Origin of the sequence: Streptomyces sp. NPDC050738 (assembly GCF_040654175.1) — a bacterium.
Classification (GTDB): domain Bacteria; phylum Actinomycetota; class Actinomycetes; order Streptomycetales; family Streptomycetaceae; genus Streptomyces.
The window spans coordinates 169,714-225,730 of the sequence record NZ_JBFAHN010000006.1 but is presented as its reverse complement, the minus strand read 5'-3'; the positions used below and the strand labels follow the sequence as shown (position 1 = coordinate 225,730).

Here is a 56,017-nt window from a genome sequence, read left to right as displayed (position 1 = left end):
GACCGTCCGCGTCGCCGCATCCCGCGCACATGGCGACGAGCAGCGCGACCGTCGCGGTCAGCGGTGCTGCTCCGGCTGCGAGGCGGTGGCGGCGCAAGGCTCTCCTTCCGTCCTTCCGGCTTCCGTCTTCCCTACGAGCACACTCATCGTGTCCGCACCAGCCTGTAACGGCGGCGGCCCCGGCGCATCCTCGCGCCGGGGCCGGGAACCGTGCGGCTCAGCCCTGGTACGGGTTCTGCCCGGCCTGCTGCTGCGGGGCGCCCTGCTGTCCGTACTGCTCCTGCTGCTGCGGCTGTGCCAGGAGCCCGTCCGCCTGCTCCTTGCTGATCTTCTGTTCCATGCCGCAGAACGTGCACTGCGTCGTGTACTTCACGGCGATCGGGAACAGCGGCACGAAGAACAGCGTGAACTTGGTGACGCGCTTGCGCAGGGTGTGCGCGGCCGGATTGCCGCAGTGTCCGCACACCAGCGTCAGCATCGCCAACTGGTACAGATACCCCCTGGTACCAAAAATGATCATGCCGTGGTCCCCTCCCTGGTCAGTACTGGCCTCATCAGGCCCAGTACAGGCTACGGCTCGGACAATCCCGCAAGCAGGCGGACCACGTCCAGCCCTGTTTCCAGATAGTCCTCGAAGACCGGATTGTGCAGCGCCCACGGCGAGCGGCGCGCCCTGACCAGCTCGACCGCCTCTTCGGGGGTGCGCCCCGACATGACGAGCGTGTGCGCGACGACCAGACCCGAGCGGTTGTACCCCGAGTGGCAGCGCACCAGCACGCTCCGCCCGAGCCCCATCGAGAGCTGTGCGATCTCCGCCAGCCGGATCACGCCGTCCACCTGCGCCTCGTCCAGCGGGGCGTCGGGGATCTCGTGCACATGGTGTTCCACGCCGGGCGGCGGTCCGTGGCCGGGGCGGCGCAGCAGGCTCAGTACGACGTCGAACTCATCGCGCACGACGGCCATGTGGAGTCCCGTGTCAGGCCGGAAGTAGGCGTGCCCGCCCATCCAGAGCCCCGGAACGATCTCGTCCCAGGCCGTGTCCGGTGCCGGAACATCTCCGTCGTCCCTCTTGCGCACGCGCAAAGGCCAACCCCCTCGACTCGCCTCCACCGTAACCTGGTTATTGCCCCTCCGCCCTGTGTCCTGTTCCCATGGTCGTGGGTGGGATGAGGTGATGCGGCATGACCGGTCTGAGGGTCACCCCGGCGTGGCGGCACGGCCAGGAACGGTTGTACGTGGGGATGCCGGACGGCACGAACATCGCCTGGTACGACCGTGAGACCAGCAGGATCAGCCTGCTCTTCGACGAACACAGGGAAGCGGTCCTCGATGCGCTGCGGCCCTTCCTGACAGGGGAGTTCACGGTCGGACCGCCTCCTGTGCCGACCCCGGCCGACCTCGCGCTGCTCACCCTGCACCCCGACGACGACCTGGCGCCCAACCGCCCGGGCGAGGCGCTGCACGCCGTACTCGACGGAGCCGCACCGCCCTCGCGCTTCCGGGCCGATCCGCGCCGGAGTGCTCTGGTCGCCCAACAGGCCCTGGGGGAGCGGCTCGAAGGGCTCGAAGGCGCGGGCTGGCGGGTGCTGCACTCGGTGCCGCTGCCGGGCGGCGGCCACATCGACCATCTGCTGATCGGCCCCGCGGGGATTCTGACGGTGCGCACGCTGTACGTACGCAGGCTGCGGGTGCGCATCGCCGACCCCCTGGTCACGGTGGGCCGCGCCGAGCCGCAGCCGCAGCTGCGCTGGGCCCGCAGGGAGGCCGAGCGGGCCTCCCTCGCGCTGGCGGCCGCGGTCCGTCCGGTACTGGGCCTGGTGGGGGCGTCCCGGGTGGATTCGGCGCCGGGTGCGGGTGCGGGTTCCGGTTCTGGTTCCGGGGGCGTACGCATCCTGCGCGACGACGACGCCGAAGTGGCGGAGCTGGCACGGCTCGGAGGCGTACTGAAACCGGCGGACATCGAGGCGCTGCACGCGACGGCACGGGACCGGAGGACTTGGCTCCGGGTGTGACCGTGACAAATGTCCTGCGCAGCACAGGACAGTCGCATCTGACGCCCAACTGCCCCTGATCGGCAAGCTGTAGCCATGGAAACCACGGGGAACGCCGACAACGCCAAGCAGAACTTCCTCCCGCTGATCGTGGACGCGGCCGTCCCGATGGCCGGCTACTACCTCCTCAAGCACGAGGGCATGTCGACCGTCGCCGCCCTCGCCTGGAGCAGCGTCGTCCCGGCCGCCCGCACGATCTGGAGCCTGCTCCAGGCGCGGCGGCTCAACGGCCTCGCCGCGCTCATGCTGGTGGTGAACCTCGTCGGTCTGGCGCTCACCTTCCTCACCGGCGACCCGCGGCTGATGCTCGCCAAGGACAGCGCGGTGAGCTCCACGGTCGGCATCGGCATCCTGGTCTCGGTGGGACTCGGCCGTCCGATGATGTCGGCCGGCCTGAAGCCCTGGCTGGTGAAGGCGGACAGCGTCAAGTCCGAGGCCTGGGACCGCCTTTCGGCCGGATCGGACCGCTTCCGCCGTATCGAGAACCTCTTCTCCGTGGTCTGGGGGACCGCGCTCCTCGCCGAGTGCGTGGTGCGCGTGGTGGGGGCCTACACGATCCCCGTGGACACGATGGTCTGGCTCGGGGGAGTGTTCACCGGCGGCGCGATCCTGATCGCCATGGTGATCGGCAGCGTGGTCGCGGTGAACCCGATGGAGAAGCTCATCGAGGCGGAACTGGCCTCGTACGGCGTGGTGAAGATGCCGGCGCCGGCGGAGCCCAAGGGAGCCTGCCGGGCGATGGCGTAGCGCTGGGCCCGCAAGGACCTTCGTCCTTAAATCGCAGGCAAAGGAACTCTCCCGGTCCGCTCAAGAACGCCAGCTCAGGCGCCTCGGGACGGGTCCCGGACCTTTGACCGTGCCGATTTCGGACCCGGAAAACGAGTGAACCGCCGAACCGCAGAGCCCCTCATAAGCGGTGTACCTGGACAAAAAGCCTCAGGTCGCCCTACGGAGGTTCAATCATGCGCAAGGCCTACACCGTTTCCGCCATAGCGGTCGTCGCTTCGCTCGCTGTCGCCATGCCGGCCACCGCGTTCGCCGCCGAAGGATCTCCCGCGCCCGCACCGGTGGTGTCCACCTCGGCGACCGACCAGGACGGCGCGAACCCCACCGGCCCGAACGACTCGACCGGATCCACCGACTCCGGCGACTCCAGCGGGAACAAGGCGGACCAGCAGAAGGAGGCCGTCCAGGTCCAACTCTCGAAGTCGAGCGGCAAGCCGGGCGACAAGATCAAGGTCACCGTCAAGACCCAGGGCAAGGCCGACAAGGTCTCGGTCTCCTCCGAGGGACTCGACCACATCCAGGTCACCCAGGCGAGCAAGGCCGGTGACACCTGGATCGCCACGGCCACCATCGCGAAGAACGCCAAGTTCGGTACGTACCAGGTGAACGCGGTCGCCAATTTCCCCGACACCGCGCAGCAGGCATCGGCCACCCTCGCGGTCAACACCACCCCGACTCCCAAGCCCACCCCGGCCCAGGCATCGATGTCGCTCTCGACGGACGGCGGCAAGCCGGGCGACAAGATCGGCGTGACGATCAAGGGCGGCAAGGACAGCGGCACTTCGGCGTCGGTCCGGTCCGACGCGTTCGGCGGCAAGGTCGCACTCCAGAAGGGTGCCGACCACGCCTGGCACGGCACGGCGACGGTCTCCAAGAACACCAAGTCGGGCTACTACCGGGTGGACGGCTACCTCGGCAGCACCCGTATCGACTCCGCCAAGTTCGGCGTGGCCAACGACGCCGTAAAGAAGAGCGACAAGAAGGTCGCCCCGCTCAACTCCGCCCACCACAAGACCCCGCGCGGTTCCGTGAACACGGGCCAGGCCCCGGCAGCCTCGTCCCACGACGGCGTCGGCACCGGCATGATCGCCGGCTCCGCCGCCCTCGGTGTCGCGGCCCTGGCCGGTGCCGCCGTCCTGCGCCGCCGCCACAACAATGGCTGAGGCACCCAGGACCCGCCAGGTCGCCCGCGTCCACCGCGCGGTCGCCCTGGCGGGCGCCGCCGCGCTGGCGGCGGGCCTGGCCACGGCCTGCTCCTCGACGCCCCCCACGACGACAAGCGCCACGCCCAAGACCCCGGTCACCCGGATCGACGCCCTCACCCCGTCCGTCCCCGACCGCATCTCCATCCCGGACATCGAGGTCGACGCGGACCTGGGCGCGGTGGGCCTGGACGGCAACGGCGTGATGGAAACCCCGCCGATGAACAAGCCGATGCAGGCCGACTGGTACAAGCAGGGCCCCGCCCCCGGCTCGAAGGGCGCCGCCGTGATCGTCGGCCACATGGACACGGCCCAGCAGCCCCAGGCCGTCTTCTACAACCTCAAGAAGCTGACGAAGAACGAGGAGATCAAGGTCCACCGCGAGGACGGCACGACGGCGGTCTTCAAGGTCGACGCGGTGGACACGTACCAGAAAAGCCGGTTCCCCACGGAGAAGGTCTACGGCACCACGGCCAAGCCCGAACTCCGCCTGATCACCTGCGGCGGAAGCCTCACCCAGGACCGCCACTGGGACTCCAACGTCGTGGTCTACGCCCACTTCGCGGGAAAGGCCTGACGCGGCCCCGTATGCACATACGCGAAGACCCCGTTCTCAGCGAAACCGCTGATGGCGGGGTCTTTGGGCACCTCGTAAAAGGTGCCCCCGGTAGGATTCGAACCTACGCATCCGGCTCCGGAGGCCGATTGGGCTTGCCCTGTACTCGCTGGTCACAGAGCTGCGTCGTCTTTGTTTCTCGAGATCCGTCCATGAATGGTCCACGGAACCGGAGACAGGTTGGGTCCCGCACATCTTCGGACACACAGGTCTGATTGGGGGCGCTACTCCTCGACCCAGTCCTCCGCCACTGCGCGGATGAATGCGGCAAGGTCTGTTTCCTGGGGTGGGATGCGTGTGGGGTGCCGGGTGGCGAAGACTGAGTAGTAGAGCTGGACATGTGCCCGAAGCTCACTGTCCTGTGCCTCTGTTGCGACCAACTCCAGCGTCACGTGTCCAGGGTCTCCCTGTGCCCGGACGGGGCGTCCATAGCCGTCGTAGCCTTCGCGGAATTCGTCCTCAGACTCGATCAGGTCCTCAGCCAGGGCCGAATCGTGAAGGATGAACATGCGTCCGTCCTCGTCGAATAGGAGAACGGGGTCTGCCGGGAGTGTGATGCTTGATTGTTGCTGCGTGATGCTGTCTGGATCGTTGAGCGATGAGGCCCGGCGGAACTCAACCGTGATCCTCAGCTCGCCAGGAGTCGGCCACGGAGCGCGCCGGTGAATCATGCGGTGGCAGTTCGCGCAGATGAGCGCGAGATCGCTGAGCTTGGTCCGCCCCTCGCCGGCCTGGTGCAGGGGTACGACGTGGTGGCACTCGATGTACCCGCTGCCCCGGTCCCCGTACACCCTCTCGAAGTGGAAACCGCATGCCTCGCAGGTCAGTGTTCCACCCTGCTTGAGGACTGCGGCGATCTTCTTCTTTCGCAGGCCCTTGTTCCGCTCCCGGCGCTTGTGCCGGCTCATCAGCAAACGGCCTTCGGGCGCGCTGTAATCATCTGGGTCCTCGCCATCGTCCAGCGGCAACGCTTGAAGGTCGCCGACGTTGATGCCCTGCCGTATGAGCTGGGCTACCTCGGTCATCTCGGCTGGACGTGCGAGGAATTCGTGCAGTACCTGGATGTCGAGGGCACCGCCGTTGGTCGGTTTGCCCTGGTAGTCCGGGTGGCGTGTGGATATGTCGAACGTCTTGCGGGCCACCCCGTTCAGGTTGCGGAACTTCTCGTTGCGGTCTGCCTCCGCGTGAATGGGCATGAGCTGCAGAAGGCCGGACAGCTCGTTCACCCGTGGGTCATTGACGGCTAGCCCTCTCCACCCGTTGGCCATCACGAGGTCGCAGGCCAGGATGATTTCGTCGCGTGCCCAGTCGGGGTTCTTCACGGCCTTGACCTCGAACCCGGCTCGCTTGAGCCATGCCGCGGCATGGTCCTTCCCACCGCTGAACTCCTCGGGCAGCAGGGCGCGTCCGTGGTCCCACTTGTGTGCTACCCCGGCGATGGCCTTCGAGTCGTACTCTCGCCCCTTGTGCATGAGGAGGTACGAACGGGCCTCGTTGAAGCGGTACTTGGCCAAGAACTCAGACCGGCCTAGCGCGTCGTACTCGGCGATGGCCTTGAGCACAGCAACTTTCGTGATGGCACCTTTAGGCATGGCGGAAGCGTAGGGGTACCCAGGACGAACATGACTCGCAAGCCCTGCCACCCTCGCCTGCCACCCATGTGGGCCGGTCCCTGCCGGTCCGCGCTGTGGTGTAGAGTGACGTCAACGACTTCGAGAGCCGGAGGGAGGGAACGTGGGCGACATCGGTACCGAGGGGCTCCCGGACTGGCGCGACGATAGCTCTGGCGGACTGGTCCGCGGCGCGCTGTGGCTGCTGCAGGTGGTCGGGATCGGGAATGTCTTCACGAAGGGCCAACTGCGGGAAGCGTTCCCTGACATGGCGCAGATCGACCGCCGTATCCGAGATCTTCGGGACTGGGGATGGGTCATCGACACCAGTCGAGAAGACGCCAGTCTTGAGCAGTCAGAGCAGCGCTTCGTGAAGCCCGGCATCGGTGTGTGGGATCCGGCAGAGCGAAAGAAGAGGGCGCGGGCCACCAGCGCCTCGCGTCGGCAGACGATGGCCGCGAGCGCCGGCGTCACGTGCGAGGTGTGCGGGCGAGCAGCCGACAGCTTGCCCCAGGGTTCTCGAATCCACGTCACCCACCGCACGGCTCTGGCAGACGGAGGTCGCGACGATTTCCTGAATCGCCGGAGTCTTTGCAGTGACTGCCAGGCCGCTGGCGAGAGTGGGGATGGTGCGTCCGAGCTTGCTACTCGGGCCTCAGCGCTGTCGATTCGTGAGCGAACCCGCTTGCTGACGTGGATCACTATGGGTGAGCGTCCCCGCACACCCGTTGAGGACATCTGGGCGCGGTACCAGCAGCTCTCCAGCGTCGATCAGCAGCAACTTGCCCGCCATCTGGCGCTCCTTCTGAATGAGGACACGCATGCAGAGGACGCCACCTCCTGAACCTAAATCGAACCTGTATTCGCCACAGGATCGGCCTCCCCTGAGCTATCGAGGGCGGCCGGTAGTATGACTACCGCTTCACCTGAACCTCCCTGAACTCGCCTCTGGGAAGAGTGAGTTCACATGCCCGCGGGGCCCAACCGAGGGCGCCGTATGGAGGGGAAGGGGGGTGGTGCGATGAGCTCCGATCCGAACGAGGAGCCTGAGTGGTCCGGTCCTGCAAAGTGGCAGGTCGTCCTCGGGGCGCTGAGTTTGCTGGTTGGTCTCGCCGCGCTGGTGGGGCAGTTCGCTCAGCTTCGCTGAGGCCCACCCGAGGTAACCGGTCGACTTGTCCGAGCGCGCAGCAGCGAGCCCGGTCGCCTGATGTTCGACCGGGCTCGTGGAACTACATGGAGGCCCGTCCTGGTTGCAGCCGGGGCGGGTCCTTCGTGTTGTTGGGTAGGGGACACATCCCCATCCAACAAGAAGAAGATTACCATCCTTGAGGCCTGCTAACCGTCCGAGAGCAGAGTTTACGCAGGTCAGGATGGGTGTGTGGAAGTGGCATTTCCACTTTCAGTGGGCGATACCCCGCATCAGCGCTTTGTCACCCAAGGTCGGCCGAGTGGCGCCGCCAAGGCGATGTCTTCTGCCCCTCGATGCGAACTACGCCGGCCTGGGGTTGCGGCGAGTGCTTAGAAGACACTTGGGGACCAATCGATCTCCATTGCTGTGACCAGCTGCAAGGCCCGTTGGAGATCCCAAGCGCAACGTGCCGACACGCGCTCAACTGGCAGTGCGTGGCCTAGCCTCGGACAACTCACCTCGTGAAAACCCGCGGCAAGCATTGGCATGCGGGACAGAACCGTAGAGCCTTGGTCCCTGACCCGGTGTCATGATGACGGTGAGTTGGTCCACCTGGTGTCGGGGATGGGGCCCACACTCGATGCCGAGTGCAGCGGGTCACAGGAGGGGACACCCATTCGATATGCGTAGATAAGATCTATTTTTGTCTACTGCGCGCTCCCCTGGATGGCGCCACATGGCCACTTGTTACCACTCGTGACGCTCGGCGGCTTGCCAGAAGTGCCGGCGGGCTGGAGACTTGAGGGTGTGACATAGGGTGTGATGTCCAGTGCCCGGAGGGATCATGTTCGACTTCTTGCCCGGGGCCGATGTGCTCCCGCTCAAACCGGCGTTGCTACAACAGGTAATCGTGCAGGTTAGGTTTAACAGTCAAGGAATTTTGGGGACACATACAGGCGCGAGCACTGTTCATGATGCTCTCGCGGCTCGTTACCCGCGCCTAACTACCGAGCAGCAACTTACCATAATGGCGACTCCTGGTAATGGCGTACAAAGTACGAGCATTCCGCAGTATCGTTTTCAAGACCTCAAGGGGACGTGGGCTGTAGTTCTCGGTTCAGAACACGCCACGCTAGAGACTACTGATTATGCAGGGTGGGGCGAAGTCCGAGAAAGAATGGAAGAGGTTCTTTCGGTAGTTGCCGAAATCGCGACCTTGCGCGTTCGGGAAAGGGTAGGACTTCGCTACGTCAACCACGTACCCACCGATGATGGCGGTTCACTGGACGGTCGTGTCAGAGGTGACGTCCTGGGAATCACTGGAGACCGTGGATGGCGGAATCATCTGATTGGTTCCGTGGGGCAACTGCTTGCCGTGGATGATGGTATTCAATTGGCCCTACGGCACGGACTCGCGACCGAAAACGCACAGGTGAAAGCACCGTACCTGCTCGACATTGATTGCTCAAATAGCGATCCGGTTGGGTATGAGGTTGAAGAGACTCTTCGATACCTAGATGCCCTTAACGACGTTGCGTATCGATGCTTCGCATGGTGCGTAGATGAAGAATACCGCATGAGCCTGAAGGCGTAACGGAGTCGAGCTTAGAGGAGCTGATCTAATTGAGTAGAGTTACGAATGTACCCTACCTGCAAGATGCTCGCTCCGTGCGACGTTCCAGCCGTAACAGTTCCTTGCTGGGGCGGCTGGAAGAAATCTTCTCGAATTCGTCAAGGACTGGAGACTGGTCCTCTTCGATGGGCATCCCTGCCCTACATGAAGCTACGTCGGCCCTGTCGGTCAAGCCTTCGATTCAGGTGCTCTTGTCATCTCAGTGGCGCGAGAAGCTCATGGCAGACCCGGTCTTGCGCACTGCGCTTCAGCAAGCCCTCGGTGGAATTGCCTCCGGCACTCAGTCACATAATGAAATGCTGCGTGACTGGGCAGGCGTTCTTGGTGGAAGCGCGATGCTTCGACTTGTCTCGGGCGGTCAGCTGATCGAGGTGGACACGTCACCTGTCGGGCCGGCTGAGCAGCCGTCGGCGCCTCCCGCCAAAGATGACGTAGGCAAGCCCCCCCTCCCGGATGAGCAAACCACGCATGCTCGCCTCGCCAACGAGCTGAGGGAGATGACGGGCCTGGGCGCAGCGAAGCTCGCTACGGCGCTCGGTGTCTCGCGCGAGCAGTACTCCCGCTGGGCTGGCGGTGCGCCCATTAGCGACTTGCGCCATGGTCAGTTGAGCTACCTGCACACCGTGATGGCTGACTTGGTTCGACGTCTCGGAGCCGCCGAGGCACGGGTTTGGCTGCAGACACCAATCGACGGGGAGATCACACCAGTCGAACTCCTGACGAGTCGTCGATGGAGTGAACTCCATCGACGCGTGGTGGTCCTTCATGATGCCGCACCTGTTGTCGATGGAGTCAGGGTCTCGCTTCTTGCGCCGATCGTGGACAGAGGGGACAATCCAGAGGACTTGGAGGCGGTCGAGGGAGAGGACGCGTGGTCACCTTATCCTCCAAACGAGAAACGTTAATCAAGCGCGTCGGAGCATTGCGGGATGACTGATTTGCAGCCTGCTTTCGAAGATAAGAATTGGCTTGAACCTGAGGAGCTCTACCTCTCTCGGGGTGACGATTGCGAAATCGATCGTCCATTGTTTCAGGGGGATATTTTTGTCGATGTCCCTCTCCCGCTACTTCCTAAGAAGCCACCAGTGCAGGGGAAGGTAGAGATCGACTTTGCTGAGTCGATCGTCATGATTATCCCTCACCCGTGTCAGTGCTACTACGGAGATAAGCTGCGGCCGTTCATTACCGTTGCTCCCGTAACTCAGGTATTAGACTACGAAAATTTTGGCGAAGACCGCACTGGTCGTAAGGATAAGTTCGCTCTACCTGACTTGATGATGCAGAAGGGGGAGGATCATAAATCCTTTGTTGCGGACTTCGGGAAAATTCAAAGTGTCCCACAAGCCTATCTGCGAACAAGTGACAGAGTTGGCTGTTTGAGTCACATGGGATTGGGTCTGCTGGCAAAGCGCTTCATCCAATTCCAGTCACGAGTGCCGAGTGAAATGGCGCAAGTCATGGCATTTACGCAAGATCAGTGGCATGAATCTTTTCTGATGCAACGGTGGGTTCGGAGGCGCGGATCCCTCAAGGGATTCACGGAATGGATCCGAGGGGAATGCTCAATTGCAGGAATTGCGAATGGGGAACCCGTCATTCCGTATGATTACATTGTTAGCGCGCCTCAGGAGATCATGAAGGCAATCAGTGAGGCTTAAAGAGACCCTCGCAGGCTGAAGCCAAAGGTCGGTGGAGCGGCTTTGGGCTGGAGCTGCTTTGGGGCGAGTGATCATGGCCCCTTACGCTGGCCGCGATTCGGGCAGCACCTCCGCTGCCCGCAACAGCCCGAATCGGGGCCATGATCGTAGAGGCTCGCCCCAAAGTGGCTGCCTAAAGCCGTGGAACTGGCCGCCCCAGCCACGGGGCAACGGCCACAACAGCGGGAGAGCTGACACCGCGCCGCCGCCATGATCCGGCCTCAGTTCTTAAGCACAAATCGTCTCTGGCCTGCTGTGCGGCACCCCCTTGAGCCCGCCAAACCCAGTGCTGGTTTCTGGCCGCTGCCGTGGCGTCGGGCGGTCGGCGGCGCGCGGCCTGGTGGCGCAGACATGGAAGGCAGCGGGGCGGCGGCCGGCCGACGCCGCCGTGCTGTGCGCGGCCCTCGATGATGAATCGACCCAACGTGTTGGGCAGTGCGGGTCTGTGAGGCTGTCGGGGTTGACGTGACATGTGAGCCGTGAACGACTGTTGTTGTCTTTTCCCTCCTCAAAGGTCGGATCGTGGCGGCGGAGTGGTGCCGGCGCTCCCGATTCACCGTGGCTGATGACCAAGGGCATAGGGCCTGTTGTCGGCTCGCGGCTGAGCAAGCAGCCGCGAGCGCAGCGAGCCTTGATGAAGTAGAGAAAGTTTGACCGCAAGGCGCTCTTGCCGGGTGCGGTGCCGGCTGCTGCCATGTAGGTGGGGATGGCAGGCAACCGGGGGCGGGGCTGATGAGCGAACTCACGGTGCATCGGTGGAAGCGCCACGGCAAGGATCGGCTGTACGTGAACCTCCCGGACGGGACTGCCGTTGCGTGGGCGGACTTGGCGACCAAGGTCATCACGGTAAAGATGCTGATGTACCGGAGCGAAGCTGTGGCGCTGCTTCGCGCACAGCTTGGTCACTCGGCCACTGTTCGTGAGCATGTGGCCGATGCAGTGAAGCCAAGGTCCAAGCCCGCTCCCACGCCGGCTCCTCCGCAAGGGCGTGGACGGCTGCCTCGGTTGCCTCAGCTGACCGTCGCTGACGACCTTGCTGAGAATCGGCCTGGCGCGGAACTCCTTGGAGCTGTGGCCGCGCGCGGGCCTTCGTCGATCCGAAGGGCTTGGGGCAAGGTGCTCGGACGGTCTTCGGAGTGGGACTCCTACTACATCGGTCTCGGCGGTGAGCGGCGCGTCGGACGGGAGTTAGAGAGGCTGACCAGTCAAGGATGGCGCGTTCTGCATGGTGTGCCCAAGAGCAACGGTGGCGACATCGATCACCTACTCATTGGTCCTGGCGGGGTGTTCAGCATCAATACCAAATGCCACCCTGGCGCTTCGGTCTGGGTCGGTGACTCCATGGCCAAGGTGAATAACGGTCCGCCCGAGCCGTACGCCGCAGCCAGCAAGGCGGAAGCTGCCTACGTGCGAGAGGTGCTCGAGCGGCACTGCGGCTTTCCCGTCGCCGTGGAGCCCGTCCTTGTCTTCGTGGATGTGGCGACGGTGTATCGGGCGGTCACGCAGAACAAGGTACGGATCTACCAGGAGCGAGAGGTCTCCGCCCTGGGGCCACTCACGGGTGTACTGACCCCCGACCGGGTCGAAGCTGTGTACGCCGTGGCTCGGCATCGGCGGGCCTGGCTGCGGGGCTGATCGTCCCTGTTCGCGAATGGGGCTGACGGCTACGCTGGTGCATGCCAGTTGATGACACCAAGGAGCGTGCTCACAGGATGGGACCGAAGTCGGAGCGGGTGTACCGCGCGATCCGGGAACGGATTTCGGCAGGCGCGTACCCGCCTGGGGACAAGCTCCCTTCCGAGCGCACCTTGTCTGAAGACCTCGACATCAGTCGTACAGCGCTCCGCCAGGTTCTCGCGAAGCTTCTTGCTGAGGGGGTCATTGTGGTGCAGGGGCGCAGCTCGTATCGGGTGCCGGACAAGACCGTTTCGGTGACGACTCCGACGGACTTGGAGCCCTGGCAGATCCACGGTGAGCGGACGGTCTACGACAACCAATGGGTGAAGCTCACGCTCGCTGATGTCGAACCGCCTGGCGTTGAACGGTTCGAGCATCACGTAGTGCGGTTGCACCACGTCGCCATCACTGCGGTTCTGGACGATCAGGACCGGGTGCTCATGCTGTGGCGATATCGCTTCGTGCCCGAGACCTTCGGGTGGGAACTGCCCGGCGGCATCGTCGACGATGGCGAAGATCCTGCAGCCTGTGCGCTGCGTGAGGTCGAGGAAGAGACTGGCTGGCGCCCGACTGGTGTTGAGCATGTGGTGACCTACCAACCCATGGTCGGGATGGTCGATTCACCGCATGAGATCTACGTCGCTCACGGAGCGAAGCAGGTCGGGGAGCCCACTGATCTTGAAGAGGCGGGGCACGTTGCGTGGGTCCCGCTTGCGGACATTCCCGGGCTCATGACTCGGGGTGAACTGATGGGTTCGGGCACGCTCGTTGCTCTGCTGCACGTGCTCGCATCGCGCGCTGCGGGGACGTCGGCTACAACCCCTGCGTGAGCTGTTCGATCCGGCGACGATGGCGCACGGATCCCGTACGGCTGGCCAGTAGGCGGGCCTGGCGTAGGTGGTCGTGGGCTTCGTCGTACTCGCCACGGGCAAGATGCGCTTGAGCGAGGTCACAGCGTAGTCCCGCGGTCGCCCGAATGAACGTCGGATCCATGGCATCGAGAGATACGTATAGATCGCTTACGGCCTCGTCATCGCCTAGCAGCGCGAGCGCGTTGCCGCGCCAACGGCTCAAGTGCCCTTGGTTTAGGAAGATGCTCAACATGTCGGGGTCGCGGGCCCCTTCGCCGGCAGGTAGGCAGCGTACGGCGTTGTCGAGTGCTCGACGGCAGTCGTCTGGAAGGCCGGCTTTCGCGCAGATCTCGGCCTCGGCCGCGTACAGCCATGCCCGGAGTCTTGGCGACATCACCTTGCCGCCGGCTCGCTGAGCGTCCCGGACCAACTCAACTGCAACCGCGGGGCGGCCGGCGTCACAGAGTACGTACGCCTGCTCTGCCGTGGCATGCGCGAGATACATCGGCTCGTCAGCCTCTTTGGCTGCGTGCTTCCCTAACTCGTAGTGGCGCCATGCTCGTTCAACGGCGCCGACATCGAGAGCCTGCCATGCGGCAAGCGTTGCTGCGCCGGCGAGTGCGAGAGCTACCGGCCGTCGCGTCTCGGGGAGTACAGCGAAGGTGAGGGCTTCTTCCAAGGTGGAGAGGTGGCCGGTCATCTGGTCGACGAGACTGGCCGCCCCCATCTGGCGGTCCACTGTCCGCAGTAGTTCCGTCTGGTCCATGAACGTCTTCACCATGGTGAGGCTGACGCTCCGGGATGCATCGATCCTGTTCACCAACTCGTCGTACCCGTCTGCCTCGACGGATGCCGCGGGCATGGTGTGCCTGCCGTTGAGCTCGTCATCGGTGGTACCCAGTAGCGCGCGCAGGATCTTCCCGTATGGCTCGGAGATCGGGCGCTTGCCGTTCTCCCACTCCGAGACGTAGACGCGCAGGCTGGCTGTCGACGCGATCACGGAGATGTGCTCTCGCGCGTACCGCTCCATTTCGCGGATGAGCCGCTCCTGCGACCACCCGCGCGCCTTGCGTGCTGTCTGGAGTCCATTCGCCACGTGCTCCGCCACCGCTCCGCCTATGAAGTCTGCGCCGTAAAAACAGCATGCCGCACATAGATGCAGGTCGTCAGGGGTTAACCCAACTTCTATTAACCCCTCCTGGCTACCGGCCTGTTGGGTTGCGCGGTTCTCTAGAAGCGTCGCACGACGGCGAGTTGAGAAGCCGGGTCGGCGACACTGCTTGACATCTGGTGCACACCAGATGCAACCTACTGGTGCACACCAGTTGGGAGCGCAAGCTCCGTAGTTCTCCTACGGACCAACGTCATCAACGTTCAGGAGCGGCGACCCACCGCCAAGCAAGTACGCCGCTCCCACCCCGAAGGGAAGTTCCATCATGCGTCAGATCCCCGTAGACACGTCCGCAGCCATGGTGATGGTGGCTCAGCCGCCGGCGCCGAAGGTGAAGGACCGCCGTACCGGCGAACTTGCTATGGACATGGAGACCGGTGCCCAGCTCATGACGATCGACGTGCTGTTCGTCCTGGACGGCTCCTCTGAGGTCCTCACGATCACCGCTCCGCAGCCCGCTTTCAACGGCGAGATGGCCATAGGCACCATGGTCGGCCTGACCGGCCTCGTTGCCCGTCCGTGGGAGAACGAGTTCAACGGCCAGAAGCGCCACGGCATCAGCTTCCGCGCAGTCGCCGTGACCTCGCTCGCCTCGGACACCTCCAAGGTCAAGGCAGCCTGATCATGACGTGGTTAACCGTTCTGCTGCTGTTGGTCGTTGCTGCCGCGCTCGTCCTGCGGTGGCGGCGTCCGGCCTGGTTCTGGCTGACCTTCGGCGTCGCCTTCGCCATGGTCCGGCTCCTGGTCCGGTACGGCACTGTCATGGATGCCTGCAACCTGACCGTCCCTGCCTCCCGCTGGCGCTTGGCCGTGGCCCGCTGGCTCAAGCGGGAGACCCCCCGCCAGCGCGTGCCGCGCATCCTGCGGATCCGCCCGACCCGGACGGGTATCCGGCTGCGGATCAAGATGCAGCCCGGACAGGACGCGTTCGAGTTCTCCGCCGCCGCGGATCGCCTGCGACACTCCTTCGCCGTGCATCAGGTCACCACTCGGGAGGTCAAACCGGGTGTGGTCGAGGTGGCCATGACCGGCTACGACATCCTTAAGCACGTTCAGATGCCCACCAAGGTCGACCGCGGACAGCTCCGCGTGCCGGTCGCCCTGTGTGAGGACGGGTCGGTTCACTACCGCGACTACCGCAAGGGTGCGCACTCGCTGAACCTGGGCGCCACTGAGTCCGGGAAGTCCGTCTACGCCCGGCAGGTCGTCAAGGAACTCGCCTCGCAGCGGGTCGCCCTGGTGGGGATCGACTGCAAGGGCGTCGAACTCGCCCCGATGGCACGCCGGTTCTCCGCTCTGGTCGACAACCCCGACGATGCGGCGGAACTCCTGGACGCACTGTTGGTCCGGATGCAGGTGATCTACCAGATCATCCGCACTGAGCAACGGCTGAGCGCGGACATCCCCGATGCGGAGATCACCGCCGACATCTGGGGGCTGCCCGAGCACCTGCGCCCGGAACCGATCGTGATCACCGTGGACGAGGTGGCAGAGCTCGCGCTCTTCGCGAACCGGGCGGAGGAGAAGCGCCGGGACCGGATCATCACCGCCCTGGTCCGGATAGCCCAACTGGGTCGCGCGGCGGGCATGTATCTGGACATCTACGGGCAGCGCTTCGGCTCCGAACTCGGCTCCGGAATCACCATGCTGCGTGCCCAGTTGACCGACCGCACCTCGCACCGCGTGAACGACGAATCCTCGGCCAAGATGGCGTTCGGCGACATCTCCGCCCACGCGGTCTTCGCCACCACACAGATCTCCAAGGAGCGTCCCGGCACCGCGGTGGTCGGCGACTCGACCGGCGGATGGGCTCGCATCCGCACCCCGCACACCTCGCTGCGGGCGGCCGTGAATGCCTGCAACCGGCATGAGGACCTGACGCCGGACATCCCCGAACTGGCCCGCTTCCGGCCCCGGTTCGCACCCATGGCCCCGGCTTCTGTGCCGATGGTCAAGGCGCCGGTCAAGGTCTGATCCACACCTCGCCACGGTTGGTGCGACCGCCTCGCGCCAAGTCCCTACCCCTCCCATGCCTCAAGCCGTGAGGAGACATCGCCGTGACCGCTCGGAAGACCGCCGCCCGCAAGCACCGCCCGGCCGACTGCCCGACGTGCAAGGGCACCGGAAACATCCCTATCCCGGTCCGGATTGGCCGCTCCCGCCGCGTCGTCGGCACCCAAGACGGCCTGTGCCTGAACTGCCTCGGCTCCGGCCACAACCCCACCCCCGACACCAACTGATCACCGCCGCTGCCGGGCGGCCGGACTCGACTCCCCGCCCGGCAACGGCCCCAACCCCAGGAAGGGGGACCCCGTGACCAAGACCCTGCGCATGGACGCCGTACTCGTACAGGCCGTGATCGCCGGTGCCCTGTCCTTCGCCCACCTCCACGACATCGCCGACGCGGCCGGACAACACGGCTGGAAAGCCTGGGCCTACCCCATCAGCGTGGATCTCCTCCTCGTCGCCGCCTGGCGTCGGCTCCGCACAACCGGACCGTCACGCCTCGCCTGGTGCTGGTTCCTCGTCGCGCTGACCGCATCCCTGGGAGCGAACGTGGCGACGGCCGGATTCCTCGACCTCGCCAACGCTCCGGCATGGCTGCGGTTCCTGGTGGCTGGCTGGCCTGCGCTCGCGTTCATGGGCGGCACCCTCCTCGCCCACGCACCCTCGACCGCGGCAACTGTGCCGGCCGAATCGGCCCCCGCTCCGGCCGCGGAAAGCGTCGCCCTCGACCGCGAGGAAACCCCCGTTGCCGAACCGGCGCCTGCACTGCCCGCCTTCCCTGAGCCCGTGATGGAGGTTCCGGCCGCGCTGGTGGACCACGCACGCAAGGTCGCCGCCGCACACCGCACCACCACTGGCCACCCGATCGACACCGACACCCTGCGCGCCCGCCTCGGTGTCCCCGCCCCGATGGCACAAGCCATCGCCGCCCAACTCACCTGAGAGGACTGATCAGTTATGCCGCACGGATTCCTGTTCCAACGCCTCATGCGCTACGGGCCCGTCGAGATCGGCACCGGCCTCAACCGCGAAGGCAAGAAGTCCTACCTGGCCACCTGCACCTCGAATGCGTGCGGCTGGTCCTCGGACTTCGCGACCTACTCCGCATGCTGCATGGCGGCCAAGAGTCACCGCTGCTACCCCCGCTGACCCCATCGATCTAGGAGCCCTGTCATGTCCGTACCGCTGTGGTTCGCCCTGATGGTCGTCGGCTACCTCGGCATCAAGCTCGCCCGCCCGCCGCTCTGGCTGGTCCTGGTGATCCTCCTCGGCGGCTACCTCCTCGCCGACAGTTTCCTGGCCCCCGCCCTCAACGACGCACTCAAGTAACCCCACCTGAACCGAAGGGAGTTCGACCATGTTCCAGCCCCGCGTACCCCTCAACCCGCTGCCGACCGGCGACGTGGTTCCGGTGATCCACCCGACCGCCATAGTCCAGCCGCACGCCATGATCCCGCAGCAGCACACCGGAGCCTGCTCCTGCCAGCACACCCCCGCCCCGGCCCCGGTTCCTGTGGCTCCGGCGCGTTCCGGAGTGCAGATCACCACCGGTGGCGTGATCGCCCTCGCCCTCGGCGGTACCGGCGTCGTCCTGGTGATCGGCGCGGTCCTGGTCTCAATGTTCCTTGCCGTTGCGATCACGGGGGCATCCCTCGCGATCTGCGCGCTCGTCATCCGTTCACTGCTCAACACCCAGCCGACGCCTGCCCGGCGTCGCTGACTGGCCCCCGGAGCGGCCTTAACCGCCAAGTCTCGTCCGCTCCGGGCGCCGTGCCCCTACCCGATCCACTGAACCGGAAGGACCACCCATCATGCCCGACCGTCAGCCTCGCCCTGCCCGGATCTGCCCCGCCTGTGACGGCTTCGCCTCCGTCAAGGTCACCCTCGGCGGCCGCAACCGTACCGGCCACCTGCACACGATCACCGCCCACTGCCTGACCTGCCATGGCACCGGAACTGCGACGCACTGGCTCGCCACTACTCCGATCATCGCGTCCAAGGCGGGTGCGAGGGCATGAGTGACCTGACTCCTACCTTGGACTTTCCCGGCCTGCACATCGTCGCGGCACCGATCTACCGCGGTCACGATGACTCCGCCCGCTGGTCGACGCACACGGACGGTGCCCCGTCGGCGTCCTACGTCTGTGGCGGCTGCGGACAGTCGGATGAGGCCGCTGGTAGCGACAACGTCAAAGCCCTCGTGGACGACTACACCGCCCATCACGGGCCCGCGCACCGCGGCGGTCGCTCATGACCAGCACCGCGCGTAACGGACTGCGTGTCCTAGATTTGTTCAGCTGCCAGGGCGGTGCCGGTATGGGCTACAACCTGGCCGGCTTCGACGTCACCGGAGTCGACCTGGCGCCCCAGCCCCGCTACCCCTTCGCCTTTATTCAGGGTGATGCGATCGACTACCTGCGGGCGCACGGTGAAGAGTTCGACTTCATCCATGCTTCCCCGCCCTGCCAGCTCGACAGCGACTGCCAGCGCATCCAGGGGCGCGTTCACCCGGACCTGATCGGCCCCACCCGTACCGCTCTCCAGTCCACGGGCATCCCGTGGGTGATCGAGAACGTGAACGGTGCCCGCCCCAAGCTGCGTGGTCCGGTCGAGCTGTGCGGGACGATGTTCGGGCTGGAGACCTACCGGCATCGGCTTTTTGAGACCGGCGGAGGCTTCACGTTCTCCCCGGCCGCGCATCCTCTCCACACTGCGCCGCAAGCCAAGATGGGGCGCCCGATTCCGGCCGGCTCCTACGGGCAGTTCATCGGGAACTTCTCCGGTGTCGAGCACGCCCGGCAGGTCATGAACGTGCCCTGGATGAACCGCGACGGCATCCGTGAATGCATCCCCCCGGCCTACACACACTGGGTGGCCACGCAGTTCCTCGCCTCTGTACAGGAGGTGGCTGCATGACCACCGCCACGCAAGTAAGGGCGCTGACCATCTGGCAGCCCTGGGCATCGTGCATCGCCTACGGCACCAAACGGATTGAGAACCGGAGTTGGCCCATCGCCTACCGCGGGCTGGTGCTCATCCACGCCGGACGGACAAACGATCCCGCAGCCGACGAAGTCCCGCTCACCCGACCGTTCCTGATCCGCCCGCAACCGCATGGCGCAATCGTCGCCACCGCCCAACTCGTCGACTGCCACGCGGATGACGGCTGGTGCTCACTGTGGGCGGCCCGCGGCCTGTGGCACTGGAAACTGTCCGACGTGCAGCGGCTTCCTCGCCCCGTGCCGTGCCTGGGATCACGTGGTTTATGGACCCCGGATGCCGGCATCCTCACCGCCGTGCGAGAGGCGGTGCACCGTGGCTGACACCCTCTTGGACCCCATCGTCCTTCGCGACCTACTGCGGGTCGCCTCCCAACCCGACTTCGCCCGCTGGGAAGAGCAGATCCGTCGTACTGGTGGCTGCGCAGAGCCGATTCACCTCACGGGCTGGACGCTCGCCAAGGAGAAGACGACAGGCGAGACGCTGCGCCACTTCTCGACGCAGGATGAGCCTGGCGGTCGGCTGCGTATCGCCTGCGGAAACCGCCGTGCCTCGCGCTGCCCCTCCTGCGCATGGACGTACGCCGGCGACACTTACCATCTGATCCGCGCAGGCCTCGCAGGAGACGACCGTCGCGACATCCCCGCCACCGTTCGCGACCACCCCCGCGTCTTCGCCACCCTCACCGCACCCTCATTCGGCGCGGTCCACAACCGTCCCGACCGTGGGCGCTGCCGCTGCGGAACACGGCACGCTGCGGACGACGTAGCCCTTGGGACCGCGCTCGATCCGAGCACGTACGACTACGCGGGGACAGTGCTGTTCAACAACGGTGCCGGAGAGCTGTGGCAGCGCTTCACCAACCGGCTTCGCCGCGAAATCGCCTCCCGCGCCGGCCTCACGCAACGCGCACTCGCCGACTCTGCCCGCCTGTCATTCGGCAAGGTCGCCGAATTCCAGAAGCGTGGCGCGATCCACTTTCACGCCGTGATCCGTATCGACGGTCCCGAAGGTCCCGACACCCCGCCACCGTCCTGGGCGACCGTCGACCTGCTCACGGACGCGATCGGCGCCGCTGCCCGCCACTCCTACACGAGCATCAGCGTCCCGCTGGCGGGCGACCAACCCGCCCGTACGTTCCGCTGGGGGCGGCAACTCGATGTGCGGCCGGTTAGGGCGTTCGGGGACGGCTCCGACATCACAGAGCAGGCGGTCGCCTCGTACGTCGCCAAGTACGCCACCAAGGCCGCGGAAGCGACCGGCACCCTGGACCGACGCGTGTCCGAACTGGCAGACCTCGACCGCCACCACGTGCCCGACCATGCACGCCGACTGATCACCGCGTGCAAGGCACTCGATCCGCTCTACCCCGCCTACCGGCTTTGGGCCTGGGCGCACATGCTCGGCTTCCGCGGGCACTTCAGCAGCAAATCCCGCCGGTACTCCACCACCCTGGGCGAACTCCGCCAGGCCCGCGCAGACTTCCGCGCTGCCCAGGAACGCCAAGCCCTGGGCGTGGCTGCTCTCGATCCTGACACCGTGCTAGTCCTCGCCGACTGGCAGTACGCCGGCCACGGACACACCCCGGGCGAATCCGCACTGGCCGCGACAATCGCCCGCGACCTCCAACTCAACCGCGACACCGCCCGCGAGGCAATGCGCTCACAAGCAGGGGAGGCGGCGTGAGGGACGAACTACTGACGGTGCCGGAGATGCTGATCGAGCTCAAGGACGTGTCGCGCCGAACCTTCTACCGATGGCGTGAGCTGGGGAAAGGGCCTTCGCTCTTCAAGCTGCCCAACGGGGAACTGCGGGCCTGGCGAAGCGACTTTGACGCATGGCTGCACAGCCTTGAGCGGGTGGTCGCGTGAAGTCCCTCGACGTCAAGATCTGGGGCGTCCGCAAGAGGGGCACCCAAAGGGTCTCGTATGAGGTGCGCTGGCGGGTGGCGGACCAAGTGTTCCCCGAGTCGTTCCGAACCAAAGGACTGGCCGAGAACTTCCGATCCAAGCTGCTCCGGGCTGCTCATGCCGGCGAGGAATTCGACACTGAGACTGGGCTTCCTGACTCGCTTGCCGAGAAAGCGGAGTCGCTGAGCTGGTACTCATTCGCTCTGAAGTACCTGGCGATGAAGTGGCCCCACGTGGCACCGAACACCCGTGACGGCATGAACGAATCCCTGGTGGCGGCGACGCTCGCACTTCTGGATGATCGAACTGGGCGACCTGCTGACGGCCTGCTTCGCAAGGCGTTGCGGAACTGGGCCTTCGTGCTTCCGGGGCCTGCAGACCGCGAGCTCCCGGCCGACGTCGCCAACGCCCTGCACTGGGTCGGCCGCGCATCCCGCCCGCTCTCCGATCTTGCCAACCCCGCCACCATGCGGTCCGTGCTCGACTCCCTCAAGCTCAAGTTGGACGGGACTCCAGCCGCGGCGGAAACCGTTAGGCGCAAGCGAAACACCCTGGTCAACGCCATGCACTACGCAATTGATCTGGGGGAGTTCAAAGAGAATCCAGTCACCGCGGTGCGCTGGCAGAAACCGAAGGTAGTGAAGCAGGTCGATCCCCGCGTTGTCGCCAACCCTCAGCAAGCACGGTCGCTACTGCACGCGGTGTCGTACGTGGGTGGCTACCGGCGCGCTCGCGGGCGTCGTCTCGTCGGCCTCTTCGCCGGCATGTACTTCGGCGCCTTCCGGCCCGCTGAGTCTGTAGGTCTGAAGGAAACTGACCTGACTCTCCCCGATGCCGGGTGGGGAATGGCCCTGCTGCACCGAACACGTCCCTACGTCGGCAAGCAGTGGACCGACAACGGCCAGACGCACGATGACCGCGGGCTGAAGAACCGTCCCGTGGAGGAGGTGCGTCCCGTGCCGATCCCGCCCCAACTCGTCGCGATCTACCGCCAGCATCTCGACACCTTCGGCACCGCCGATGATGGACGGCTCTTCACCAACGAGCGTGGGGGAGTGGTCGGAGGGTCTACGTACTCTCGCGTCTGGCGAGAGGCCCGGGTGCTCGCGCTCCCGCCGGCTGCCGTCGTCTCCCCGCTCGCGGACGTCCCCTATGCCCTGCGGCACTCCGCGCTGTCCACCTGGCTCAACGCTGGGGTCGACGCCACCGAAGTAGCTGAGCGCGCGGGCAACAGTGTCGAGGTCCTTCTAGGCCGGTACGCCAAGTGCATCGATGGTCGTCAGGGGGTGGCCAACCGACGCATTGAAGACCTGTTGCGCGAGTACGAGTGAGCCACTGAGATCCGCGGCATGATGGAAGCCCCTGGGACTGCCCGGGGGCTTCGTCATTTTCTCGTGCTGACCTGGGCAGACAGCCTCAAGATCATGTCCACGAATAGGCCACAGCCGCTGTCATAGAGCTGCCTAGCGCTGCATCTGGCTGCACATACGCGAAGACCCCGTTCTCAGCGAAACCGCTGATGGCGGGGTCTTTGGGCACCTCGTAAAAGGTGCCCCCGGTAGGATTCGAACCTACGCATCCGGCTCCGGAGGCCGACGCTCTATCCCCTGAGCTACGGGGGCGTATCGCCGCGGTGAAGCGGCGACGAGTTGAACCTTACCAGCTCAGCGGGGGTGGCCAGGAACGACATTTTCGCGGGGTTCGGGTGCTGGTACCCCGGAGGGGGTGGAAGTGGGCAAAACCCGGACGCGGCGGCGTCGGCGGACCTACTCTCGAGTGGTGTCGGGCATGTCCGGCCGGGTGCTTGTCGTCGACGACAACAAGGTCATCCGGCAACTGATCAGGGTCAATCTCGAGCTGGAGGGCTTCGAGGTCGTGACCGCGGCCGATGGTGTCGAATGCCTGGACATCGTGCAGCGCGTCCGCCCCGATGTGATCACTCTCGATGTGGTGATGCCGCGCCTGGACGGGCTGCGGACCGCCGCCAGACTGCGTTCCGATCCGCTGACGAGCCGGCTGCCGGTCGTGATCGTCAGCGCTTGTACGCAGTACGAGGTCGAGACCGGTGTGGACGCCGGTGTCGACGCCTTCCTCGCGAAGCCCTTCGAGCCCTCCGAACTGATCCAGTTGGTGCGGCAGTTGATGGTCCGGGCGGAGGCGCCGCCGTCCCCGGAGGACATCTCCCGGCAGCAGACCGCGGCGAGCGTGCGCGAAGCCGGGCGGGCGGGGAGTGCGCGCGGCTGACGGGACGGGCGGGCGGACGAGCGGAGGTCCAGCGTGACCGCATCGCGAAACCGGTTGGCGAGGGGACCCCTCTTCTCCCATACGCTGGTCCCGTGACCCCAGCAGATCTCTCCCGTACCGTCGTGCGCGCCGTGCGCACCGCGGTCGACGAGGGTGCCCTGCGCGTGGTCGTCCCGGAGTCGGTCAAGGTCGAGCGGTCGCGGCCCGGAGGGCAGGGCGACTACGCCACCAGCGCCGCGCTCCAGCTGGCCGGACCTGCGGGAATGGCCCCTCGGCAGGTCGCCGAGGCACTTCGCGCGCGGATCGCCCGCACCCCGGGCATCGCCGCCGTCGAGATCACCGGGCCCGGCTTCCTGAACTTCACCCTCGCCGCCGACGGCTCGGGCGACCTCGTACGCACCGTGCTCGCGCAGGGGCTGGAGTACGGACACGGCGACGCCCTCGCCGGCACCGACGTACCCCTGGGGCCGGTGGACGAGACACGCGCCGCCGTCGTCACCCACACCGTCGTCACGCTGCTCCGCAGCCAGGGCGCCCGCGCCTCCGTCGTCCCCGGCGCCCCCGAAACCCTCCGGCCGGTCCCGCTGCCCCCCGGCGACGACACCTTCGCCCGCCTCGGATCCGACGCCGCCCGCTGGGGCATGCTGCGGCCCGCCGCGCACGACCACCCGTACACCGGCGAGGAACTGCTCGCCCAGCGCGAGAGCAATCCCCTCTTCCGGGTCCGGTACGCGTACGCCCGCACCCGGGCCCTCACCCGCAACGCCCACGACCTGGGCTTCGAGGGTGCGTACGAAGAGGCCGCGTACGAGGAAAGCATCGAGGCCCCCGCCCTCCTCGCCGCCCTTGCCGACCACCCCGCCGTCCTCGAGGCCGCCGCCCGCCACCGCGCCCCCGACCGCCTCGCCCGGCACCTGGTCACCACCGCCGACGCACTCCTCGACCTCCACCCCACGGTGCTGCCCATCGGCGACGAGAAACCCTCGGCCGCCCACCGCTCCCGGCTGGCCCTCGCCGAGGCCGCAGGGACGGTGCTCGCAGGCGGCCTGTCCCTGCTCGGCATCAGCGCACCCGAATTCATCTGAGTACGAAGAGTCTGAGAGAGCGAAGAGATGAGCCGTTCCGCCCACCCCGCAGGGCCCCGCCACGCCGACGTCCTCCCCGAGGGCCACTACGCGGCGCCGCCCGCCGACCTCAACTCCCTGGACGAGAAGGTCTGGTCGCGCACCGTCGGCCGCAACGCCGACGGCGTCGCCACCGTCGCCGGCATCGAAGTCACCCGCCTCGCCGAGGAGTTCGGCACCCCCGCGTACTTCCTCGACGAAGCCGACTTCCGTGCCCGCTGCCGCGCCTGGGCCGACGCCTTCGGCCAGGACGCCGACGTCTTCTACGCGGGCAAGGCCTTCCTCTCCCGCGCGATCGTCCGCTGGCTGCAGGAAGAAGGCCTCAACCTCGACGTCTGCTCCGGCGGCGAGCTGACCACCGCACTCGACGCCGGAATGCCCGCCGAGCGCATCGCCTTCCACGGCAACAACAAGACGGTCGATGAGATCGAGCGCGCGGTCCGCGCGGGCGTCGGCCGCATCGTCCTCGACTCCTTCCAGGAGATCGTCCGCGTCGCGCACATCGCGCAGAGCCTCGGCAAGCGCCAGCCCGTGCTGCTCCGCGTCACCGTCGGAGTCGAGGCGCACACCCACGAGTTCATCGCCACCGCGCACGAGGACCAGAAGTTCGGCATCGCGCTCGCGGGCGGCCAGGCCGCCGAGGCCGTACGCCGCGCACTCAAGCTCGACGGGCTCGAACTCCTCGGCATCCACAGCCACATCGGCTCGCAGATCTTCGACATGGCGGGCTTCGAGGTCTCCGCCCGCCGCGTCGTCCAGCTCCTCGCCGAGATCCGCGACGAGCACGGCGTCGAGCTCCCCGAGATCGACCTCGGCGGCGGGCTCGGCATCGCGTACACCTCCGACGACGACCCCCGCGAGCCGCAGGAGATCGCCAAGGCGCTCGGCGAGATCGTCACCCGCGAGTGCGAGTCCGCCAGCCTGCGCAGCCCCCGCATCTCCGTGGAGCCGGGCCGCGCGATCGTCGGCCCGACGGCCTTCACGCTGTACGAGGTCGGCACCATCAAGCCCCTCGAAGGGCTGCGCACCTACGTCAGCGTCGATGGCGGCATGTCCGACAACATCCGCACCGCGCTCTACGACGCCGAGTACACCGTCGCCCTCGTCTCGCGTACGTCCACCGCCGAGCCCATGCTGGTCCGTGTGGTCGGAAAGCACTGTGAGAGCGGCGACATCGTCGTCAAGGACGCCTTCCTTCCCGCGGACCTGGCGCCGGGCGACCTGATCGCCGTCCCCGCCACCGGCGCGTACTGCCGCTCCATGGCGAGCAACTACAACCACGCCCTTCGCCCGCCCGTCGTCGCGGTCCGCGACGGCGAGTCCCGGGTGATCGTCCGGCGCGAGACAGAGGAAGATCTCCTGCGTCTCGATGTCGGCTAGTGAAATAACAGTCTCAGGATCCGGACGGGAGACAGAAACTCCCGTCCGGTGAGTGAGACTGGTCCACACCGTAGAAGTATGAGAAGTGAGGTCGGATGATGCGTACGCGTCCGCTGAAGGTGGCGCTGCTGGGCTGTGGAGTGGTCGGCTCAGAGGTGGCGCGCATCATGACGACGCACGCCGACGACCTCACGGCCCGTATCGGGGCCCCCGTAGAGCTCGCCGGTGTAGCCGTCCGCCGTCCCTCCAAGGTGCGCGAGGGCATCGACCCCGCCCTGATCACCACCGATGCGACAGCCCTGGTCAAACGCGGGGACATCGACGTCGTCATCGAGGTCATCGGCGGCATCGAGCCCGCCCGCACCCTGATCACCACCGCCTTCGAGCACGGCGCGTCCGTCGTCTCCGCCAACAAGGCACTCCTCGCCGAGGACGGCGCGGCCCTGCACGCCAAGGCCGAGGAGCACGGCAAGGACCTCTACTACGAGGCGGCGGTCGCCGGCGCGATTCCCCTCGTACGCCCGCTGCGCGAGTCCCTCGCCGGCGACAAGGTCAACCGCGTCCTGGGCATCGTGAACGGCACCACGAACTTCATCCTCGACAAGATGGACTCCTCGGGCGCCGGCTACTCCGAAGCACTCGACGAGGCCACCGCCCTCGGGTACGCGGAAGCCGACCCCACCGCCGACGTCGAGGGCTTCGACGCCGCCGCCAAGGCCGCCATCCTCGCCGGAATCGCCTTCCACACCCGGGTGCGCATGGGCGAGGTCTATCGCGAAGGCCTCACCGAGGTCACCGCCGCCGACATCGCATCCGCGAAGCGCATGGGCTGTACGGTCAAGCTCCTCGCGATCTGCGAGCGCGCCGCCGACGGCAAGTCCGTCACGGCCCGCGTCCACCCCGCGATGATCCCGCTGACCCACCCCCTCGCCTCCGTACGCGAGGCGTACAACGCGGTCTTCGTCGAGGCCGAGGCGGCCGGCCAGCTCATGTTCTACGGACCCGGCGCCGGCGGCGCCCCGACCGCATCCGCCGTCCTCGGCGACCTGGTCGCGGTCTGCCGCAACAAGCTCAACGAGTCCACAGGACCCGGGGAATCCGCGTACACGCGTCTGCCCGTCAGCCCCATGGGCGACGTGGTCACGCGCTACCACATCAGTCTCGACGTGGCCGACAAGCCGGGCGTGCTCGCCCAGGTGGCGACGGTCTTCGCCGAGCAGGGCGTATCGATCGATACCGTCCGACAGCAGGGCCGACCTGACAGCGCCGGCGAGGCATCGCTCGTCGTCGTCACCCACCGCGCACCCGACGCAGCCCTTTCCGGGACCGTCGAGGCACTGCGCAAGCTCGACACCGTGCGCGGTGTCGCCAGCATCATGCGTGTTGAAGGGGAGTAAGGACCCATGACCACCAAGGGCACCCACCAGTGGCGCGGCATCATCGAGGAGTACCGGGACCGTCTGCCGGTCACGAGCGCGACGCCCGTCGTCACGCTCCGCGAGGGCGGTACGCCGCTCGTCCCCGCTCAGGTCCTCTCCGAGCGCACGGGCTGCGAGGTGCACCTCAAGGTCGAGGGCGCCAACCCCACCGGGTCCTTCAAGGACCGCGGCATGACCATGGCGATCACCCGCGCCAAGGAGGAAGGTGCGAAGGCGGTCATCTGCGCCTCCACCGGCAACACCTCCGCGTCGGCCGCCGCCTACGCGGTACGCGCCGGAATGGTCTGCGCCGTCCTGGTCCCGCAGGGCAAGATCGCGATCGGCAAGATGGGCCAGGCGCTGGTCCACGGCGCCAAGATCCTCCAGGTCGACGGAAACTTCGACGACTGCCTGACCCTCGCCCGCCAGCTCTCCGACAACTACCCGGTGGCGCTGGTCAATTCGGTCAACCCGGTCCGTATCGAGGGCCAGAAGACCGCCGCGTTCGAGATCGTCGACGCACTCGGCGACGCCCCGGACATCCACGTCCTTCCCGTGGGCAACGCAGGCAACATCACAGCCTATTGGAAGGGCTACAAGGAGTACGCGGCCGACGCGATCTCCACCCACACCCCCCGGATGTGGGGCTTCCAGGCCTCCGGCTCGGCGCCCATCGTGCGCGGCGAGATCGTCAAGGACCCCTCGACGATCGCCACCGCGATTCGCATCGGCAACCCCGCCTCCTGGCAGTACGCACTCAACGCGCGCGACGAGTCGGGCGGCTTCATCGACGAGGTGACGGACCGTCAAATCCTGGCCGCCTACCGCCTTCTCGCGGCCCAGGAGGGCGTCTTCGTGGAGCCCGCGTCGGCCGCATCGGTCGCCGGACTCCTCAAGGCCGTCGACGAGGGCAAGGTCGATCCCGGCCAGAAGATCGTCTGCACGGTGACCGGCAACGGCCTCAAGGACCCCGACTGGGCCGTCGCCGGCGCCCCCCAGCCGGTCACGGTCCCGGTCGACGCGGTCGCCGCGGCGGAGCGCCTCGGTCTCGTCTAGAACGCCCCGGTACGTAATAGAGCGCACAGGGGGCTCGCGACACGCATCGTGCGCCTCCTGTGCGCCCTATGTCGCCACAGAACCTTCCTTCGATAAGCTGTCCCCAACCCGCCCGCCGCATATGCCGCGGTGCTGTTGCCGCCAAGGCCTTTCGGGTACTCAAAACAGCAGGAAATCCCGCAGCCGACACCAGGTCTGCAGTCTCACAAGGAGAGTCATCAGAGCGATGGCCGGTCCCGCCTTCCGCGCCGCTGCCGTCCGGGTGCGCGTCCCCGCTTCCAGCGCCAACCTCGGACCGGGCTTCGACGCCTTCGGACTCTCTCTCGGCCTGTACGACGACGTGGTCGTGCGCGTCGCCGACGCCGGACTGCACATCGACATCGCGGGCGAGGGCGCCGAGACGCTGCCCCGTGACGAGAACCACCTGCTCGTACGCTCCCTGCGCACCGCCTTCGACCTGCTCGGCGGACAGCCGCGCGGCCTGGAGATCGTCTGCGCCAACCGCATCCCGCACGGCCGCGGCCTCGGCTCCTCGTCCGCCGCGATCTGCGCCGGAATCGTCGCCGCCCGCGCCGTGACCATAGGCGGGGCGGAGAAGCTCGACGACGAGGCGCTGCTGGAGCTCGCCACCGAGATCGAGGGCCACCCCGACAACGTCGCCGCCTGTCTGCTCGGCGGCTTCACGCTCGCCTGGACCGACGGGGGTGCGGCCAGGGCCATCCGTATGGATCCCGCCGCTTCCGTCGTTCCCGTCGTCTTCGTACCGGGTAAGCCCGTACTGACGGAGACCGCACGGGGCCTGCTGCCGCGGACCGTCCCCCATGTGGACGCCGCCGCGAACGCGGGCCGCGCGGCTCTTCTCGTGGAAGCACTGACCCGGCGCCCCGAGCTGCTGCTCGCGGCGACCGAGGACCGACTGCACCAGGAGTACCGTGCTCCCGCGATGCCGGAAAGCGTGGCCCTGGTGAACCGACTGCGCGCGGACGGCGTCCCTGCAGTCATCTCCGGTGCGGGCCCCACGGTGCTCGCGCTGGTCGAGGACAGTGCGGCCGACAAGGTCGCACGGCTGGCGGGAGAGGGCTGGGCGGCGAACCGGCTGGCCTTCGACGTCCCGGGTGCGAGCGTCCTGCCGCTCGGATCGCAGTAGTCGCCAGGCCACAGCTTGCCGGTATGGAGAGGGGGAATGTTTGTTGGATCCGGTAGTGTTAATCTCAAGTCTGCACTCGACGTCGTTGTGGCGCGGTGCTTCGTGTCCCCATCAGGGACCGCTTTTCTTCCGAGAGCCTCCCCCACTGCCTGAGCAGCCTGCCTAGCAGTTCGAGCACGCTCCGGAACCGGCCCCGAGCCGGACACCCCTCAGCACATTTGTTTCTCCGCCATACCCGACGGACAGCACAACCGGTCGCCGAGCCAGACAGGCCGACGTCCGCTCCAGGGAAGGACCCCTTCGTGAGCGACACCACCGATCTGATGGGCGCACCTGCCGACAACAATGTCGACAGCAGCGCGTCCGCCACAGGTGCTGCCCCCAAGCGTCGCCGCTCCGGCACCGGCCTCGAGGGCATGGTCCTGGCCGAGCTGCAGCAGGTCGCGTCCGGCCTCAACATCAAGGGCACTGCGCGGATGCGCAAGAGCCAGCTGATCGAGGTCATCAAGGAGGCGCAGGGCGGTTCGTCGTCCGCGTCCAAGAGCGCCGGCGCCGATGCGGCCGAGACCAAGCCGAAGCGCCGTACCACCTCCAAGGCCCGTACGGGCGACGAGGCCGCCGCAGCTCCTGCCGCCGAGAAGAAGGCGGAGAAGGCCACGGCCCAGCAGCAGATCGACATTCCGGGCCAGCCGGCCAGCGACGACCAGCCGGCCGGTGAGCGCCGCCGTCGTCGGGCCACCGCCCAGGCGGGCAGCCCCGAGACCGCGACCGCCACCGCTGCGGCCGAGGCAGTGAAGACTGAGGTCAAGGCAGAGGCTCCGGCCGAGGCCAAGGCCGAGGCGGCCGTCGACAACGCCGAGGGACGCCGCGACCGGCAGGGCCGTCGCGACCGTCAGGACCGTGGCGACCGCGGTGACCGCCAGGACCGTGGCAACCAGCGCGACCGCCGTGACCGTGGCGGCAAGGGCGACGACCAGCAGGGCGGCGGCCAGCGCCAGCAGCGCCAGGGCGGCCAGCAGGGTCAGAGCCAGAACCAGGGCCAGAACCAGGGTCAGAGCCAGAGCCAGAACCGTGACAACGGCCCGCAGGACGACGACGAGTTCGGCGACGGACGCCGTGGCCGCCGTGGCCGTTACCGCGACCGCCGTGGCCGTCGTGGCCGCGAGGAGTTCGGCAGCGACGCCCCGCCGCAGGTCAACGACGACGACGTCCTGATCCCCGTCGCGGGCATCCTGGACATCCTCGACAACTACGCGTTCATCCGGACCTCCGGCTACCTGCCGGGCCCGAACGACGTGTACGTGTCGCTGGCCCAGGTCCGCAAGAACGGTCTGCGCAAGGGTGACCACGTCACCGGTGCGGTCCGTCAGCCCAAGGACGGCGAGCGCCGCGAGAAGTTCAACGCGCTGGTGCGCCTGGACTCCTCGAACGGCATGGCGGCCGACTCCGGCCGCGGGCGCCCCGAGTTCCAGAAGCTGACCCCCCTGTACCCGCAGGACCGGCTGCGCCTGGAGACCGACCCGAGCATCCTGACGACGCGGATCATCGACCTCGTCGCGCCGATCGGCAAGGGCCAGCGAGGCCTGATCGTGGCCCCGCCGAAGACCGGTAAGACCATGATCATGCAGGCGATCGCCAACGCGATCACCGTCAACAACCCCGAGTGCCACCTGATGGTCGTCCTGGTCGACGAGCGTCCGGAAGAGGTCACCGACATGCAGCGGTCGGTGAAGGGCGAGGTCATCTCCTCGACCTTCGACCGTCCCGCCGAGGACCACACCACCGTCGCCGAGCTGGCCATCGAGCGCGCCAAGCGCCTCGTGGAGCTGGGTCACGACGTGGTCGTGCTGCTCGACTCGATCACCCGCCTGGGCCGTGCGTACAACCTGGCGGCCCCGGCCTCCGGTCGCATCCTCTCCGGTGGTGTCGACTCGACCGCGCTCTACCCGCCGAAGCGCTTCTTCGGTGCCGCGCGCAACATCGAGGACGGCGGCTCGCTGACCATCCTCGCCACCGCGCTCGTGGAGACCGGCTCGCGCATGGACGAGGTGATCTTCGAGGAGTTCAAGGGCACCGGCAACATGGAGCTCAAGCTCGACCGGAAGCTCGCCGACAAGCGCATCTTCCCGGCGGTCGACGTCGACCCGTCGGGTACGCGCAAGGAAGAGATCCTCCTCAACCCGGAGGAGCTCGCCATCGTCTGGAAGCTGCGCCGGGTGCTGCACGCGCTCGACTCGCAGCAGGCGATCGAGCTGCTTCTCGACAAGATGAAGCAGACCAAGTCGAACGCCGAGTTCCTGATGCAGATCGCGAAGACGACGCCGTCGAACGGCAACGACTAACGGCTGGGTAACGACGCTCTGCCGTGAGCGGCCAAGTCCCATGAATCCGCCCCGTCACTCAGGTGACGGGGCGGATTTCTGCATGTAGCATCGATCAGCCGTTCCCATCCCCCCACACGGCGTCAATCTCTGAAGTCCCTTGAATAACAGGAGAATTGCGTGCGTGTGTCACGTCACGGCAGATCAGTGCACAAATTCCGCAGACTCATAGCCGCCGGAGCCGCGGCTCTGGCGCTGCTCGGGGGTGGGCTGGCGTTCAACGCTCAGGCCAGCGACAGCGGCCCGAAATTCCTTCCGCCCAAGGGCACGGAGGTCGTGAAGACCGTCACGGCGTCCCCGAAAATCATCGGTGGGACTTCCACGTCGTTCAGCAGTGCTCCTTGGATGGTGCAATTGCTCTTCGAATGGGACAACGACGGTTCGTTCTACTTCACCTGCGGCGGTTCTCTGATCGCCCCGAACAAGGTGCTCACCGCCGCTCACTGCGTTACCGCGGACGATGGCAGTGTCATGAACTGGACCGGCCACGGTCTGGTTCTCGGCGGCACCGCGAAATTGGTCGGCGGCGGCGGGTCCAAGCCCGAGGGGACGGTAGCCTCCGTCTCCCGTGTGTACCGCGCCGGTTCCTACAACCCGAGCGCCATCGACAACGACGTCGCGCTGTTGACGCTGTCGAAGCCGCTTCCGTACCAGCCGGCTCAGCCCGCCTCCTTCGGCGACACCGCTCGGTACGCCGCCGGAACAGTGGCCACCACCTATGGATGGGGTGTGACCTCGTCCGACGCGGGCACGGCGCAGCTCGCCGACGTCCTCCAGCGGCTGGAGCAGCCGCTGCACTCCGACGCGGAATGCACGGAGAACCTGGACACCGCGGTGAACACGCCGGGTGCCTACAAGGCCGGGCACATGATCTGCGCGGGTGTGGGCGGCACGGACAACGACGCGACAGGCAAGGCGACTTGCCCGGGTGACTCCGGCAGCCCCATGATCGTCAACGGCCGGATCATCGGCCTCACCTCCTGGGGCCCGGCGTCCGAGCAGCAGCTGTGCAATGTCGGCGGCACGTACGACGCCTACACCAAGGTCTCGACGTACAGCGCGGCGATTCAGCCCCGGATCAACGACACCAACTTCAGCCGGGACACCAAGGCGGACCTCTTCGCCCGTACGACCGGCAGCACGGGTTACACCTTCAACTCCAACGGTGAGTCGCTGGCCGCCCGTAAGGCCTTCGCCGGTTCCTACAGCGCGTACAACACCGTCATCCAGACGGATCTGAACCGGGACGGCTACGAGGACCTCGTCGCGAGGGAGAGCTCGACCGGCAACGTCTACTGGCTGCACCGCTCGGCGAGCAGTGCCACGTACGCGAAGACCAAGCTCTTCAGCAACTGGAAGACGGTACGGGCCATCGCGGCCCCCGGCGACGTCAACGGTGACGGCAAGGGCGACATCGTCGCCGTGACCTCGACCGGCGACTTGACCGTGTACCCCAGTTACGGCAACGGGACCTTCGCCACGGCGACCAAGGCCGGCACCGGCTACCAGGTGTACAACCAGGTCCGCGGCAACGGTGACTACACGAACGACGGCAAGTCCGACCTCCTGGTCCGGCGCGGCGGCACCAACGACCTGTACCTGGTCAAGGGCACCGGAAAGTCCACGGCCCCGTTCGAGGCGCCCGTGAAGGTGCGCTCCAACTGGGCGGCGTACAACCTGCTCATCACCCCCGGTGATGTGAACGGGGACGGGAAGGCCGACCTGGTCGCCCGCTCGACCAGCGGTGGTCTGTATCTGCTGAAGGGCACGGGCAAGGGCACCACGGAGATCTTCGCCGCATCGGTGAAGATCGGGTCCGGCTGGAGCGGGTACTACACCGTCGGCTGACCAGAACGTCGTGCGACCCCGGCGGAGATCTTTGCCACACCCACCACCCTCGGAAACGGCTGGCAGCAGTACGGCATCCTCAGCTGATTTCCCAGGTGGGAACCGCTTTTACGGTTCCGCCGGACCAACGCCCTGTCACTCCCGCCCCCAGCGGAGGTGACAGGGCGTTGTGCAACGCTTTGCGCTGTTCCACCGTCTGACAAGTACCGACAGACCATGCCTGACCGTCACGGCAAGGGGTAGCCGGAGCTACAAGGACTCGAGGGAGAGCATGGCCGAGCACACCAAGGAAAGCCGAATACGCAACGGCGGCAAGCGAGCCGCCGGCAAGCGCCGCAAGCCGCGGTCGACGCGCCGCAAGGCGCTCACCGTCACGGCCTGGGTCGCGGCTGCCGTGGTTTTCCTCGGCGGCGGCGGACTCGGATACCTGTACTTCAAGCTCAACGGCAACATCAAGGGCGTCGACATCAACGCCGCGCTCGGCACCAGCCGTCCGGCCCAGGTCGACAACGGTTCGATGGACATCCTGGTCCTGGGCTCCGACTCGCGTGCCGGCAAGAACGCCGAGTACGGGAAGGACGAAGGCGCCTCCCGCTCGGACACCGCGATGATCGTGCACATCAACAAGGGCCACAAGGCCGCCAGCGTCGTGTCCATCCCGCGCGACACCCTGATCACGCGCCCGTCCTGCACCACCACCGACGGCAAGACGGACGCCGGCGGCAAGCGCCTCATGTTCAACACGGCGTACGAGGTCGGCGGGCCCGCCTGCGCGGTCAAGACCGTCGAGTCGATGTCCGGGATCCGCATGGACCACTACATCGAGGTCGACTTCACCGGCTTCAAGAAGCTGATCGACGAGCTGGGCGGGGTGCCGATCACCACGACCCAGGACATCAGCGACAGCAAGAGCCACCTGAACCTGAAGGCCGGCACGCACACCCTCACCGGGGAGCAGTCGCTCGGTCTCGTACGCACCAGGCACGGCGTCGGCGACGGCAGCGACCTCGGCCGTATCCAGCTGCAGCAGGCCTTCATCAAGGCGCTGATCAAGCAGGTCAAGGGCGTCGGAGTCTTCACCAGCCCGAACAAACTGCTCGGCCTCGCCGAGGCCGCCACCAAGGCGGTCACCACCGACTCCGACCTGGCCTCGGTCTCCAGCCTGTCCGGCTTCGCCAACGGTCTGAAGTCGATCAACTCCGGCAACATGAAGATGATCACGCTGCCGGTGCAGTACGACCCCGCGGACCTCAACCGCGTCATCCCGCTGGAAGCCAAGTCCCAGCAGGTCTGGGCCGCCCTCAAGGCGGACAAGGCGATCCCGGCCTCCGCCACCAAGGGCTCGGCCGGCGACACCGGCGGTGCGGGCAAGGTCGTCACGGGCTCGTAGAGCCCCGTACGGAATAGAACCGGCCCTGCCCCGGTTGAGGCAATCGTGCTTGATTTTGAAGCACCGGCCAGTCCTGGCAGACTGGTACGTCGGCCCCGGTTCACGTCTCGGCAATTCCGTCGTGGCGACCCGGCGCCCTCCCGAAACTAGGAGACACCTTGAAGCGCGAGATCCACCCCGAGTACTTCGAGACCCAGGTCAGCTGCACCTGTGGCGCCTCGTTCACCACCCGTAGCACCCTCCCCGGCGGCTCCATCCGCGCCGAGGTCTGCTCCGAGTGCCACCCGTTCTACACGGGCAAGCAGAAGATCATGGACACCGGCGGCCGTGTGGCCCGCTTCGAGGCCCGCTTCGGCAAGGCTGCTGCGTCCAAGTAGCGAGCCATTTGCGCCGGTCTTCGGTCGCTCCCACCGGAGCGACCGGACCGGCGCTTTTGCCGTCCCAGCAGACCTTTCACCAGCAGAAGCAGGAGCCCGAAGATGTTCGAGGCGGTCGAGGATCTCATCGGCGAGCACGCCGAACTCGAGACGAAGCTCGCAGACCCGTCGGTCCACGCCGACCAGGCCAATGCGCGCAAGCTCAACAAGCGCTACGCCGAGCTGACCCCGATCGTCGCCACGTACCGCTCCTGGAAGCAGACCGGTGAGGACATCGAGACGGCCCGCGAACTGGCCGCCGACGACCCGGACTTCGCTGCCGAGGTGAAGGAACTGCAGGGCCAGCGCGAGGAGATCACCGAGAAGCTCAGGCTGCTCCTGGTCCCGCGCGACCCCAGCGACGACAAGGACGTCCTGCTGGAGATCAAGGCGGGTGCGGGCGGCGACGAGTCGGCCCTGTTCGCCGGCGACCTCCTGCGGATGTATCTCCGGTACGCCGAGCGCATCGGCTGGAAGACCGAGATCATCGACGCCACCGAGTCCGACCAGGGCGGCTACAAGGACGTCCAGGTCGCGGTGAAGACCAAGGGCGGCAACGGCGCGACCGAGCCCGGCCAGGGCGTCTGGGCGCGGATGAAGTACGAGGGCGGGGTGCACCGTGTGCAGCGCGTGCCCTCCACCGAGTCCGCGGGGCGCATCCACACCTCCGCCGCCGGTGTGCTGGTCACGCCCGAGGCGGAGGAGGTCGAGGTCGAGATCCACGCGAACGACCTCCGTATCGACGTCTACCGCTCCTCGGGCCCCGGCGGCCAGTCCGTCAACACCACCGACTCCGCCGTCCGCATCACGCACCTGCCGACCGGCGTCGTCGCCTCCTGCCAGAACGAGAAGAGCCAGCTCCAGAACAAGGAGCAGGCCATGCGCATCCTGCGCTCGCGGCTCCTCGCCGCGGCCCAGGAAGCCGCCGAGCAGGAAGCGTCCGACGTGCGCCGCAGCCAGGTGCGCACCGTGGACCGCTCCGAGAAGATCCGCACGTACAACTTCCCGGAAAACCGGATCTCCGACCACCGCGTCGGCTTCAAGGCGTACAACTTGGACCAGGTCCTCGACGGCGACCTCGACGCCATGATCCAGGCGTGCGTCGACGCGGACTCGGCGGCCAAGCTCGCCGCCGCGCAGTAGAAGAGACAGCCCAGCGAAGTCAGCAAGCCCCCCGTACGGAGAACCGCATGAACCTGCTGCTTGCCGAGGTGGCCCAGGCCACCCAGCGGCTGGCCGACGCCGGCGTGCCCTCCCCGCGCTTCGACGCGGAGGAGCTCGCCTCCTTCGTGCACGGCGTCAAGCGGGGCGAGCTGCACAACGTCAAGGACACGGACTTCGACGCCCGCTACTGGGAGACCATCGCCCGCCGCGAGGCCAGAGAGCCGCTCCAGCACATCACCGGACGCGCCTTCTTCCGCTATCTGGAACTCCAGGTCGGACCCGGTGTCTTCGTACCCAGGCCCGAGACCGAGTCGGTCGTCGGGTGGGCCATAGACGCGGTGCGCGCGATGGACGTCGTGGAGCCGCTGATCGTCGATCTCTGCACGGGCTCCGGGGCGATCGCCCTCGCCCTCGCGCAGGAGGTGCCGCGCGCGCGGGTGCACGCCGTGGAGCTGTCCGAGGACGCCCTGAAGTGGACCCGTAAGAACGCCGAGGGGTCCAGGGTCACCGTCCACCAGGGAGACGCCAGGACGGCCCTCTCCGAGCTCGACGGCCAGGTCGACCTGGTGATCTCCAACCCGCCGTACATCCCGCTCACGGAGTGGGAGTACGTCGCCCCCGAGGCCCGCGACCACGACCCCGAGATGGCGCTGTTCTCCGGCGAGGACGGCCTCGACCTGATCCGGGGCATCGAGCGCACCGCCCACCGGCTCCTGGTGCCCGGCGGCGTCGTCGTCATCGAGCACGCGGACACCCAGGGCGGCCAGGTGCCGTGGATCTTCACCGAGGAGCGGGGCTGGGCCGACGCGGCCGACCACCCCGACCTGAACAACCGGCCCCGCTTCGCCACGGCCCGCAAGGCCATGCCGTGATGCGGAACGACACCGGCACCCCAGTCCTGTCCTTGCTCGAGGAGGCCCGCTAAATGGCACGGCGATACGACACCAACGACGCGTCCGACCGCACCACCGGTCTGCGCGAAGCCGCCTCCGCCGTACGCAGGGGCGAACTCGTCGTGCTCCCCACCGACACCGTCTACGGCATCGGTGCGGACGCCTTCTCCTCCGAGGGCGTACGCGACCTCCTGGACGCCAAGGGCCGCGGCCGCAACATGCCCACCCCCGTCCTCATCGGCTCCCCGAACACCCTGCACGGTCTGGTCACCGACTTCTCCGAGCAGGCCTGGGAACTCGTCGACGCCTTCTGGCCCGGCGCGCTCACGCTCGTCGCCAAGCACCAGCCGTCCCTCCAGTGGGACCTCGGCGACACCGCGGGCACCGTGGCCGTACGCATGCCGCTGCACCCCGTCGCCATCGAACTGCTCACCGAGGTCGGCCCGATGGCCGTCTCCAGCGCCAACCTCACGGGACACCCGTCCCCCGAGGACTGCGACGCCGCCCAGGAGATGCTCGGCGACTCCGTCTCGGTCTACCTGGACGGCGGCCCGACCCCGGGCATCGTCCCGTCCTCGATCGTCGACGTCACCGGCAAGACCCCTGTCCTGCTCCGCGCGGGCGCCCTCTCCGCGGAGGAACTGCGCAAGGTGGTACCCGACCTCGAGGTGGCCAATTGACCGCCCCTGAGGGGCGTGGCATAGGCACGGACAGCACCACCTTCCGCATCCTCCACGTCAGTACCGGCAACGTCTGCCGCTCGCCGATCACCGAGCGGCTGACCCGCCATGCCCTCAGCGACCGCCTCGGCGACCCGCTGACGGGCGGGCTGATCGTGGAGAGCGCGGGCACCTGGGGCCATGAGGGCTCGCCCATGGAGGCGAACGCGGCGACCGTCCTGGAGGAGTACGGCGCGGACCCCAAGGGCTTCCTGGGCCGCGAACTCCTCGACGACCACGTCATCCGGGCCGACCTGGTCCTCACCGCGACCCGCGACCACCGCGCCCAGGTCATCTCGATGGGCCACTCCGCGGGTCTGCGCACCTTCACGCTGAAGGAGTTCACCCGTCTCGTACGGGCCATAGACCCCGCCACACTGCCCGACCCCCTCGACGACGGGGTGGTCGAGCGCGCCCGCGCGCTGGTCCGTGCTGCCGCGGCTCTACGCGGGTGGCTGCTGGCCCCCAGCCCCGAGGCGGACGAGGTGAACGACCCCTACGGCGCCCCGATCACCTTCTTCCGCTCCATCGGCGACGAGATCAGCCAGGCCATCGACCCGGTGGTCACGGCGCTCACCGGGGTCAAATAACGCCCCTCCGGCAAAAACCGGGGCAGCGCCCCGGGCGCAGCGGAGCCGCGAAGCACGCACCGCAGGCGCCTCCCGTGCCCCCGGCCTACATTGGTTCCGAGCCGGAGGAGCCAGAGATGTCGCTCACCACAGCATCCGCATCCGTACACAGCCCGCACCTGCCGGGCTTCGACGCGCTGCGCCGCCAGGACCCGGAGATCGCCGACGTCATCCTCGGCGAAGAGGCCCGCCAGGCGGACTCCCTCCAGCTCATCGCCGCCGAGAACTTCACCTCGCCGGCCGTCCTCGCCGCCCTCGGCTCGCCGCTCGCCAACAAGTACGCCGAGGGCTACCCCGGCGCCCGCCACCACGGCGGCTGCGAGCTGGTCGACGTCGCCGAGAAGATCGCCTGCGAGCGGGCAGCAGCCCTCTTCGGGGCCGAGCACGCGAACGTACAGCCGCACTCGGGGTCCTCGGCCGTCCTGGCCGCGTACGCCGCCCTGCTGCGCCCCGGGGACACCGTCCTGGCCATGGGCCTTCCGTACGGCGGTCACCTCACGCACGGTTCGCCCGCCAACTTCTCCGGGCGCTGGTTCGACTTCGTCGGGTACGGCGTCGACGGCGAGAGCGGCCTCATCGACTACGACCAGGTCCGCACCCTCGCCCGCGAACACCGCCCCCGGGCGATCGTCTGCGGCTCGATCTCCTACCCGCGCCACCCCGACTACGCCGCCTTCAGGAACATCGCGGACGAGACCGGCGCTTATCTGATCGCGGACGCGGCCCACCCCATCGGCCTGATCGCCGGGGGAGCGGCCCCCAGCCCCGTGCCGTACGCCGACGTGGTCTGCGCGACCACGCACAAGGTGCTGCGCGGCCCCCGCGGCGGCCTGATCCTCTGCGGCGCCGAGCTCGCGGAGCGCATCGACCGCGCGGTCTTCCCCTTCACGCAGGGCGGCGCCCAGATGCACACGATCGCGGCCAAGGCCGTCGCCTTCGCCGAGGCGGCCACCCCTGCTTTCACCGGGTACGCCCACCAAGTGGTCGCCAACGCCCGGGTGCTCGCCGCCGGACTCGTCGCGGAGGGCCTCCACGTCACCACCGGCGGCACCGACACCCACCTGATCACCGCCGATCCCGCACCGCTGGGCGCCGGAGGCCAGGCCGCGCGCAGCCGGCTGGCCGCCGCGGGCATGGTCCTGGACACCTGCGCGCTGCCGTGGGGCGACGGGCGCGGTATCCGTCTCGGGGTGGCCGCGGTCACCACACAGGGCATGGCAGAGGCCGAAATGGCGCGGCTCGCCGTGCTGTTCGGTGTGATTCTGCGCGAGGAGCGCGACGCCCGGGATGTGCGCGAAGAGGTACGGAATCTCGCACGCGCATACCCGCCATATCCGGGGTAGTCGGGCACTGTGCAACCATCATCGCTACCCGTGTGTCCTCCATGGCATGCACGTGAGAGCTAGGGTGTGGGGCTGAGATGGCCAGCGATACCTGTGGGGCAGCCCGTGCGTGAATACCTGCTGACGCTCTGCGTCACGGCGGCCGTGACCTATCTGCTGACCGGGCCGGTGCGGAAGTTCGCCATCGTGGCCGGGGCAATGCCGGAGATCCGTGCGCGAGACGTACACCGAGAACCGACTCCGCGGCTCGGTGGCATCGCCATGTTCGGCGGTCTGTGCGCGGGTCTGCTGGTCGCCGACCACCTGGTGAACCTGAACGGCGTCTTCACGCTCTCCAACGAGCCGCGCGCGCTGCTCTCGGGGGCCGGGCTGATCTGGCTCATCGGCGTACTGGACGACAAGTTCGAGATCGACGCCCTGATCAAGCTCGGCGGCCAGATGATCGCCGCGGGCGTCATGGTCATGCAGGGCCTGGAGATCCTCTGGCTGCCCATCCCCGGCGTCGGCACGGTCTCCCTGACCTCCTGGCAGTCCACCCTGCTCACGGTCGCTCTCGTGGTCATCACGATCAACGCGGTGAACTTCGTGGACGGGCTCGACGGGCTGGCGGCCGGCATGGTCTGCATCGCCGCCGCGGCCTTCTTCATGTACACCTACCGCCTCTGGTACGGGTACGGCATCGAGGCCGCCGCCCCGGCGACCCTCTTCGCGGCGATCCTGATGGGCATGTGTCTGGGCTTCCTGCCCCACAACATGCACCCGGCCAGAATCTTCATGGGCGACTCGGGATCGATGATGATCGGCCTCGTCATGGCGGCCGCCGCGATCTCGGTCACCGGCCAGGTCGATCCGGACGCGCTCAACCTGAACCTCGGCGGTTCGCGCGCCGCCACCCACGCGATGCTCCCGGTCTTCATCCCGCTGCTGATGCCCCTGACGATCATCGCGATCCCGATGGCCGACCTGGTCCTGGCGATCGTGCGGCGGACCTGGAACGGCCAGTCGCCGTTCGCCGCCGACCGCGGGCACCTGCACCACCGGCTCCTGGAGATCGGCCACTCGCAGAGCCGCGCGGTGCTGATCATGTACTTCTGGTCGGCGCTGTTCGCCTTCGGTGCGCTCGCCATCTCGGTGCAGTCCACCTCGATGTGGGTGGTGCTGGCCATCGTGGTGCTGAGTGCGATCGGTCTCGTACTCCTGCTGCTGCCGCGCTTCAAGCCGCATGCCCCGCGCTGGGCCGAGCGGTTCGTGCCGCCGCGCTACCGGCGGCCGAGGGGAGCGGGGGCCACCGGGTCCGCGGACACCGACGGCGGCGAAGCAGCGGCCGCTGCGGCCGCCGCAGTGGCAGACGCGGAAGAATCGGACGATTCATCTGAAAGGCCGCCAATTCCGGCAGGCGTCAATGGGGCGACCGCAGTTGGCCCCCGTTCGCGCTTCCCCGACCGGCGTAAGGCCGGTACGTCGCGCTGACGCAGGCGTCCAACTGCCGCCATTACCAGACAAAGCGACCTTCCCGCCGCGCAGACGCGCGCATTAACTCTCATGTGTGACGGGCAGCACACCTCCATGGTAAAGACTGCATCAAATAGTTTGTGATACCGTTCACGAAACCCGGCAACAGAGCCGAAGGGCCTTAGTGCGAAGGCCTTTTGGCGCGAGATCACTCTCGGACCGGGCCTACGCTCGTCCATGACGACACCCTGCCCCCACCAGAAGCGGAGCTGCCGCCATGCGGTCCAACGACGCCCAGATCCTCCTTCCCACCGCCCTGCCCAGTGCTGCCGTCGGCCTCGTCGCCGTCGCGATCAGCGCTGTGGTCACGGGCGGTAAGGGTGCGATCGGTGCTGCCGTGGGTGCCGCGCTGGCGATCGCCTTCATGGGGGCCGGGCTGGTGGTGCTGCAACGCACCGCGAAGAGCCTTCCGCATCTGTTCCAGGCCATGGGGATGCTTCTCTATGTGACCCAACTGCTGCTGCTTTTCGTCTTCTTGGGCATTTTCAAGAACACTGAACTTTTCCACTTCAAGGCGTTCGCCTTCGCCCTTCTCGCGTGCACGATCACGTGGATCGCGGCACAGGCGCGCGCCTACATGAAGGCCAAGATCCTTTACGTCGAACCCACTCCGTCCTCGGCCGCGAAGCCCGGGACGAGCGGGTCCCCGTCGTGAACGGTAGGGCCGGGATAAAACGCTGTTCGCGATACTGCTATCGTCCGGTGCCAACTGCGGCACTGCGGGCGCGGGTATCCGAGCTGACGCCTGTCCCAGCGCGAGGCTCGTTGTCGAACCGCCCCGCCCACGTCCGTAAGACCACCAGTCCAGTGCCGACCCGCGGCTTCGCGCCGCGCCGACACAACGAGGTTGCCGTACCTATGCGCCACGCTGAAGGAGCCCGCGGTGAGTGCTGACACAACGCTTGCCTTTGATGCGAGCTGCCACATTTTCTCCGGATGCGGGTTCCCGGCTCCGGGCCTCCACACCTTCCTTTACGAGCCCATGTTCTCGGTGGGCGGCTTCGACTTCACCAAGCCGATGCTGCTCGCGCTGCTGGCCTCGGTCGTGATCGTCGCCTTCTTCTGGGCGGCCTTCAACAAGCCGAAGCTGGTGCCCGGCAAGGTGCAGATGGTCGGTGAGGCGGGTTACGACTTCGTCCGCCGCGGCATCGTGTACGAGATCATCGGCAAGAAGGACGGCGAGAAGTACGTCCCGCTGATGGTGTCCCTGTTCTTCTTCGTGTGGATGCTCAACCTCTGGTCGATCATCCCGCTCGCCCAGTTCCCGGTCACGTCCCTGATCGCCTTCCCGGCCGGTCTCGCGCTGATCGTGTACGTGCTGTGGGTCAGCCTGACCTTCAAGAAGCACGGGTTCGTCGGCGGCTGGAAGAACATCACCGGCTACGACAAGTCGCTCGGCTGGGTCATGCCGCTGGTCGTCGTGATCGAGTTCTTCTCGAACCTGCTGATCCGGCCCTTCACCCACGCGGTCCGGCTCTTCGCGAACATGTTCGCCGGCCACCTGCTGATCGTGATGTTCACGATCGCTTCCTGGTACTTGATGAACGGCATCGGCATCGCCTACGGCACCGTGTCCTTCGTCATGGTCATCGTGATGACGCTCTTCGAGCTCTTCATCCAGGCCGTCCAGGCGTACGTCTTCGTGCTCCTGGCCTCCAGCTACATCCAGGGCGCGCTCGCCGAGAGTCACTGAGCCAGCCCAACCGCTCATCAGTCCAACCAGACGTCCGGTGGCCAACCCCCACCGGGTCCGTGAAAGAGAAGGAAGTAACGGCATGTCCGCTGCTCTCGAACTGATCAACACCGCCGCCGGCTCGGCGAAGACCAACGTCGTCGGCAACGTCGCCTCCATCGGCTACGGCCTCGCGGCGATCGGCCCCGGCGTCGGCGTCGGCATCATCTTCGGTAACGGCACCCAGGCCCTTGCCCGTCAGCCCGAGGCTGCCGGCCTGATCCGTACCAACCAGATCATGGGTTTCGCCTTCTGTGAGGCGCTTGCCCTCATCGGCATCGTCATGGGCTTCGTCTACCAGTAAACCGGCCCGACAAGCCCAACCCCTTTCATGGAAGGCACTGATGTGAACGCTCTGTTCCTTGCGGCGGAGGCGGAGACTCAGAATCCCCTCATCCCGCATCTCGACGAGCTCGTCATCGGTCTGCTCGCCTTTGCCATCGTCTTCGGCTTCCTCGCGAAGAAGCTCCTCCCGAACATCAACAAGGTTCTGGACGAGCGCCGTGAGGCGATCGAGGGTGGCATCGAGAAGGCCGACGCGGCCAAGCTCGAGGCCGAGAGTGTGCTGGAGCAGTACAAGGCCCAGCTCGCCGAGGCACGGCACGAGGCCGCTCGTCTGCGCCAGGAGGCGCAGGAGCAGGGTGCTGCACTCATCCTGGAGATGCGTGCGGAGGGCCAGCGTCAGCGTGAGGAAATCATCGCTGCCGGCCACACCCAGATCGAGGCCGACCGCAAGCAGGCTGCGCAGTCGCTGCGTCAGGACGTGGGCAAGCTCGCCACCGACCTGGCCGGCAAGCTCGTCGGCGAGTCCCTCGAGGACCACGCCAGGCAGAGCCGCACCGTCGACCGTTTCCTCGCCGACCTCGAGGAGAAGGCCGAGGCCACTCGATGAACGGCGCGAGCCGCGAGGCACTGGCCGCCGCACGGACGCGACTCGACGCGCTGACCGACTCCACGTCGGCCGACGCGGCGACCCTCGCCGACGAGCTGGCTGCCGTCACCGCGCTGCTCCACCGCGAGGTGTCTCTGCGCCGGGTCCTCACCGACCCGTCGCAGGCCGGTGAGGCCAAGGCCGAACTGGCAGGACGACTGCTCGGCGGCCAGGTCAGCGGTACGACCGCGGACCTGGTGAGCGGCATGGTCCGCTCGCGCTGGTCGCAGTCGCGCGACCTGGTGGACGCGATCGAGGAGCTGGCGGCCACCGCCGACCTCACCGCGGCGCAGAAGTCGGGCTCGCTCGACAACGTGGAGGACGAGGTGTTCCGGTTCGGCCGGATCGTCTCTTCGTCCACCGAGCTGCGCTCCGCGCTCACCGACCGCACGGCCCCGGCTTCCGCCAAGGGCGAGCTGCTCCGCAGCCTGCTCGGCGGCAAGGCGGACCCGGTCACCGAGCGCCTGGTCGTACGGCTGGTGACGCAGCCCCGTGGACGTAGCCTGGAAGCGGGACTCGAGTCCCTCTCCAAGCTCGCCGCGGAGCGCCGGGACCGGATGGTCGCGGTGGTCACCTCGGCAGTTCCGCTGAGCGACGACCAGAAACTCCGCCTCGGCGGCGTGCTGGCGAAGCTCTACGGCCGTCAGATGCACATCAACCTCGACGTGGACCCCTCGGTCCTCGGCGGGATCCAGGTGCGCGTCGGCGACGAGGTCATCAACGGCTCCATCGCGGATCGCCTCGACGAGGCTTCGCGTCGCATGGCCGGCTGATTCAGCCACCAACTCAACAGTATTGATGACGGCCCGAGTTGGGCCGACTGTAATTGATTCGGCTCAACAAGGAGAGCAGGGAACCCAGATGGCGGAGCTCACGATCCGGCCGGAGGAGATCCGGGATGCGCTGGAGAACTTTGTCCAGTCGTACCAGCCGGACGCGGCCTCGCGCGAGGAGGTCGGAACAGTCAGCGCTGCCGGCGACGGCATCGCGAAGATCGAGGGTCTTCCCTCGGCCATGGCGAACGAGCTGCTGAAGTTCGAGGACGGCACCCTCGGTCTCGCCCTCAACCTCGACGAGCGCGAAATCGGCGCCGTCGTCCTCGGTGAGTTCAGCGGTATCGAGGAGGGCCAGCCGGTGCAGCGCACCGGTGAGGTGCTCTCCGTCGGCGTCGGCGAGGGTTACCTCGGCCGCGTCGTCGACCCGCTCGGCAACCCGATCGACGGCCTCGGCGAGATCGAGACCGACGGACGGCGCGCGCTGGAGCTTCAGGCTCCCGGCGTCATGGTCCGTAAGTCGGTGCACGAGCCGATGCAGACCGGCTACAAGGCTGTCGACGCCATGGTGCCGATCGGCCGCGGCCAGCGTCAGCTGATCATCGGCGACCGTCAGACGGGCAAGACCGCTCTGGCCGTCGACACGATCATCAACCAGCGCGACAACTGGCGCTCGGGCGACGTGAACAAGCAGGTGCGCTGCATCTACGTCGCGATCGGCCAGAAGGGCTCCACCATCGCCTCCGTGCGTGGTGCGCTCGAAGAGGCCGGCGCCCTGGAGTACACGACGATCGTCGCTGCTCCGGCTTCCGACCCGGCAGGCTTCAAGTACCTCGCCCCGTACACCGGTTCGGCCATCGGCCAGCACTGGATGTACGCCGGCAAGCACGTCCTCATCATCTTCGATGACCTCTCGAAGCAGGCCGACGCCTACCGCGCCGTATCCCTGCTGCTGCGCCGTCCGCCGGGCCGCGAGGCCTACCCGGGCGACGTCTTCTACTTGCACTCGCGTCTCCTCGAGCGTTGCGCCAAGCTTTCGGACGAGATGGGCAAGGGCTCGATGACGGGTCTGCCGATCGTCGAGACGAAGGCGAACGACGTGTCGGCGTTCATCCCGACCAACGTCATCTCCATCACCGACGGCCAGTGCTTCCTGGAGTCCGACCTGTTCAACGCGGGCCAGCGCCCGGCGCTGAACGTCGGTATCTCGGTCTCCCGCGTCGGTGGTTCCGCCCAGCACAAGGCCATGCGCCAGGTGTCCGGCCGACTCCGTGTCGACCTCGCCCAGTACCGCGAGCTGGAGGCGTTCGCCGCCTTCGGTTCCGACCTGGACGCGGCGTCGAAGTCGTCGCTGGAGCGAGGTAAGCGCATGGTGGAGCTGCTGAAGCAGGGCCAGTACCAGCCGATGCCGATCGAAGAGCAGATCGTCTCCGTCTGGGCCGGTACCACCGGCAAGATGGACGACGTTCCGGTCGAGGACATCCGTCGCTTCGAGTCCGAGCTGCTGGAGTACCTGCGCCGCGAGCGCAAGGAGCTCCTCACCTCGATCGCCGAAGGCGCCAAGATGTCCGACGACACGCTCGGCTCCATCGCCGACGCGATCGCCGCCTTCAAGCGCCAGTTCGAGACCTCGGACGGCAAGCTGCTGGGCGAGGACACGCCGGCCGTCAACGTCTCCAAGTGACGACGGAAGGGACCTGACTCATGGGAGCGCAGCTCCGGGTCTACAAGCGTCGCATCCGTGCCGTCACGGCGACCAAGAAGATCACCAAGGCGATGGAGATGATCGCCGCCTCGCGCATCGTCAAGGCGCAGCGCAAGGTGGCGGCATCGATGCCGTACGCAACCGAGCTCACCCGTGCGGTGACCGCGGTCGCGACCGGCTCCACCACCAAGCACCCGCTCACGACCGAGGCCGAGGCCCCGACCCGGGCCGCGATCGTCCTCATCACGAGCGACCGCGGTCTGGCCGGCGGCTACTCCTCCAACGCCATCAAGGCGGCGGAGCGGCTGACGGAGCGGCTGCGCGGCGAGGGCAAGGAGGTCGACACGTACATCGTCGGCCGCAAGGGTGTCGCCTACTACGGCTTCCGTGAGCGCAAGGTCACGGAGTCGTGGACCGGCTTCACCGACAGCCCGACCTACGCGGACGCCAAGAACGTGGCAGCGCCGCTGATCGAGTCGATCGGGACGGAGACGGCCGACGGCGGCGTCGACGAACTGCACATCGTCTTCACGGAATTCGTGTCGATGATGACGCAGAACCCCGTCGACGACCGGATGCTGCCTCTCTCGCTCGAGAAGGTCTCGGAGGAGAACGGCACGAAGGGCGAGATCCTTCCGCTGTTCGACTTCGAACCGTCGGCGGAGGACGTCCTCGACGCCCTGCTGCCGCGCTACGTCGAGAGCCGTATCTACAACGCACTGCTGCAGGCCGCCGCTTCCGAGCACGCCGCCCGTCGTCGTGCGATGAAGTCGGCGACCGACAACGCCGGGGATCTCATCAAGAGCCTCTCCCGGCTTGCCAACGCGGCCCGCCAGGCCGAAATCACCCAGGAAATCAGCGAGATCGTCGGTGGCGCCAGCGCCATGGCCGACGCGACCGCGGGGAGTGACAAGTAATGACGACCTCTGTTGAGACGGCCGTAGCCACGGGCCGCGTCGCCCGGGTCATCGGCCCGGTCGTCGACGTGGAGTTCCCCGTCGACGCGATGCCCGACATCTACAACGCTCTGCACGTCCAGGTGGCCGACCCGGCCCAGGACGGCGAGATCAAGACGCTGACCCTCGAAGTCGCCCAGCACCTGGGTGACGGCGTGGTCCGCGCGATCTCGATGGAGCCCACCGACGGTCTGGTCCGCCAGGCCGCGGTGACGGACACCGGCAACGGCATCACGGTGCCCGTCGGTGACATCACCAAGGGCAAGGTGTTCAACACCCTTGGCAAGATCCTGAACAAGCCCGAGGCGGAGGCCGAGGTCACCGAGAGGTGGCCCATCCACCGCAAGGCGCCCTCGTTCGACCAGCTCGAGTCGAAGACCGAGATGTTCGAGACCGGCGTCAAGGTCATCGACCTTCTCACCCCGTACGTCAAGGGTGGAAAGATCGGTCTGTTCGGTGGTGCCGGTGTCGGCAAGACCGTTCTGATCCAGGAAATGATCTACCGCGTCGCCAACAACCACGACGGTGTGTCGGTCTTCGCGGGCGTCGGTGAGCGTACCCGTGAGGGCAACGACCTCATCGAGGAAATGGCCGAGTCCGGCGTCATCGACAAGACGGCGCTTGTCTTCGGTCAGATGGACGAGCCGCCGGGCACGCGTCTTCGCGTCGCGCTGGCCGGTCTGACCATGGCGGAGTACTTCCGCGATGTGCAGAAGCAGGACGTGCTCTTCTTCATCGACAACATCTTCCGTTACACCCAGGCCGGTTCGGAGGTGTCGACCCTTCTCGGTCGCATGCCGTCCGCCGTGGGTTACCAGCCGAACCTGGCTGACGAGATGGGTCTGCTGCAGGAGCGCATCACCTCGACGCGCGGTCACTCGATCACCTCGATGCAGGCGATCTACGTCCCCGCGGACGACCTGACCGACCCGGCGCCGGCGACCACCTTCGCCCACCTGGACGCGACGACCGTTCTGTCCCGTCCGATCTCGGAGAAGGGCATCTACCCGGCGGTCGACCCGCTGGACTCGACGTCCCGCATCCTGGACCCGCGCTACATCGCGAAGGACCACTACGACGCCGCCATGCGCGTCAAGACGATCCTTCAGAAGTACAAGGACCTCCAGGACATCATCGCGATCCTCGGTATCGACGAGCTGGGCGAGGAGGACAAGCTCGTTGTCCACCGTGCCCGTCGCGTCGAGCGCTTCCTGTCGCAGAACACCCACGTCGCCAAGCAGTTCACCGGCGTCGACGGTTCGGACGTTCCGCTCGAGGAGTCCATCACCGCGTTCAACGCGATCTGTGACGGGGAGTACGACCACTTCCCCGAGCAGGCGTTCTTCATGTGCGGTGGCATCGAGGACCTGAAGGCGAACGCCAAGGAGCTCGGCGTCTCCTGAATCCGCTGAGCCTTCGGGCTCACAGGACTCACCGGAGAGGGACGGGGCCCCGTCCCGTCCCTCTCCGTACGCCCACTAGACTTTGACCCAACACCCGGCCGGTGAGGCCGGGTGGTGACCCGAGGAGCCTGTTTTGGCTGCTGAGCTGCACGTCGAGCTGGTCGCGGCGGACCGTAACGTCTGGTCCGGCGAGGCCACCCTGGTCGTCGCGCGGACCACGTCCGGCGACATCGGCGTCATGCCCGGTCACCAGCCGCTCCTTGGAGTGCTGGAATCGGGCCCGGTGACCATCCGTACGAGCGAGGGCGGCACTGTCGTCGCCGCTGTGCACGGCGGGTTCATTTCGTTCGCGGACAACAAGCTTTCGCTGCTGGCCGAGATCGCTGAGCTGGCCGACGAGATTGACGTCCAGCGCGCCGAGCGTGCGCTGGAGAGTGCCAAGTCGGAGGAGGACGCGGGCGCCGAACGGCGTGCCGATGTCCGTCTTCGCGCGGCTACGGGGCAGTGACGCCCCGCAACTGAGAGATTTGACCTCAGCCGCGGCCCGTCCGGAATTTTCCGGACCGGGTCGCGGCTGAGGCGATGCAGCAGCAGGTCCACTACGGCGTGAGGCGAGGAGGTCGGTGTAGATGATCCTCGCTCTGCTTGTGTGCGGCCTGGTCGTCGTGCTGGTGGCGGTGGGACTCTTCGTCTTCGGTCTGCGCCGGCGGCTGATCCAGCGTTCCGGCGGCACGTTCGACTGCAGTGTCCGCTGGGATGTTCCGGAGAAACCGGACCCTTCGGGCAAGGGCTGGGTGTACGGCGTCGCCCGCTACAGCGGTGACCGGATCGAGTGGTTCCGGGTCTTCTCGTACGCCCCGAGGCCCCGCCGGACGCTGGACCGTTCCGCCATCGAGGTCGTCGCACGGCGACTGCCCGAGGGCGAGGAGGAGCTGGCGCTGCTCTCCGACGCGGTGGTGCTCGGCTGTATGCACCGCGGTACGCGGCTCGAACTGGCGATGAGCGACGACGCACTGACCGGATTCCTGGCCTGGCTGGAGGCCGCGCCTCCCGGCCAGCGGGTCAATGTGGCCTAGGCGCATCGGTACGTAGACACGGCAGAAGCCGGGGAGAGTGGGGGCGGACCCCTCTCCCCGGCTTCCGTCTGTGTGCGGCGGGCCGGTGGTGCTAGCCGATGCCGTTGCTGACCGCGGTCACCAGTTCGCCGTTGCTGGTGTCACCGCTGAACTCCCAGAAGAACGCGCCTCCCAGGCCCTGCCCCTTCGCCCAGGTCATCTTCGACGCGATGGTGGACGGCGTGTCGTAACTCCACCAGTTGGAACCGCACTTGGCGTACGCGGTGCCTGCGACCGTGCCGGTCGACGGGCAGCTGCTCTTGAGGACCTTGTAGTCCTCGATGCCCTGCTCGTACGTCCCGGGGGCGGGCCCTGTCGCCGTACCGCCGGGTGCGGCCTGGGTCACTCCGGTCCAGCCGCGGCCGTAGAAGCCGATGCCGATGAGGAGCTTGGCGGCCGGGACGCCCTTCGCCTTGTACTTGGCGATCGCGTCCGCGGTGTTGAAGCCTGCGGTCGGGATGCCGGCGTACGAGGTGAGGGGGGAGTGCGGGGCCGTGGGGCCCTGGGCTGCCCAGGCGCCGAAGAAGTCGTACGTCATCACGTTGTACCAGTTGACGTACTGGGCTGCGCCCGCGTAGTCGGCCGCGTCGATCTTGCCGTTGTCGGAACCGTCCGCGGTGACCGCTGCGGTCACCAGGTAGGAGGAGCCGAACTTGGCGCGCAGTGCGGACATGACGTTCTTGAAGGCCGCGGCGCCGCTGGTGTCACAGGAGAGGCCGCAGGCGTTGGGGTACTCCCAGTCGATGTCGATGCCGTCGAAGACATCGGCCCAGCGCGGGTCCTCGACGAGGTCGTAGCAGGACTGGGCGAAGGCGGCCGGGTTCTGGGCTGCCTGGCCAAAGCCGCCGGACCAGGTCCAGCCGCCGAAGGACCAGATCACCTTGAGGTTCGGGTGCAGCTTCTTGAGCTTGCGGAGCTGGTTGAAGCTGCCCGCCACGGGCTGGTCCCAGGTGTCGGCGACGCCGTCGACGCTGCCGGACGCGTCGTACGTCTTCTGGTAGTCGGCGTAGGCGTCGCCGATCGCGCACTTGCCGCCGGTGACGTTCCCGAAGGCGTAGTTGATGTGCGTGATCTTGGCGGCGGAGCCGGAGGTCTCCAGGTTCTTGACGTGGTAATTGCGCTGGTAGACACCCCAGTCGGTGAAGTATCCGAGCTTCACCTTGCCGCCGGGGCCGCCTCCGCCGCCGGTCGTGGTGACGGTGAGCGTGCCGGAGGAGGCGCCGACCTGATCGGCGGTGTCACGCGCCTTGACGCTGTAGGTGTACGTGGTGCCGGCGGTCAGGCCCGTGTCGTTCGCCGTCGTGCCGGTCACCGTGGCGATCTTGGTGGAGCCGCGGTAGACGTCGTAGTTCTTGATGCCCTTGTCGTCCGTCGCCGCCGACCAGTTGAGGGTCAGGGTGGTGTTGGTGACGGAGCTCGCGGTCGGAGTGCCGGGCGCGGAGGGCGGGTTGTCGCCGGGGACGGTCGTGCCGCCGTCGCAGGAGGCGCCGTTGAGCTTGCAGTTGGAGGGGGAGCCGGAGCCCGCGCCGTTGAAGCCGAAGGAGACGGAGGCGCCGGGGGCGAGTGTGCCGTTGTACGACTTGTTCTTGGCGGTCCAGTGGGTGCCGGACGAGGTGACGTCGGCGTCCCACGCCGAGGTCACCGATGTCCCGGCGGGGTAGTCCCACTCGACGGTCCAGCTGCTGATGCTGGTGGTGCCCGCGTTCTTGACGGTCCAGCCGGCGCCGAAGCCGGTGCCCCAGTCGGAGGTCTTGGCGTACGTGGCGGTCGGGCCCGCCGCCTGCGCCGGTGTGGCCAGGCCCACGGCTGCGGCGAGGGGGAGGAGGAGAGCGGTGAGGGCTGCTGCGTATCTGGAACGTCTTGATCTGAAGCGAGTGCTCAAGAGGGCTCCTCGAGTGGTGAACGGACGTGATACGGGGGGTGGGTCCGCTTGCGCACTCTGCGCCGCCCTGAGCGTGCCGTGCAGTTGATGACGACTGACTGTCATGGCCCGCTCACCGCAGTGTGTGCGGTGAGCGTAGGAAGGTCTGGACCAATCGTCAAGAGGTCCAGACCTCAGTTGTCGTGAGCTGTTTCAGAGCCCCAACTCCTGGGCCAGTACAGCTGCTTGGACTCTGCTGCGCATGTCCAGCTTGCCCAGGAGGCGGCTGACGTGGGTCTTGACCGTGGCCTCGGCCATCGAAAGACGGACCGCGATCTCCGCGTTGGACAGTCCGCAGCCCAGGCAGGCGAGGACTTCGCGTTCGCGGCGGGTCAGCGCATCCAGTACGGCGGGGTCGGGGGCGTCGGCCCGGCGCGCACGTGCGTCGGGCCGGCCGAACTCGGCGATGAGGCGGCGTGTCACGGCGGGGGCGATCAGTCCCTCGCCGCGCGCCACGGTCCGTACCGCCTCGATCAGGTCCCTGGCCTCGGTGTTCTTCAGGAGGAAACCGGAGGCGCCCGCGCGCAGCGCGCCGAAGACGTACTCGTCGAGATCGAACGTGGTCAGCACCAGCACGTCCGCGAGCTTCTCGGCGACGACCTCGCGCGTCGCCGAGACGCCGTCCAGGCGGGGCATCTGGATGTCCATCAGCACCAGATCGGGGCGGAGTTCACGCGCGAGGGCGAGGGCCTGCTCGCCGTCCGCCGCCTCCCCGACGACCTCGATGTCGGGGGCGCTGCCCAGGATGAGGACCAGTCCTGCGCGTACGGCGGACTGGTCCTCGGCCACCAGGACCCGGATCGTCATAGGGTCGAACCCCCTTCTGGTACGGGCAGTTCGGCCCGTACCTGCCAGACTTTTTCGTCGTCGCGGACCCCGGCGGCGAACTCCCCGCCGAGCAGCGCGACCCGCTCGCGCATCCCGATCAGCCCGGCGCCCGAGCCGGGTGCGCGGGGGCCCGGTCGTTCGCCGTACGGGCTGCGTACGCACACCGTGAGGGCGGCTGCCTCCCGGGTCAGGGCGACGGTGACCTCGCCCGGTGCCGCGTGCTTGAGGGCGTTGGTGAGGGACTCCTGGACGATGCGGTACGCGGCGAGCTCGACCGGGGTGGGGAGCTTCCAGGACGTGGGGCGCTCGTCGGTGAGGTGCGCGTCGAGTCCGTTCGTCCGGGCGTGGGCGATCAGGGCGTCGAGTCCGGCCAGGGTGGGGGCGGCGGCCGGCTCCTGGTCCCCGCTGCTGTCGCGCAGCAGGCCGATGAGGCGGCGCATCTCGGCGAGGCCGTCGACGCTGTTCTCGCGGATGACGGCCAGGGCGTCGCGGCTGGTCTTCGGGTCGTCGATGGAGAGCGCGGCGGTGGAGTGGATGGCGATCGCGGAGAGGTGGTTGGCCACCATGTCGTGGAGTTCGCGGGCCATCCGGGAGCGCTCGGCGAGCACGGCCTGGGTGCGGTCCATCTCGGCCAGGAGCGCGGTCTGTTCGGCCTGGAGGAGGGCCGTGTCGGCGGCCTCCCGGTGGTGGCGTACGAGAAGACCTGTGGCGGCCGGGGCGAAGGCGATGAGGCCGGTGCCGACGCCGACGAGGAGGGTGTCGGGGCTGCGGAGCCAGGCGTAGAAGCCGAGGGGCAGGGCGATGGTGAGGAGGACCGTGATGCGGGGGATGCGGCGGGCGGCGGCCGGGGTTCCGTACAGCACGGCCGCGTACATGATGTCGGTGAACATCAGGACGGTGGCGAGGTTCCCGCGGGTGAACTGGTCCGTGACCAGGGTGAGCGTGGCGAGGGACAGGGCGAGCGGCGGGGCCGTTCTGCGCAGCAGTTCCAGGGCGGACATCACGAACAGCGGGAGCAGGACCCAGACCCCGGGCAGCAGCCGGCCCGACTGGCTGTGCAGCCCGATCGCCCAGAACCCGAGACCTCCGAGAAGTCCCGCCGCGGCGATGAGGATGTCGTCGCGGTGCGGGCGGGGGAGTCGGCGGGGGCGTGGGCTCACTCCTCCATCAAACAGGGCGGGCGGTGGGCCGGCCTCCGTAACGCGGGTGAGGTGGCGCTACATCGAAGGATGCAGTGCGGATTCGTCACTGGTGAGGAGGGGTGGGCGTGCCGGGGCTGTGACGCTGGAAGGGAGAGCGAGAGGAGCGCGCCGTGATCGTCACGTTGATCGTCATCTGTGAGGTCGGATTCTGGGTGCTGCTGGCCGGCGGGCTGGCGCTCAGGTATCTGGCGAAGATGCCCAGGGCGGGGCTCGCGGTGCTGCTCTGCGAGCCGCTGCTGGAGCTGGTGCTGCTGGTGGTGACGGCGATGGACCTGAAGAACGGGGCCGAGCCGAACTGGATGCACGGGCTCGCGGCGGTCTACATCGGGTTCACCGTGGCGATGGGGCACCGGGCGGTCCGGTGGGCCGACGTGCGGTTCGCGCACCGGTTCGCGGGTGGGCCGCCGCCGGTGCAGCCGCCGAAGTACGGGGCTGCGCGGGCTGTGCGCGAGTGGCAGACGGCGGCGCGGTGGACGCTGGCTTCGGTGATCGCGATCGGGTTGCTGCAGGCCGCGGTCTGGTACGTGGGCGGGGATGGGGATGTGGCGTCGTTGCGGGCCTGGCAGGGGCGGATGCTTTTTCTGATCGGGCTGAATGTGGTGATCGCGGGGAGCTACACGGTCTTTCCCAAGCGGGGGCCCGCGGGGCGGTAGCGGGGGCGGAGGCGGGGCCCCCGCCCCCGCTTCCTCAGCGGTCTCCGCCCGGGACCCACAGGACGTCGCCGATCTCCTTGTTCGCCGTGCGGGCCAGGATGAACAGGAGGTCCGAGAGGCGGTTGAGGTAGGTGGCCGTGAGGGGGTTCATACTTCCTCCCTTTTCTCTGGCTCCGTGCACCTCCAGCGCCGACCACGTGGAGCGCTCGGCCCGTCGTACCACCGTGCATGCCTGGTGCAGCAGGGCCGCTCCGGGCGTGCCGCCGGGGAGGATGAAGCTGCGGAGCTTCTCCAGGTCCTCCAGGAAGCGGTCACAGTCCGCCTCCAGCTTGTCGATGTACGACTGCTCGACGCGCAGCGGCGGGAACTCGGGGGCCTCCACCACCGGCGTGCACAGGTCCGCGCCCACGTCGAAGAGGTCGTTCTGGACGCGGGTGAGGACCTTCACGACCTCCTCCTCCAGCGCGCCCAGGGCGATCGCCGTGCCGAGCGCCGCGTTGGCCTCGTTGGCGTCGGCGTACGCCGAGATCCTCAGATCGGTCTTGGCGGTGCGGCTCATGTCGCCCAGGGCCGTGGTGCCCTGGTCGCCGGTACGGGTGTAGATGCGCGTCAGATTGACCATGCCACCAGCGTAGTTACGCTCCGGCCCGGCGGAAGACACGTGTGCCCACCGTCACGGAGAACACGGCGAATCCGGCGGCGACCAGGACCCCGTGGAGCATCTGCGCCGTCGCGTACTCGCCGACGTACGCGCTGCGCATCGCGTCGACGAGATAGCGGAACGGCACGAAGTG

General features: G+C 67.3%; 60 protein-coding genes, 1 tRNA gene and 1 pseudogene (2 of these 62 running past the window's edge). 51 read left to right on the top strand and 11 right to left on the bottom strand.

The genetic code is table 11. The annotated features are described in order from the left end of the window. The 3 genes from AB0H78_RS17965 to AB0H78_RS17955 all read right to left on the bottom strand — a co-directional run. On the bottom strand, window positions 1–97 hold the beginning of the coding sequence (locus AB0H78_RS17965) for a hypothetical protein (RefSeq protein WP_363235373.1). The gene continues 596 nt to the left of window position 1, outside the view; 97 of the gene's 693 nt are visible here — the first part of the coding sequence; the start codon lies at window positions 95–97; the stop codon falls past the left edge of the window. 120 nt (window positions 98–217) lie between these two features. Then, window positions 218–520 carry a zinc-ribbon domain-containing protein gene (locus AB0H78_RS17960; RefSeq protein ID WP_363235372.1) on the bottom strand — a complete coding sequence of 101 codons (303 nt, stop codon included), beginning with the start codon at window positions 518–520 and terminating at the stop codon, window positions 218–220. Between the two features lie 50 nt (window positions 521–570). After that, on the bottom strand, window positions 571–1,083 hold the full coding sequence (locus tag AB0H78_RS17955; RefSeq protein WP_363235371.1) for a protein-tyrosine phosphatase family protein: 513 nt from the start codon (window positions 1,081–1,083) through the stop codon (window positions 571–573). Window positions 1,084–1,181: 98 nt separating this feature from the next. Between AB0H78_RS17955 and AB0H78_RS17950 the strand changes: the two genes are divergently transcribed. The 4 genes from AB0H78_RS17950 to AB0H78_RS17935 all read left to right on the top strand — a co-directional run bounded on the left by AB0H78_RS17950 (window position 1,182) and on the right by AB0H78_RS17935 (window position 4,616). Next, window positions 1,182–2,012, top strand: coding sequence for a nuclease-related domain-containing protein (locus tag AB0H78_RS17950; RefSeq protein ID WP_363235370.1), 831 nt, complete (start codon window positions 1,182–1,184; stop codon window positions 2,010–2,012). Between the two features lie 75 nt (window positions 2,013–2,087). Then, window positions 2,088–2,798, top strand: coding sequence for a VC0807 family protein (locus AB0H78_RS17945; protein WP_363235369.1), 711 nt, complete (start codon window positions 2,088–2,090; stop codon window positions 2,796–2,798). Window positions 2,799–3,013: 215 nt separating this feature from the next. After that, window positions 3,014–4,000, top strand: coding sequence for a hypothetical protein (locus tag AB0H78_RS17940; RefSeq protein ID WP_363235368.1), 987 nt, complete (start codon window positions 3,014–3,016; stop codon window positions 3,998–4,000). Continuing rightward, a complete protein-coding gene (locus tag AB0H78_RS17935; RefSeq protein ID WP_363235367.1) occupies window positions 3,993–4,616 on the top strand; it encodes a class F sortase in 624 nt (207 codons plus the stop codon). The genes AB0H78_RS17940 and AB0H78_RS17935 overlap by 8 nt, the downstream gene beginning before the upstream one ends. Window positions 4,617–4,879: 263 nt before the next feature. Here AB0H78_RS17935 and AB0H78_RS17930 read toward each other — a convergent pair whose 3' ends face one another. After that, window positions 4,880–6,247 carry an HNH endonuclease gene (locus AB0H78_RS17930; RefSeq protein ID WP_363235366.1) on the bottom strand — a complete coding sequence of 456 codons (1,368 nt, stop codon included), beginning with the start codon at window positions 6,245–6,247 and terminating at the stop codon, window positions 4,880–4,882. 142 nt (window positions 6,248–6,389) lie between these two features. Here AB0H78_RS17930 and AB0H78_RS17925 point away from each other — a divergent pair, with 142 nt between their 5' ends. The 6 genes from AB0H78_RS17925 (at window position 6,390) to AB0H78_RS17900 (ending at window position 13,231) form a co-directional block, all read left to right on the top strand. Then, window positions 6,390–7,109, top strand: coding sequence for an HNH endonuclease (locus tag AB0H78_RS17925; RefSeq protein WP_363235365.1), 720 nt, complete (start codon window positions 6,390–6,392; stop codon window positions 7,107–7,109). Window positions 7,110–8,238: 1,129 nt separating this feature from the next. Next, entirely contained in the window at window positions 8,239–8,988 is a 750-nt protein-coding gene (locus tag AB0H78_RS17920) for a TIGR04255 family protein (RefSeq protein WP_363235364.1), read from the top strand. A gap of 74 nt (window positions 8,989–9,062) precedes the next feature. Next, a complete protein-coding gene (locus AB0H78_RS17915; protein ID WP_363235363.1) occupies window positions 9,063–9,932 on the top strand; it encodes a hypothetical protein in 870 nt (289 codons plus the stop codon). A gap of 24 nt (window positions 9,933–9,956) precedes the next feature. Next, window positions 9,957–10,685 carry a hypothetical protein gene (locus AB0H78_RS17910; protein WP_363235362.1) on the top strand — a complete coding sequence of 243 codons (729 nt, stop codon included), beginning with the start codon at window positions 9,957–9,959 and terminating at the stop codon, window positions 10,683–10,685. Between the two features lie 771 nt (window positions 10,686–11,456). Continuing rightward, on the top strand, window positions 11,457–12,359 hold the full coding sequence (locus AB0H78_RS17905; protein ID WP_363235361.1) for a nuclease-related domain-containing protein: 903 nt from the start codon (window positions 11,457–11,459) through the stop codon (window positions 12,357–12,359). A gap of 77 nt (window positions 12,360–12,436) precedes the next feature. Next, window positions 12,437–13,231, top strand: coding sequence for an NUDIX domain-containing protein (locus AB0H78_RS17900; RefSeq protein ID WP_363235360.1), 795 nt, complete (start codon window positions 12,437–12,439; stop codon window positions 13,229–13,231). On the opposite strand, the gene AB0H78_RS17895 is transcribed toward AB0H78_RS17900, so the two are convergent. Continuing rightward, on the bottom strand, window positions 13,215–14,348 hold the full coding sequence (locus tag AB0H78_RS17895; RefSeq protein ID WP_363235359.1) for a helix-turn-helix transcriptional regulator: 1,134 nt from the start codon (window positions 14,346–14,348) through the stop codon (window positions 13,215–13,217). The genes AB0H78_RS17900 and AB0H78_RS17895 overlap by 17 nt on opposite strands. Before the next feature lie 340 nt (window positions 14,349–14,688). Here AB0H78_RS17895 and AB0H78_RS17890 point away from each other — a divergent pair, with 340 nt between their 5' ends. From AB0H78_RS17890 to AB0H78_RS17825, 14 genes are all read left to right on the top strand, one after another. Next, a complete protein-coding gene (locus tag AB0H78_RS17890) occupies window positions 14,689–15,045 on the top strand; it encodes a hypothetical protein (protein WP_363235358.1) in 357 nt (118 codons plus the stop codon). A gap of 2 nt (window positions 15,046–15,047) precedes the next feature. After that, entirely contained in the window at window positions 15,048–16,397 is a 1,350-nt protein-coding gene (locus AB0H78_RS17885; protein ID WP_363235357.1) for an FtsK/SpoIIIE domain-containing protein, read from the top strand. An 83-nt stretch (window positions 16,398–16,480) separates the two neighbouring features. Then, complete coding sequence (locus AB0H78_RS17880; protein ID WP_363235356.1) at window positions 16,481–16,663, top strand: hypothetical protein; 183 nt, start codon at window positions 16,481–16,483, stop codon at window positions 16,661–16,663. A 73-nt stretch (window positions 16,664–16,736) separates the two neighbouring features. After that, entirely contained in the window at window positions 16,737–17,372 is a 636-nt protein-coding gene (locus AB0H78_RS17875; RefSeq protein ID WP_363235355.1) for a DUF2637 domain-containing protein, read from the top strand. Between the two features lie 15 nt (window positions 17,373–17,387). After that, window positions 17,388–17,579 (top strand): mobile element transfer protein, encoded by a 192-nt coding sequence (locus AB0H78_RS17870; RefSeq protein ID WP_363235354.1) that lies wholly within the window; start codon window positions 17,388–17,390, stop codon window positions 17,577–17,579. A 24-nt stretch (window positions 17,580–17,603) separates the two neighbouring features. Next, window positions 17,604–17,759 (top strand): hypothetical protein, encoded by a 156-nt coding sequence (locus AB0H78_RS17865; RefSeq protein WP_363235353.1) that lies wholly within the window; start codon window positions 17,604–17,606, stop codon window positions 17,757–17,759. A gap of 28 nt (window positions 17,760–17,787) precedes the next feature. Then, window positions 17,788–18,150, top strand: a complete 363-nt coding sequence (locus tag AB0H78_RS17860; RefSeq protein ID WP_363235352.1) for a SpdD-like protein — start codon at window positions 17,788–17,790, stop codon at window positions 18,148–18,150. Window positions 18,151–18,241: 91 nt separating this feature from the next. Continuing rightward, window positions 18,242–18,448, top strand: coding sequence for a hypothetical protein (locus AB0H78_RS17855; RefSeq protein ID WP_363235351.1), 207 nt, complete (start codon window positions 18,242–18,244; stop codon window positions 18,446–18,448). Further along, entirely contained in the window at window positions 18,445–18,684 is a 240-nt protein-coding gene (locus AB0H78_RS17850) for a hypothetical protein (RefSeq protein WP_363235350.1), read from the top strand. Before AB0H78_RS17855 ends, AB0H78_RS17850 begins: the two co-directional genes overlap by 4 nt. Then, entirely contained in the window at window positions 18,681–19,346 is a 666-nt protein-coding gene (locus AB0H78_RS17845) for an SAM-dependent methyltransferase (RefSeq protein ID WP_363235349.1), read from the top strand. Before AB0H78_RS17850 ends, AB0H78_RS17845 begins: the two co-directional genes overlap by 4 nt. Then, window positions 19,343–19,753, top strand: a complete 411-nt coding sequence (locus AB0H78_RS17840; RefSeq protein WP_363235348.1) for a hypothetical protein — start codon at window positions 19,343–19,345, stop codon at window positions 19,751–19,753. The genes AB0H78_RS17845 and AB0H78_RS17840 overlap by 4 nt, the downstream gene beginning before the upstream one ends. Continuing rightward, complete coding sequence (gene repSA / locus AB0H78_RS17835; RefSeq protein WP_363235347.1) at window positions 19,746–21,116, top strand: replication initiator protein RepSA; 1,371 nt, start codon at window positions 19,746–19,748, stop codon at window positions 21,114–21,116. Before AB0H78_RS17840 ends, repSA begins: the two co-directional genes overlap by 8 nt. A 26-nt stretch (window positions 21,117–21,142) precedes the next feature. Then, window positions 21,143–21,301, top strand: a complete 159-nt coding sequence (locus AB0H78_RS17830; protein ID WP_363235643.1) for an excisionase — start codon at window positions 21,143–21,145, stop codon at window positions 21,299–21,301. Then, entirely contained in the window at window positions 21,298–22,671 is a 1,374-nt protein-coding gene (locus AB0H78_RS17825; RefSeq protein ID WP_363235346.1) for a site-specific integrase, read from the top strand. Before AB0H78_RS17830 ends, AB0H78_RS17825 begins: the two co-directional genes overlap by 4 nt. A 219-nt stretch (window positions 22,672–22,890) precedes the next feature. On the opposite strand, the gene AB0H78_RS17820 is transcribed toward AB0H78_RS17825, so the two are convergent. After that, a tRNA-Arg gene (locus AB0H78_RS17820) sits at window positions 22,891–22,962 on the bottom strand. A gap of 109 nt (window positions 22,963–23,071) precedes the next feature. Between AB0H78_RS17820 and AB0H78_RS17815 the strand changes: the two genes are divergently transcribed. The 26 genes from AB0H78_RS17815 to AB0H78_RS17690 all read left to right on the top strand — a co-directional run bounded on the left by AB0H78_RS17815 (window position 23,072) and on the right by AB0H78_RS17690 (window position 50,580). Next, a complete protein-coding gene (locus tag AB0H78_RS17815) occupies window positions 23,072–23,584 on the top strand; it encodes a response regulator (protein WP_363235345.1) in 513 nt (170 codons plus the stop codon). 92 nt (window positions 23,585–23,676) lie between these two features. Further along, window positions 23,677–24,669 (top strand): ArgS-related anticodon-binding protein NrtL, encoded by a 993-nt coding sequence (gene nrtL, locus AB0H78_RS17810; protein ID WP_363235344.1) that lies wholly within the window; start codon window positions 23,677–23,679, stop codon window positions 24,667–24,669. Between the two features lie 27 nt (window positions 24,670–24,696). Further along, window positions 24,697–26,088: a diaminopimelate decarboxylase gene (gene lysA / locus AB0H78_RS17805; protein WP_363235343.1), complete on the top strand. Its 1,392-nt coding sequence runs from the start codon at window positions 24,697–24,699 to the stop codon at window positions 26,086–26,088. 95 nt (window positions 26,089–26,183) lie between these two features. Further along, on the top strand, window positions 26,184–27,485 hold the full coding sequence (locus AB0H78_RS17800) for a homoserine dehydrogenase (protein WP_363235342.1): 1,302 nt from the start codon (window positions 26,184–26,186) through the stop codon (window positions 27,483–27,485). A gap of 6 nt (window positions 27,486–27,491) precedes the next feature. Continuing rightward, window positions 27,492–28,562 carry a threonine synthase gene (thrC, locus tag AB0H78_RS17795; protein WP_363235341.1) on the top strand — a complete coding sequence of 357 codons (1,071 nt, stop codon included), beginning with the start codon at window positions 27,492–27,494 and terminating at the stop codon, window positions 28,560–28,562. Window positions 28,563–28,788: 226 nt separating this feature from the next. Beyond that, window positions 28,789–29,709, top strand: a complete 921-nt coding sequence (gene thrB, locus AB0H78_RS17790) for a homoserine kinase (RefSeq protein WP_363235340.1) — start codon at window positions 28,789–28,791, stop codon at window positions 29,707–29,709. Between the two features lie 302 nt (window positions 29,710–30,011). Then, on the top strand, window positions 30,012–32,051 hold the full coding sequence (gene rho / locus AB0H78_RS17785) for a transcription termination factor Rho (RefSeq protein WP_363235339.1): 2,040 nt from the start codon (window positions 30,012–30,014) through the stop codon (window positions 32,049–32,051). A 159-nt stretch (window positions 32,052–32,210) separates the two neighbouring features. Continuing rightward, the gene (locus AB0H78_RS17780) at window positions 32,211–33,938 is read left to right on the top strand and encodes a trypsin-like serine protease (RefSeq protein WP_363235338.1); all 1,728 of its coding nucleotides are present in this window, start codon (window positions 32,211–32,213) and stop codon (window positions 33,936–33,938) included. Between the two features lie 271 nt (window positions 33,939–34,209). Next, window positions 34,210–35,328, top strand: a complete 1,119-nt coding sequence (locus AB0H78_RS17775; protein ID WP_363235337.1) for an LCP family protein — start codon at window positions 34,210–34,212, stop codon at window positions 35,326–35,328. 158 nt (window positions 35,329–35,486) lie between these two features. Next, entirely contained in the window at window positions 35,487–35,705 is a 219-nt protein-coding gene (gene rpmE, locus AB0H78_RS17770) for a 50S ribosomal protein L31 (protein WP_329122841.1), read from the top strand. 102 nt (window positions 35,706–35,807) lie between these two features. Beyond that, window positions 35,808–36,887: a peptide chain release factor 1 gene (gene prfA / locus AB0H78_RS17765; RefSeq protein WP_363235336.1), complete on the top strand. Its 1,080-nt coding sequence runs from the start codon at window positions 35,808–35,810 to the stop codon at window positions 36,885–36,887. A 47-nt stretch (window positions 36,888–36,934) separates the two neighbouring features. Then, window positions 36,935–37,780, top strand: coding sequence for a peptide chain release factor N(5)-glutamine methyltransferase (prmC, locus tag AB0H78_RS17760; RefSeq protein WP_363235335.1), 846 nt, complete (start codon window positions 36,935–36,937; stop codon window positions 37,778–37,780). Between the two features lie 53 nt (window positions 37,781–37,833). Next, the gene (locus tag AB0H78_RS17755) at window positions 37,834–38,481 is read left to right on the top strand and encodes an L-threonylcarbamoyladenylate synthase (RefSeq protein WP_363235334.1); all 648 of its coding nucleotides are present in this window, start codon (window positions 37,834–37,836) and stop codon (window positions 38,479–38,481) included. Further along, window positions 38,478–39,110 (top strand): protein-tyrosine-phosphatase, encoded by a 633-nt coding sequence (locus tag AB0H78_RS17750; RefSeq protein WP_363235333.1) that lies wholly within the window; start codon window positions 38,478–38,480, stop codon window positions 39,108–39,110. Before AB0H78_RS17755 ends, AB0H78_RS17750 begins: the two co-directional genes overlap by 4 nt. Window positions 39,111–39,226: 116 nt before the next feature. Next, window positions 39,227–40,492 (top strand): serine hydroxymethyltransferase, encoded by a 1,266-nt coding sequence (gene glyA / locus AB0H78_RS17745; RefSeq protein ID WP_363235332.1) that lies wholly within the window; start codon window positions 39,227–39,229, stop codon window positions 40,490–40,492. A gap of 105 nt (window positions 40,493–40,597) precedes the next feature. Next, entirely contained in the window at window positions 40,598–41,962 is a 1,365-nt protein-coding gene (locus tag AB0H78_RS17740; RefSeq protein WP_363235331.1) for an MraY family glycosyltransferase, read from the top strand. A 259-nt stretch (window positions 41,963–42,221) separates the two neighbouring features. Further along, window positions 42,222–42,659, top strand: coding sequence for a hypothetical protein (locus AB0H78_RS17735; RefSeq protein ID WP_363235330.1), 438 nt, complete (start codon window positions 42,222–42,224; stop codon window positions 42,657–42,659). Between the two features lie 228 nt (window positions 42,660–42,887). Further along, window positions 42,888–43,697 carry a F0F1 ATP synthase subunit A gene (gene atpB, locus AB0H78_RS17730; RefSeq protein ID WP_363235329.1) on the top strand — a complete coding sequence of 270 codons (810 nt, stop codon included), beginning with the start codon at window positions 42,888–42,890 and terminating at the stop codon, window positions 43,695–43,697. 82 nt (window positions 43,698–43,779) lie between these two features. After that, window positions 43,780–44,040 carry an ATP synthase F0 subunit C gene (gene atpE / locus AB0H78_RS17725; protein WP_363235328.1) on the top strand — a complete coding sequence of 87 codons (261 nt, stop codon included), beginning with the start codon at window positions 43,780–43,782 and terminating at the stop codon, window positions 44,038–44,040. Between the two features lie 42 nt (window positions 44,041–44,082). Next, window positions 44,083–44,628, top strand: a complete 546-nt coding sequence (locus AB0H78_RS17720; RefSeq protein WP_363235326.1) for a F0F1 ATP synthase subunit B — start codon at window positions 44,083–44,085, stop codon at window positions 44,626–44,628. Next, complete coding sequence (locus AB0H78_RS17715) at window positions 44,625–45,440, top strand: F0F1 ATP synthase subunit delta (RefSeq protein ID WP_363235325.1); 816 nt, start codon at window positions 44,625–44,627, stop codon at window positions 45,438–45,440. The genes AB0H78_RS17720 and AB0H78_RS17715 overlap by 4 nt, the downstream gene beginning before the upstream one ends. Window positions 45,441–45,528: 88 nt before the next feature. Further along, a complete protein-coding gene (gene atpA / locus AB0H78_RS17710; RefSeq protein ID WP_363235324.1) occupies window positions 45,529–47,124 on the top strand; it encodes a F0F1 ATP synthase subunit alpha in 1,596 nt (531 codons plus the stop codon). Window positions 47,125–47,144: 20 nt separating this feature from the next. Continuing rightward, a complete protein-coding gene (locus tag AB0H78_RS17705) occupies window positions 47,145–48,062 on the top strand; it encodes a F0F1 ATP synthase subunit gamma (protein ID WP_363235323.1) in 918 nt (305 codons plus the stop codon). After that, a complete protein-coding gene (gene atpD, locus AB0H78_RS17700) occupies window positions 48,062–49,504 on the top strand; it encodes a F0F1 ATP synthase subunit beta (protein WP_363235322.1) in 1,443 nt (480 codons plus the stop codon). Before AB0H78_RS17705 ends, atpD begins: the two co-directional genes overlap by 1 nt. 133 nt (window positions 49,505–49,637) lie before the next feature. After that, on the top strand, window positions 49,638–50,012 hold the full coding sequence (locus AB0H78_RS17695) for a F0F1 ATP synthase subunit epsilon (RefSeq protein WP_206961010.1): 375 nt from the start codon (window positions 49,638–49,640) through the stop codon (window positions 50,010–50,012). 121 nt (window positions 50,013–50,133) lie between these two features. Continuing rightward, window positions 50,134–50,580 (top strand): DUF2550 domain-containing protein, encoded by a 447-nt coding sequence (locus AB0H78_RS17690; protein ID WP_363235321.1) that lies wholly within the window; start codon window positions 50,134–50,136, stop codon window positions 50,578–50,580. 91 nt (window positions 50,581–50,671) lie between these two features. On the opposite strand, the gene AB0H78_RS17685 is transcribed toward AB0H78_RS17690, so the two are convergent. From AB0H78_RS17685 to AB0H78_RS17675, 3 genes are all read right to left on the bottom strand, one after another. Next, entirely contained in the window at window positions 50,672–52,501 is a 1,830-nt protein-coding gene (locus AB0H78_RS17685) for a glycoside hydrolase family 18 chitinase (RefSeq protein WP_363235320.1), read from the bottom strand. Between the two features lie 192 nt (window positions 52,502–52,693). Continuing rightward, window positions 52,694–53,347: a response regulator transcription factor gene (locus AB0H78_RS17680; RefSeq protein ID WP_363235319.1), complete on the bottom strand. Its 654-nt coding sequence runs from the start codon at window positions 53,345–53,347 to the stop codon at window positions 52,694–52,696. Continuing rightward, entirely contained in the window at window positions 53,344–54,528 is a 1,185-nt protein-coding gene (locus AB0H78_RS17675; RefSeq protein WP_363235318.1) for a histidine kinase, read from the bottom strand. The genes AB0H78_RS17680 and AB0H78_RS17675 overlap by 4 nt, the downstream gene beginning before the upstream one ends. 152 nt (window positions 54,529–54,680) lie before the next feature. On the opposite strand from AB0H78_RS17675, the gene AB0H78_RS17670 reads away from it, so the two are divergent. After that, window positions 54,681–55,223 (top strand): hypothetical protein, encoded by a 543-nt coding sequence (locus AB0H78_RS17670; protein ID WP_363235317.1) that lies wholly within the window; start codon window positions 54,681–54,683, stop codon window positions 55,221–55,223. A 34-nt stretch (window positions 55,224–55,257) separates the two neighbouring features. On the opposite strand, the gene AB0H78_RS17665 is transcribed toward AB0H78_RS17670, so the two are convergent. After that, window positions 55,258–55,845 carry a cob(I)yrinic acid a,c-diamide adenosyltransferase gene (locus tag AB0H78_RS17665; protein WP_363235316.1) on the bottom strand — a complete coding sequence of 196 codons (588 nt, stop codon included), beginning with the start codon at window positions 55,843–55,845 and terminating at the stop codon, window positions 55,258–55,260. A gap of 13 nt (window positions 55,846–55,858) precedes the next feature. Continuing rightward, window positions 55,859–56,017: pseudogene (locus AB0H78_RS17660) on the bottom strand (ABC transporter permease) (its annotated part continues 282 nt past the right edge of the window); the annotation flags it as partial.

Bases quoted from the DNA above. Each gene is read 5' to 3' on its own strand.
- AB0H78_RS17960 (WP_363235372.1), bottom strand. From the start codon at position 520: ATGATCATTTTTGGTACCAGGGGGTATCTGTACCAGTTGGCGATGCTG.
- AB0H78_RS17950 (WP_363235370.1), top strand. From the start codon at position 1,182: ATGACCGGTCTGAGGGTCACCCCGGCGTGGCGGCACGGCCAGGAACGG.
- AB0H78_RS17945 (WP_363235369.1), top strand. From the start codon at position 2,088: ATGGAAACCACGGGGAACGCCGACAACGCCAAGCAGAACTTCCTCCCG.
- AB0H78_RS17940 (WP_363235368.1), top strand. From the start codon at position 3,014: ATGCGCAAGGCCTACACCGTTTCCGCCATAGCGGTCGTCGCTTCGCTC.
- AB0H78_RS17935 (WP_363235367.1), top strand. From the start codon at position 3,993: ATGGCTGAGGCACCCAGGACCCGCCAGGTCGCCCGCGTCCACCGCGCG.
- AB0H78_RS17930 (WP_363235366.1), bottom strand. From the start codon at position 6,247: ATGCCTAAAGGTGCCATCACGAAAGTTGCTGTGCTCAAGGCCATCGCC.
- AB0H78_RS17920 (WP_363235364.1), top strand. From the start codon at position 8,239: ATGTTCGACTTCTTGCCCGGGGCCGATGTGCTCCCGCTCAAACCGGCG.
- AB0H78_RS17910 (WP_363235362.1), top strand. From the start codon at position 9,957: ATGACTGATTTGCAGCCTGCTTTCGAAGATAAGAATTGGCTTGAACCT.
- AB0H78_RS17905 (WP_363235361.1), top strand. From the start codon at position 11,457: ATGAGCGAACTCACGGTGCATCGGTGGAAGCGCCACGGCAAGGATCGG.
- AB0H78_RS17900 (WP_363235360.1), top strand. From the start codon at position 12,437: ATGGGACCGAAGTCGGAGCGGGTGTACCGCGCGATCCGGGAACGGATT.
- AB0H78_RS17890 (WP_363235358.1), top strand. From the start codon at position 14,689: ATGCGTCAGATCCCCGTAGACACGTCCGCAGCCATGGTGATGGTGGCT.
- AB0H78_RS17885 (WP_363235357.1), top strand. From the start codon at position 15,048: ATGACGTGGTTAACCGTTCTGCTGCTGTTGGTCGTTGCTGCCGCGCTC.
- AB0H78_RS17870 (WP_363235354.1), top strand. From the start codon at position 17,388: ATGCCGCACGGATTCCTGTTCCAACGCCTCATGCGCTACGGGCCCGTC.
- AB0H78_RS17865 (WP_363235353.1), top strand. From the start codon at position 17,604: ATGTCCGTACCGCTGTGGTTCGCCCTGATGGTCGTCGGCTACCTCGGC.
- AB0H78_RS17860 (WP_363235352.1), top strand. From the start codon at position 17,788: ATGTTCCAGCCCCGCGTACCCCTCAACCCGCTGCCGACCGGCGACGTG.
- AB0H78_RS17855 (WP_363235351.1), top strand. From the start codon at position 18,242: ATGCCCGACCGTCAGCCTCGCCCTGCCCGGATCTGCCCCGCCTGTGAC.
- AB0H78_RS17850 (WP_363235350.1), top strand. From the start codon at position 18,445: ATGAGTGACCTGACTCCTACCTTGGACTTTCCCGGCCTGCACATCGTC.
- AB0H78_RS17845 (WP_363235349.1), top strand. From the start codon at position 18,681: ATGACCAGCACCGCGCGTAACGGACTGCGTGTCCTAGATTTGTTCAGC.
- AB0H78_RS17840 (WP_363235348.1), top strand. From the start codon at position 19,343: ATGACCACCGCCACGCAAGTAAGGGCGCTGACCATCTGGCAGCCCTGG.
- AB0H78_RS17830 (WP_363235643.1), top strand. From the start codon at position 21,143: ATGCTGATCGAGCTCAAGGACGTGTCGCGCCGAACCTTCTACCGATGG.
- lysA (WP_363235343.1), top strand. From the start codon at position 24,697: ATGAGCCGTTCCGCCCACCCCGCAGGGCCCCGCCACGCCGACGTCCTC.
- AB0H78_RS17800 (WP_363235342.1), top strand. From the start codon at position 26,184: ATGATGCGTACGCGTCCGCTGAAGGTGGCGCTGCTGGGCTGTGGAGTG.
- thrC (WP_363235341.1), top strand. From the start codon at position 27,492: ATGACCACCAAGGGCACCCACCAGTGGCGCGGCATCATCGAGGAGTAC.
- thrB (WP_363235340.1), top strand. From the start codon at position 28,789: ATGGCCGGTCCCGCCTTCCGCGCCGCTGCCGTCCGGGTGCGCGTCCCC.
- AB0H78_RS17775 (WP_363235337.1), top strand. From the start codon at position 34,210: ATGGCCGAGCACACCAAGGAAAGCCGAATACGCAACGGCGGCAAGCGA.
- prfA (WP_363235336.1), top strand. From the start codon at position 35,808: ATGTTCGAGGCGGTCGAGGATCTCATCGGCGAGCACGCCGAACTCGAG.
- prmC (WP_363235335.1), top strand. From the start codon at position 36,935: ATGAACCTGCTGCTTGCCGAGGTGGCCCAGGCCACCCAGCGGCTGGCC.
- AB0H78_RS17755 (WP_363235334.1), top strand. From the start codon at position 37,834: ATGGCACGGCGATACGACACCAACGACGCGTCCGACCGCACCACCGGT.
- glyA (WP_363235332.1), top strand. From the start codon at position 39,227: ATGTCGCTCACCACAGCATCCGCATCCGTACACAGCCCGCACCTGCCG.
- AB0H78_RS17735 (WP_363235330.1), top strand. From the start codon at position 42,222: ATGCGGTCCAACGACGCCCAGATCCTCCTTCCCACCGCCCTGCCCAGT.
- atpE (WP_363235328.1), top strand. From the start codon at position 43,780: ATGTCCGCTGCTCTCGAACTGATCAACACCGCCGCCGGCTCGGCGAAG.
- AB0H78_RS17715 (WP_363235325.1), top strand. From the start codon at position 44,625: ATGAACGGCGCGAGCCGCGAGGCACTGGCCGCCGCACGGACGCGACTC.
- atpA (WP_363235324.1), top strand. From the start codon at position 45,529: ATGGCGGAGCTCACGATCCGGCCGGAGGAGATCCGGGATGCGCTGGAG.
- AB0H78_RS17705 (WP_363235323.1), top strand. From the start codon at position 47,145: ATGGGAGCGCAGCTCCGGGTCTACAAGCGTCGCATCCGTGCCGTCACG.
- atpD (WP_363235322.1), top strand. From the start codon at position 48,062: ATGACGACCTCTGTTGAGACGGCCGTAGCCACGGGCCGCGTCGCCCGG.
- AB0H78_RS17690 (WP_363235321.1), top strand. From the start codon at position 50,134: ATGATCCTCGCTCTGCTTGTGTGCGGCCTGGTCGTCGTGCTGGTGGCG.
- AB0H78_RS17680 (WP_363235319.1), bottom strand. From the start codon at position 53,347: ATGACGATCCGGGTCCTGGTGGCCGAGGACCAGTCCGCCGTACGCGCA.
- AB0H78_RS17665 (WP_363235316.1), bottom strand. From the start codon at position 55,845: ATGGTCAATCTGACGCGCATCTACACCCGTACCGGCGACCAGGGCACC.